At 44.8% G+C, this 57671-nt stretch carries 48 protein-coding genes (1 of these 48 running past the window's edge); 12 read left to right on the top strand and 36 right to left on the bottom strand.

Annotated elements, in window-relative coordinates; genetic code table 11:
* From GPK81_RS14680 to GPK81_RS14645, 8 genes are all read right to left on the bottom strand, one after another.
* Window positions 1–155 carry the 5' portion of an FAD-binding protein gene (locus GPK81_RS14680; RefSeq protein ID WP_215707286.1) on the bottom strand. It extends 1114 nt beyond the left edge of the window, so only the first 155 of its 1269 coding nucleotides appear in the window; its start codon is at window positions 153–155; the stop codon falls past the left edge of the window.
* Window positions 156–174: 19 nt separating this feature from the next.
* Window positions 175–1080 (bottom strand): quinolinate synthase NadA, encoded by a 906-nt coding sequence (gene nadA, locus GPK81_RS14675; RefSeq protein ID WP_021976265.1) that lies wholly within the window; start codon window positions 1078–1080, stop codon window positions 175–177.
* Window positions 1081–1522: 442 nt separating this feature from the next.
* Window positions 1523–2698: a MalY/PatB family protein gene (locus GPK81_RS14670; protein WP_118062627.1), complete on the bottom strand. Its 1176-nt coding sequence runs from the start codon at window positions 2696–2698 to the stop codon at window positions 1523–1525.
* 31 nt (window positions 2699–2729) lie between these two features.
* Window positions 2730–3629 carry a DUF3737 family protein gene (locus GPK81_RS14665; protein ID WP_118071125.1) on the bottom strand — a complete coding sequence of 300 codons (900 nt, stop codon included), beginning with the start codon at window positions 3627–3629 and terminating at the stop codon, window positions 2730–2732.
* A 503-nt stretch (window positions 3630–4132) separates the two neighbouring features.
* On the bottom strand, window positions 4133–5050 hold the full coding sequence (locus GPK81_RS14660) for a sugar phosphate isomerase/epimerase family protein (RefSeq protein WP_021976268.1): 918 nt from the start codon (window positions 5048–5050) through the stop codon (window positions 4133–4135).
* A complete protein-coding gene (locus GPK81_RS14655) occupies window positions 5047–7152 on the bottom strand; it encodes a cytidylate kinase family protein (protein ID WP_215707285.1) in 2106 nt (701 codons plus the stop codon). Before GPK81_RS14655 ends, GPK81_RS14660 begins: the two co-directional genes overlap by 4 nt.
* Before the next feature lie 45 nt (window positions 7153–7197).
* Window positions 7198–8031 (bottom strand): sugar phosphate isomerase/epimerase family protein, encoded by an 834-nt coding sequence (locus tag GPK81_RS14650; RefSeq protein WP_215707284.1) that lies wholly within the window; start codon window positions 8029–8031, stop codon window positions 7198–7200.
* Between the two features lie 384 nt (window positions 8032–8415).
* Window positions 8416–9420: a Gfo/Idh/MocA family protein gene (locus GPK81_RS14645; RefSeq protein WP_021976271.1), complete on the bottom strand. Its 1005-nt coding sequence runs from the start codon at window positions 9418–9420 to the stop codon at window positions 8416–8418.
* Between the two features lie 525 nt (window positions 9421–9945).
* Here GPK81_RS14645 and GPK81_RS14640 point away from each other — a divergent pair.
* Complete coding sequence (locus tag GPK81_RS14640; protein WP_021976272.1) at window positions 9946–11229, top strand: O-acetylhomoserine aminocarboxypropyltransferase/cysteine synthase family protein; 1284 nt, start codon at window positions 9946–9948, stop codon at window positions 11227–11229.
* A 174-nt stretch (window positions 11230–11403) separates the two neighbouring features.
* Here GPK81_RS14640 and GPK81_RS14635 read toward each other — a convergent pair whose 3' ends face one another.
* The 4 genes from GPK81_RS14635 to GPK81_RS14620 all read right to left on the bottom strand — a co-directional run bounded on the left by GPK81_RS14635 (window position 11404) and on the right by GPK81_RS14620 (window position 14730).
* The gene (locus GPK81_RS14635; RefSeq protein WP_215707283.1) at window positions 11404–12168 is read right to left on the bottom strand and encodes a peptidoglycan recognition protein family protein; all 765 of its coding nucleotides are present in this window, start codon (window positions 12166–12168) and stop codon (window positions 11404–11406) included.
* Between the two features lie 42 nt (window positions 12169–12210).
* Window positions 12211–12504, bottom strand: a complete 294-nt coding sequence (locus GPK81_RS14630) for a phage holin family protein (RefSeq protein WP_118062634.1) — start codon at window positions 12502–12504, stop codon at window positions 12211–12213.
* 482 nt (window positions 12505–12986) lie between these two features.
* Entirely contained in the window at window positions 12987–13997 is a 1011-nt protein-coding gene (locus GPK81_RS14625) for a GGGtGRT protein (RefSeq protein ID WP_015525727.1), read from the bottom strand.
* 40 nt (window positions 13998–14037) lie between these two features.
* Window positions 14038–14730, bottom strand: coding sequence for an iron-sulfur cluster assembly scaffold protein (locus GPK81_RS14620; RefSeq protein WP_118071121.1), 693 nt, complete (start codon window positions 14728–14730; stop codon window positions 14038–14040).
* Window positions 14731–14976: 246 nt separating this feature from the next.
* Between GPK81_RS14620 and GPK81_RS14615 the strand changes: the two genes are divergently transcribed.
* Window positions 14977–15714, top strand: a complete 738-nt coding sequence (locus GPK81_RS14615; RefSeq protein ID WP_118062635.1) for a TraX family protein — start codon at window positions 14977–14979, stop codon at window positions 15712–15714.
* 545 nt (window positions 15715–16259) lie between these two features.
* Here the strand turns inward: GPK81_RS14615 and GPK81_RS14610 are convergent.
* The 6 genes from GPK81_RS14610 to argH all read right to left on the bottom strand — a co-directional run bounded on the left by GPK81_RS14610 (window position 16260) and on the right by argH (window position 22806).
* Window positions 16260–16925 carry a UDP-N-acetylglucosamine pyrophosphorylase gene (locus GPK81_RS14610; RefSeq protein WP_442860749.1) on the bottom strand — a complete coding sequence of 222 codons (666 nt, stop codon included), beginning with the start codon at window positions 16923–16925 and terminating at the stop codon, window positions 16260–16262.
* Window positions 16925–18976, bottom strand: coding sequence for a DNA topoisomerase (locus GPK81_RS14605; protein ID WP_215707282.1), 2052 nt, complete (start codon window positions 18974–18976; stop codon window positions 16925–16927). Before GPK81_RS14605 ends, GPK81_RS14610 begins: the two co-directional genes overlap by 1 nt.
* Before the next feature lies 1 nt (window position 18977).
* Entirely contained in the window at window positions 18978–19733 is a 756-nt protein-coding gene (locus GPK81_RS14600; RefSeq protein WP_021975775.1) for a formate/nitrite transporter family protein, read from the bottom strand.
* Between the two features lie 182 nt (window positions 19734–19915).
* Window positions 19916–20152, bottom strand: a complete 237-nt coding sequence (locus GPK81_RS14595; protein WP_021975774.1) for a DUF3343 domain-containing protein — start codon at window positions 20150–20152, stop codon at window positions 19916–19918.
* Window positions 20153–20247: 95 nt separating this feature from the next.
* Complete coding sequence (gene asd / locus GPK81_RS14590) at window positions 20248–21333, bottom strand: aspartate-semialdehyde dehydrogenase (protein WP_118062638.1); 1086 nt, start codon at window positions 21331–21333, stop codon at window positions 20248–20250.
* 93 nt (window positions 21334–21426) lie between these two features.
* Window positions 21427–22806, bottom strand: coding sequence for an argininosuccinate lyase (gene argH, locus GPK81_RS14585; RefSeq protein WP_021976248.1), 1380 nt, complete (start codon window positions 22804–22806; stop codon window positions 21427–21429).
* A 219-nt stretch (window positions 22807–23025) separates the two neighbouring features.
* Here argH and GPK81_RS14580 point away from each other — a divergent pair, with 219 nt between their 5' ends.
* Complete coding sequence (locus tag GPK81_RS14580; protein WP_021976249.1) at window positions 23026–23715, top strand: hypothetical protein; 690 nt, start codon at window positions 23026–23028, stop codon at window positions 23713–23715.
* Between the two features lie 68 nt (window positions 23716–23783).
* Here the strand turns inward: GPK81_RS14580 and GPK81_RS14575 are convergent, their stop codons facing one another.
* A complete protein-coding gene (locus GPK81_RS14575; protein WP_215707281.1) occupies window positions 23784–24440 on the bottom strand; it encodes an epoxyqueuosine reductase QueH in 657 nt (218 codons plus the stop codon).
* A complete protein-coding gene (locus tag GPK81_RS14570) occupies window positions 24433–27618 on the bottom strand; it encodes a tubulin-like doman-containing protein (RefSeq protein ID WP_215707280.1) in 3186 nt (1061 codons plus the stop codon). The genes GPK81_RS14575 and GPK81_RS14570 overlap by 8 nt, the downstream gene beginning before the upstream one ends.
* Window positions 27619–27704: 86 nt before the next feature.
* Between GPK81_RS14570 and GPK81_RS14565 the strand changes: the two genes are divergently transcribed.
* Both GPK81_RS14565 and GPK81_RS14560 read left to right on the top strand, forming a co-directional pair.
* On the top strand, window positions 27705–28472 hold the full coding sequence (locus GPK81_RS14565) for an ABC transporter ATP-binding protein (RefSeq protein WP_092069257.1): 768 nt from the start codon (window positions 27705–27707) through the stop codon (window positions 28470–28472).
* A complete protein-coding gene (locus tag GPK81_RS14560) occupies window positions 28465–29259 on the top strand; it encodes an ABC transporter permease (protein ID WP_195634934.1) in 795 nt (264 codons plus the stop codon). Before GPK81_RS14565 ends, GPK81_RS14560 begins: the two co-directional genes overlap by 8 nt.
* Window positions 29260–29288: 29 nt before the next feature.
* Here GPK81_RS14560 and GPK81_RS14555 read toward each other — a convergent pair whose 3' ends face one another.
* Together GPK81_RS14555 and GPK81_RS14550 are read right to left on the bottom strand one after the other, a co-directional pair.
* A complete protein-coding gene (locus GPK81_RS14555) occupies window positions 29289–31715 on the bottom strand; it encodes a putative bifunctional diguanylate cyclase/phosphodiesterase (protein ID WP_330627643.1) in 2427 nt (808 codons plus the stop codon).
* A gap of 159 nt (window positions 31716–31874) precedes the next feature.
* Window positions 31875–32528, bottom strand: coding sequence for a DUF3786 domain-containing protein (locus GPK81_RS14550; RefSeq protein WP_215707279.1), 654 nt, complete (start codon window positions 32526–32528; stop codon window positions 31875–31877).
* Window positions 32529–32884: 356 nt separating this feature from the next.
* Between GPK81_RS14550 and GPK81_RS14545 the strand changes: the two genes are divergently transcribed.
* A complete protein-coding gene (locus GPK81_RS14545) occupies window positions 32885–34024 on the top strand; it encodes a glucose-1-phosphate adenylyltransferase (RefSeq protein ID WP_021651100.1) in 1140 nt (379 codons plus the stop codon).
* Between the two features lies 1 nt (window position 34025).
* Entirely contained in the window at window positions 34026–35147 is a 1122-nt protein-coding gene (gene glgD, locus GPK81_RS14540) for a glucose-1-phosphate adenylyltransferase subunit GlgD (RefSeq protein ID WP_015525715.1), read from the top strand.
* Window positions 35148–35233: 86 nt separating this feature from the next.
* On the opposite strand, the gene GPK81_RS14535 is transcribed toward glgD, so the two are convergent.
* Both GPK81_RS14535 and GPK81_RS14530 read right to left on the bottom strand, forming a co-directional pair.
* Window positions 35234–35944, bottom strand: coding sequence for a hypothetical protein (locus GPK81_RS14535; RefSeq protein WP_022426270.1), 711 nt, complete (start codon window positions 35942–35944; stop codon window positions 35234–35236).
* Between the two features lie 170 nt (window positions 35945–36114).
* Window positions 36115–37113, bottom strand: coding sequence for an acyltransferase (locus tag GPK81_RS14530; RefSeq protein WP_215707278.1), 999 nt, complete (start codon window positions 37111–37113; stop codon window positions 36115–36117).
* A 234-nt stretch (window positions 37114–37347) separates the two neighbouring features.
* Between GPK81_RS14530 and GPK81_RS14525 the strand changes: the two genes are divergently transcribed.
* The 4 genes from GPK81_RS14525 to rfbD all read left to right on the top strand — a co-directional run bounded on the left by GPK81_RS14525 (window position 37348) and on the right by rfbD (window position 41611).
* Window positions 37348–38529: a MerR family transcriptional regulator gene (locus GPK81_RS14525; protein ID WP_021976536.1), complete on the top strand. Its 1182-nt coding sequence runs from the start codon at window positions 37348–37350 to the stop codon at window positions 38527–38529.
* A 129-nt stretch (window positions 38530–38658) separates the two neighbouring features.
* Window positions 38659–39555 (top strand): glucose-1-phosphate thymidylyltransferase RfbA, encoded by an 897-nt coding sequence (rfbA, locus tag GPK81_RS14520; protein WP_015525711.1) that lies wholly within the window; start codon window positions 38659–38661, stop codon window positions 39553–39555.
* Window positions 39556–39647: 92 nt separating this feature from the next.
* Window positions 39648–40682 (top strand): dTDP-glucose 4,6-dehydratase, encoded by a 1035-nt coding sequence (gene rfbB, locus GPK81_RS14515; RefSeq protein ID WP_015525710.1) that lies wholly within the window; start codon window positions 39648–39650, stop codon window positions 40680–40682.
* Complete coding sequence (rfbD, locus tag GPK81_RS14510; RefSeq protein WP_215707277.1) at window positions 40679–41611, top strand: dTDP-4-dehydrorhamnose reductase; 933 nt, start codon at window positions 40679–40681, stop codon at window positions 41609–41611. The genes rfbB and rfbD overlap by 4 nt, the downstream gene beginning before the upstream one ends.
* Before the next feature lie 106 nt (window positions 41612–41717).
* On the opposite strand, the gene glmS is transcribed toward rfbD, so the two are convergent.
* On the bottom strand, window positions 41718–43556 hold the full coding sequence (gene glmS, locus GPK81_RS14505; protein ID WP_021976533.1) for a glutamine--fructose-6-phosphate transaminase (isomerizing): 1839 nt from the start codon (window positions 43554–43556) through the stop codon (window positions 41718–41720).
* 86 nt (window positions 43557–43642) lie between these two features.
* Window positions 43643–44362: a CpsB/CapC family capsule biosynthesis tyrosine phosphatase gene (locus GPK81_RS14500; RefSeq protein ID WP_118062665.1), complete on the bottom strand. Its 720-nt coding sequence runs from the start codon at window positions 44360–44362 to the stop codon at window positions 43643–43645.
* A gap of 204 nt (window positions 44363–44566) precedes the next feature.
* Here GPK81_RS14500 and GPK81_RS14495 point away from each other — a divergent pair, with 204 nt between their 5' ends.
* On the top strand, window positions 44567–45445 hold the full coding sequence (locus GPK81_RS14495; protein ID WP_118062648.1) for a homocysteine S-methyltransferase family protein: 879 nt from the start codon (window positions 44567–44569) through the stop codon (window positions 45443–45445).
* Window positions 45446–45600: 155 nt separating this feature from the next.
* Here the strand turns inward: GPK81_RS14495 and ptsP are convergent, their stop codons facing one another.
* The 10 genes from ptsP to GPK81_RS14445 form a co-directional block, all read right to left on the bottom strand.
* Window positions 45601–47241, bottom strand: a complete 1641-nt coding sequence (ptsP, locus tag GPK81_RS14490) for a phosphoenolpyruvate--protein phosphotransferase (protein ID WP_215707276.1) — start codon at window positions 47239–47241, stop codon at window positions 45601–45603.
* Window positions 47242–47271: 30 nt separating this feature from the next.
* Window positions 47272–48312 carry a polyamine ABC transporter substrate-binding protein gene (locus GPK81_RS14485; RefSeq protein ID WP_215707275.1) on the bottom strand — a complete coding sequence of 347 codons (1041 nt, stop codon included), beginning with the start codon at window positions 48310–48312 and terminating at the stop codon, window positions 47272–47274.
* 33 nt (window positions 48313–48345) lie between these two features.
* Window positions 48346–50199 carry an extracellular solute-binding protein gene (locus GPK81_RS14480; RefSeq protein ID WP_215707274.1) on the bottom strand — a complete coding sequence of 618 codons (1854 nt, stop codon included), beginning with the start codon at window positions 50197–50199 and terminating at the stop codon, window positions 48346–48348.
* A gap of 12 nt (window positions 50200–50211) precedes the next feature.
* Window positions 50212–51030 (bottom strand): ABC transporter permease, encoded by an 819-nt coding sequence (locus GPK81_RS14475; RefSeq protein WP_021976528.1) that lies wholly within the window; start codon window positions 51028–51030, stop codon window positions 50212–50214.
* Window positions 51030–52076 (bottom strand): spermidine/putrescine ABC transporter ATP-binding protein, encoded by a 1047-nt coding sequence (potA, locus tag GPK81_RS14470; protein WP_021976527.1) that lies wholly within the window; start codon window positions 52074–52076, stop codon window positions 51030–51032. Before potA ends, GPK81_RS14475 begins: the two co-directional genes overlap by 1 nt.
* A complete protein-coding gene (locus GPK81_RS14465; RefSeq protein ID WP_215707273.1) occupies window positions 52066–52860 on the bottom strand; it encodes an ABC transporter permease in 795 nt (264 codons plus the stop codon). Before GPK81_RS14465 ends, potA begins: the two co-directional genes overlap by 11 nt.
* A complete protein-coding gene (locus tag GPK81_RS14460) occupies window positions 52857–53711 on the bottom strand; it encodes an ABC transporter permease (protein WP_021976525.1) in 855 nt (284 codons plus the stop codon). The genes GPK81_RS14465 and GPK81_RS14460 overlap by 4 nt, the downstream gene beginning before the upstream one ends.
* On the bottom strand, window positions 53704–54840 hold the full coding sequence (locus GPK81_RS14455; protein WP_215707272.1) for an ABC transporter ATP-binding protein: 1137 nt from the start codon (window positions 54838–54840) through the stop codon (window positions 53704–53706). The genes GPK81_RS14460 and GPK81_RS14455 overlap by 8 nt, the downstream gene beginning before the upstream one ends.
* Before the next feature lie 242 nt (window positions 54841–55082).
* Window positions 55083–56393, bottom strand: coding sequence for a peptidase dimerization domain-containing protein (locus tag GPK81_RS14450; protein ID WP_118062653.1), 1311 nt, complete (start codon window positions 56391–56393; stop codon window positions 55083–55085).
* 41 nt (window positions 56394–56434) lie between these two features.
* Complete coding sequence (locus tag GPK81_RS14445; RefSeq protein WP_118062654.1) at window positions 56435–57262, bottom strand: HAD family hydrolase; 828 nt, start codon at window positions 57260–57262, stop codon at window positions 56435–56437.
* Window positions 57263–57671: the final 409 nt, after the last annotated feature.

The raw sequence follows: 57671 nt of genomic DNA, 5'->3' as shown, positions 1-57671 counted from the left end.
AGTACACAGATCCCGCCCTGTGCCAGGAAGGAATCGCTGCTTCGCATATCTTCTTTTGTGATGATCACGATTTTTTTGTCTCTTGGAAGTTTCAGTGCGCTGAACATTCCCGCAACACCTGTTCCTACAATTACTACGTCTGTCTTGATTTTCATTGTTTTCGCCTCTCTGTCTCTATTTTGCAAGTTCCAGCATCCGCTCCAGCGGTTTCTTTGCTTTTTCTCTTGTTTCATCAGTTACATGGACTTCATTTTCTCCGGTTTTCAGAACATGGAGCACTTTTTCCAGAAATACTTTTTTCATGTTTTTGCAGACTGGTACGGTTTCTGTGAAGTAGAATTTTTTGTCCGGGCAGGTGGTTTCCAGTTTGTACTGTACGCCACATTCTGTGCAGATGATGAATTCTTTGTTGTTGCTATCCTGAGCGTATTTGATGATCCCGGATGTGCTTCCGATATAATCTGCCTGTTTCAGGACTGTCTGAGGACATTCCGGATGGGCCAGCACAAGTGCTTCCGGATGGGCTTCTTTTGCTTCTTTTACTTCTTCGGGATCCATAAATTCGTGGACGATGCAGAAGCCTTCGTTATAGATGAAGTGTTTTTCCGGTACCTGTTCTGCGATAAAGTGGGCCAGGTTTCTGTCCGGGATGAAGAAGATATTTTTATTTGGGAGTGCTTTTACGATCTTTACGGCGTTTGCGGAGGTTACGCAGACATCGGAGAGTTCTTTTAAGGCTGCTGTGGAGTTGATGTAACAGACAACTGCTACGTCGTCGTATTCTTCTCTTACTTTTCGGATTCCTTCTTCAGTTGCCATGTGTGCCATGGGGCAGTCTGCGTCCATTGCGGGCATGAGTACTGTTTTGTCGGGACTTAAGATCTTGGCGCTTTCTCCCATGAAGCCTACGCCGCAGAATACGATGGTTTTTTCTTTTGCGCTGGCTGCGATTTTGCTAAGGTAAAAGGAGTCTCCTATATAGTCTGCTACGTCCTGTACTTCGGGGCGCACGTAGTAGTGCGCCAGGATGATGGCGTCTTTTTCTTTTTTTAATTTCTGGATTTCTTCTGCTACTGTCATTATTTTCACCTTTCCTGCAGGGGGTTTTCTTTTATTCCTGCTTTTGTTTTGTGGTTTTTTCAAAATATCTTACACATAATACCATAGTTCTTTACATGTGACAAGACAGTTGTTTGATTTGTTGTAAAGTTTTTGTGAGGGAATGGATGGATTGGTTGCAGACGGACGGGGATGGATGGCGAAGGGGTGTTCAAATTTTAAATAAAATGAATTCGTGTGTGTATTTATTTTGGGTTAATTAATTACTTGATATTTTTTTACCTGGTAAATTTAGTGATTAACATTTTTTTGAATAAAAAAGACCTGGTGTTTGCAATAATTACCAGGAATATATATTCCTGAAATTACTGTAAGCTCCAGGTCTCTTGATTTTTTCAGTGAGATGGGGTTATTGGAATTTGCTTCTGTTTCGTATCTTTGCTCTGAATAATTGTTTGGTTGTTTATTCGGTTTTATTTTTCTGTTCCAGGTATGCCTGGGTGCTGTCTTTCAGGCGATTGAGGCCGTCTATTACTGTATCTTTAGGGCAGGCGAGGTTTACGCGTAAGAAGCTTTGTCCGTTTTTATACTCATTGCCGTCGCATACGTAGAGTCCGCTGTGCTGGCGGATGAAGGCATAGAATCTGGTTGCATCGTCGGTTACTTCGCGGCAGTCCAGCCAGAGCAGGTATGTGGCTTCTCCTCTGACTGCGTGGATTCCTTTTATTTCTTTTGTGATAAATTCTTCTGCATATCGTCTGTTTTCCCAGAGATATTCTCTTAAGCTGTCCAGCCATTCTGCTCCGTGGTTAAAGGCAGCTACCGGTGCGATAGCTGCAAATACGTTTGGTTCTGCCACTTCGTCTGTATTTAATCCGCGGTTAACCCGATGCCGCAGTACGGGGTTTGGAACGATCACTGCTGCCGTCTGTAGTCCTGCCAGGTTAAAGGTTTTTGTAGGTGCCACGCAGGTGATGCTGTTTTCTCTGCAGGTCTCAGATACTGAAGCAAAAGGTACGTAGTCTTTTCCTGGTTTTGTCAGGTCGCAGTGGATCTCGTCAGATAATACCAGTACGTGATGTTTTGCACATAATTCGCCAATCTTTGCCAGTGTTCCTCTGTCCCAGATCTTTCCTATGGGGTTGTGCGGGTTACAGAGAATCAGCAGGGATGCCTGTGGGTCTGAAAGTTTTTCCTCAAGGTCTGCGAAATCAATTTCATAGGCACCATTTTCGTAATGCAGCGGGCTTTCCAGGATGAACCGGCCGTTGTTGATGATGGAGTTAAAGAAAATATTGTATACCGGAGTCATGACCACGACTTTTTCTGCTGTGGTTGTCATCTTACGCACAATGCTGGAGATTGCAGGTACAACACCTGTGCAGAAAATCAGCCATTCCTTTTCGATAGACCACTCATGGCGTGTTTTCCACCAGTTCTGATAGGCGTCATACCATTCATCTTCAATCAGGGTATAGCCAAATACTCCGTGCTGTGCTCTTTTTATAATGGCTTCTGTTATCTGCGGAGCTGTCTGAAAATCCATGTCAGCCACCCACATGGGCAGTTCTTTTTCTGTTACATCCCATTTCATGGAGCCAGTATGACGGCGGTCTGTTTTTTCGTCAAATATGCTCATTTCTTTTTCCTTTCTGTATCTGTCAGAGCTTTTATGCTTCCGGCGCTTTATCCAGCTTTTCCCCAACTGTGGGACAGATAATTTCGGTTTCAGCCGGATCGATCTTTTCCGGATCCAGAATCAGTGTTTCAATCTCATCTGCCTGGATCCTGCCTTCTGACGGATTCATGACACTTTTGATCCTGCCGTTGATCTGTGCATTGATCCCTTTCGAATACTCAAAAGCCAGAGTTGTATTCAAAAGGGTACAATTGATCATTTTCAGATTTTCAATATAACACAGTCCCTGCAGACTTTCTATGGTACAGTTGATAAATGTGAGATTTTTTGAATTCCAGCCCAGATACTCTCCATGAATCACAGAATCATATACCGTAACATTTTCGCTGTTCCAGAAAGCATCTTTTGACAACATTCTGGCATTATGGACTTCCATATTTTTTGCACCATCAAAAGCATAGTTGCCAACAAGTTTGAAATCATCGATGGTGATATTTGTGCTGTTCATGCCAAAATAATCACCCCTGGCCTGTACATGTGCAAGTTTTATACCCTCACAGTTCCAGAACGTCTCTGCCGCATTGGCAAGATACACATTATCAAGAGTCACATCATGACAGCGGCGGAAATTTTTCGGCGCCTCAATCAACGTATCCTCGATCCGGATATGATCCGTATACCACACCCCAGAACGCGCCATCTCCAGCCAGGTACAATCCCTCGCCTCTATATTTTTGCTGTACCAGAGCGGATATTTCCATTGAAACGAACTGTTCTCCAATACAATATCCCTACTCTCCTTAAGCGGAGACTCCCCATCATTAAAAATCGTCTGTTCAATATGCAACTTCTTCCCATGAAACAAAGGCCGCTCCCCTGTAAGATACGCACCCTTTAATTCTTTATCTGTTTTTATATTCTCTACACTCATTTTCTATCCTCTCTACATTCCTGTCATTCACACGTTACTTTTTATATTTTAACATCTAAAGTTTACTTTAGGTCAAGTATCTAATTGTTATTATCACGTTAAATGTAAAGGTAACTTCCTGATTATAAGACTTAATTCCGGGTAGCTGACGTTAGGGGGACGGACATCGCCTCTTCATATAAACAATCGTTATCATTATACCCCACACATCATCTCACATACAAACTAAGCCATTGCAGCCGTCCAGCGAAGCGCCCGACGGCCCACCACCCACCGAGCAGCCACTCAACTTATCATCCTCAACAACCCTATACCTCCGCCCACACCGTCACACAGCCACCCTACCCCTCCCAAAATCTGTACGGACGCACACCCCCATCCAACTTCCCACTTTGAACACACAGCCCCGGGCAGCGGAATGGATCTGCTGCCCGGGGCGTCCGTTTTACTAATCAAAAAAGAAAAAATCCGCCGCACCCAGCACGACAGATTTTTCCCCACCACTATTTTAATAATTCCCGTTCAATCCTCTCCCGAGCCTCCGGTGCCTGCCTATCCATCTTCTCCGGAAAACCAAACATCGAAACACAGGCAATATTATCACCACCAGCCTTCGGCGCATCCGCCCTCAGCTGTTTATTCGCAAAATCCATATCTCTTAAGGTTTCAAAAATACCATCAAAATCCACATCACCCTCACCCATGGCAAGATGCTGATGTACCGTCACATCCGCTTTTCCACGGCCATTCAGCCACGGTGGATTTAAGATATACCGACAATCCATAGTCTGATTAAAAGTATCCGCAAACAACACATGCGTCAGCTCATCTCCCGCATACTTCAGCATGGACCGCACATCTCCTTTACCCTCATCATAGAAGAACCCATGAGGAGAAGAATACACATAACCAAGGTTCGGAGACCGGAAAGATTTTACCATATCACAGGTCTCATTATTCAGCTCGCAGAAATCATAAGGATGAGACTGAATTTCCACACGAATACCCTCACGCTCGATCAGCGGAAGCAGCTCCTCCATGGATTTGAACCACATTCCATTGCAGATTTCCTGCTGGTTGGGATCACCGGAAAGCTCTGTATTAATAACCTTTACGCCCATATCTCCCGCAATCTGGATCATCCGTTTCCAGTTGGCAACTGCAAACTGTCTCTGTTCCTCTGTGGGGCCGGACCAGCGGTATACGACGATAAAGGAAGAAATCTCCACGCCGGTTTCCCGCAAAGCCTGTCTGTATTCCTGTTCACACTCCTTGGAAAACAGCGGATGTTTATAGAACGGATTGATCCTCGGATGTGGAGACTGCTCGATATATTTATATCCCCAGTCTGCCACCTGATGGACCATACGATTGATATCCATCTGTTTTGCAAGCACATCTACATCAAATGCGATCTTCATGACGCATTCCCTCCTTTTTCTTCTTTATTTTTGATATAATCCAGGATCAGACCGGCCGCTCCGGCTGCACCTGTTTTGGAAACATTGATCACCATATCATAATAATGGGGATCGTCTCTGCGGATTCCGGTAAATTTTTCATAATATTCATTTCGGATCTGGTCACGCTTCTTCAGCTCGTCAAGAGACTGGCCTTTATAATATTCCCGGCCTTCTTTTTCCCGGTAATCATCATCTGCATACACGAAAAAGCTGTATGTATGCGGTTCTCCGCGAAGCACATAGTTGGCACATCTTCCCAGGAATACACCAGGACGCCTCTTTGAAAGTTCACGGATGATCCGGCTCTGCACCTCAAACATCTGGGCGCCTGTATAATCTGCTGCCGCACCTGCCGATGAATGTCCGTACGGGGAAAACGTAAGCTCGGAATCTTCATAATTGTAAGAATCCAGATACTGTCTTACACTTTCCAGATCTGCTTTTTCCATACCGAATTTTTCTGCCATGAGACAGATGATCTGACGGTCATAAACCCTGCAGTCCAGCGCTTTTGCAACATCCTCCGCGATTTTTCTTCCGCTGCTGCCGTACAGTCTTCCAATCGCTACATTGATCCTGTTTCCGGAAACTGCCGGTGCTGGCATGGACTGGATTTCTCCCGGTACAGAAACGTTTCCTTCTCCGGATTCTCTCTGGATCAGTTCCCGCATCATCTTGTCATAGACTTTATCCAGCTGATAGCAGGCCGCGATCACAAACATCACTACCCAGATTGCTACCGGAACATACAGATAAAAACCTTTGATCACACGGATAGCTTCTGCAGACTGCTCTGCTGCGGTTGCCTTGGTGCCATCAAAATATGCAGCGGAAAGGATTCCACCCATGATAGCGGAAGTCAGTCCGGAACCGGCTTTCTGGCCCATGCTCATAGATGAGAACATCAGACCTTCCACACGTTTGCCTGTTTTCCACTGGCCATACTCAATGGCATCACTTGGAAGAGAATACTGCACGCCATAGAACGGTGCGATTCCGATTCCTCTCATGATACAGGTCACAACACCAAGAGAAACACTGGTAATATTCATCAGGAACAGAAGCTGTCCCGCAACACCCAGGATGCAGCCTGCACAGATGAGATTTCTTTTTCCATAGCGGGGAAGCACCTTTGGCAGGAGGGCAATTCCTGCCACAGTTGCCAGTTTCTCCGCTGCTGAAAGAGGCATAACAAGGTCTACATTTCCAAGTACATACTGACAATAATAGGTAAGGTCCGTTCCAATGATGATCTGATATGCAGTATAAAAGATCATCAGCCCCAGGGCGATAAGGAAATACCGGTTGGTAACGGTTGCTTTAAAAGCTTCCACAAAAGAAATATCTTCTTTTTCCTGTTTTGCCGCAGAAACACGCTCTGTACAGACCATGTAAGTGTTCACAAGCACGCCGACGGAAATGATCGCATAACCTGCTGTTACCAGGATCCAGGCCATCTGCTGGTTGCCGGTAACATTTGCCACGATATTGATCAGCGGCAGCGTGAACGCGGTAATGATCATACTTGCCGTGATAGACAATACCATACGGATGTTACAGATCACATCACGCTCACGGCGGTCACGGCTCATCAGAGATCCCAGTGCGTGGAACGGCTGGCTGATGGCAGTGTATACAACCGTGTTCATAATGTTATAGGTCACAAAAGCATAGATGATCTTTCCCATGTTTCCAAGCGGCGGCATGGTAAAAAGAAGCACCGCTGCCAGCGCATAGGGAACCGCAAGTCTTAAGATCCAGATCCTGGCTTTTCCATATTTGGAATGAGTCCTGTCGATAATGGTTCCCATCAACACATCGGAAAATCCATCAAAAATGCGGGACAAAAGCATGATCATTCCAACAGCTCCTGCTGAAATTCCAACAACATTGGTATAAAAATAGATCAGCAGAGTTGTTGTCATGGTATACATCAGCGTCAGCGCCGGATCGCCAAAACAGTACGCAAGTTTTTCTGACACCGGAACCTTGATAAATTCATTCAAGTCTTTACCCTTCTGCTTATAATTCAACAATTCGGGGATTCCCTTACCAGCCATAGTATCTACCTCCTATCGGTTTAAGGTCGAACCTTTCTGAATGAATTATCCGAAATATTTCTGTACAAAATCTCTGGTAACTTCTGCTGCTTTTTTCACATTGTCCTCGTGGCTCATTGCATAGTACTCCGGACGGAACTCTTCGATGGTGCATACACCGTCAAAACCGATCTCTTTCAGTGCTGCCGCGATTCCTGCATGATCTACCACGCCTTCTCCCGGCCAGAGTCTCTTGTCGTCTCCGCAGGAACCAAGTGGAAGATCCTCACAGTCATTTAAGTGGTATGCAAAAATCTTCTTACCGTCTGCTGCTTTCAGGTCTTCCAGACGGGAACACATCTCATGGAAATGGAAAGTGTCCACGGTAACGCCAACATTGTCTCTGTCTACTGCTTTTACTACATCGTATGCTGTTCCAAACTGGTTGATAGAGCAGTTCGGTGCACCACAGAACTCCAGGGAGATCTTCATATCTGCGCCCACTTTGTCAGAAAGGTAGCGAAGACGTGCAACTGCTTCTTCTTTGATCTCGCTGACAGATTTGTCTTTTACATCAAAACTTGGAACTGTTATCAGCATTTTCATTCCGATCGCTTTGGAAACTTTCAGGATAAAATCTACTTCTTCATCGATTTCTTTTTCCCCTGTCTCATCTCTCTGGTTGAAAAAGATCAGGGTGTTGTATGCCCACGGTTTCAGGTGATGATTCTTAAACCAGTCTGCCAGTTCTTCCAGTGTATGTTCTTTGAGATAGTCTTTTACGCAGTCAAAACGGATCTCAATGTAATCAAAGCCATATTTTTCACACATCTCCAGATCTGCCATAAGAGACTGTCCTTTGCATTCCAGTGCAGTTGCTTCATTAAATCCTAATTTCATCTTCGATACCCTCCATATGTCCGAAACCGGTGTACTTTGTCTGGATTTCTATGTCCTGTTTTCTGCGCACAGGGGAACCGCCCCTGTTTCTGTTGGATCATGCAGACTTTACCGATTCTTATTTTCTTTTTTATTTTTCTGTTGCTTTGTGTTTGTGCTATTTTGTATTTTTGTTATCCGTATTTTCGATTTGCCAGCATGCAGGCATTTCTTTTCAGCCTGATCTTTCTGGTTACTCTCACCGGCAGATTTCCCGCTGCAGTTTCGATAAAACCGTATCGGAATCGGACTCTGCCGGTGAATGCCGCCACAGGCTCATTGGGAAAGCCTGCGACAATAAGCTGGTATGATAACTCACACTTGATGAGGTGGAGTTCTGTAAAATTATTTATAAAATTCCGGTTTCTCAACTGCTGTAACGATCTTCTCGATCTGTCCGGTTTCCTGCGCTTTTACAAGAGCGTCTGCTGTGATCGCTGCCAGGTATCCATCCCATGCGTTCGGTCCTGTGATCACACCTGCTTCTGCATTGTCAACCCAATCCTGAACCTCTTTATCATAGGCATCTTTAAATCTTACGAAACAGTCTGTGTCAATGGCACTGGATACAGCTGCGTTTTTACGGATAGACGGATAAGCCGGCTGTGCCATTTTCAGTGCACCGTCCTCACATACTACTTCACAGTTGATGTCATATCCGAACTTGCAGTTTACAAATACTTCCACATCGATACACACACCTTTTTTAGTGCGGAGCATCATGATCTGCGGATCTTTCAGCTCGGAATGAGAATATTTGGTTACTCTTGGCATTACAACCTGTGCAGATTCATACTCGTCATCTACCAGCCAGTGAAGAACATCGATCTCATGGATTGCGGTATCGTGCACAGCCATTGGAGTATTATAATTGGTTCCTACTTCCGGGTTTCTATGTGTACAGTGAAGAATCAGCGGCTCGCCGTACTCTCCGGTTGCAAGGGCTTCCTTGATCTGCTGGTAGCCTTTGTCATAACGTCTCATAAATCCAAGCTGGATGAGATGTTTGCCTGCTGCTTCCTCTGCTTTCACTACTTTCAGGCAGTCCTCAGCAGTGGTACATAATGGTTTCTCACAGAAAATCCTCTTGCCGGCTTCAATTGCCTGGAGAAGGGAATCTACATGTGCGAAGCCCGGAGATACGATAAATACTGCATCTACGTCCTCTGCGTTGATCAGTTCCCTGCTGTCTGTGTAAACTTTTGCGCCGCAGATCTCGGCTGCTTTCTTTGCACTTTCCTCAAATACATCTGAAACAGCTACTACTTCTGCTCCCTGGATCTTCTCGGTCAGTCTTCTGATATGATCTCTTCCCATTCCGCCGCATCCGATAATTCCTACTCTTAACATTTTAAATTCCTCCGTTCATTTTTTAACCGAATCAACTGTGAAGCAGTTATTCGGTTATGAGCAAGTAGCGAAGCGGATTGCGAATATCCGCTTGACTCCTTTTATTGTTTTCTGTTTTCGTGTTCTTTTTGATGATGTTATATTATCATTTTGTGCACGTGAACGCAATATCTTTTTTATACAAATTTTCCATTTTGTTTTTATGCGTTTTTCACGATTTGTTACTTTATTCACAAGTTTTTATTGATTTTACAGCGTTTATGCGTGATTTCTATTCATTTTGGATGTGTGTTTCCAGTACGTTTTCTGTTTTTTAATCTGTTAATTTTCTAACATTTTTATGTGTGCACCAGAACGCAATGTTTTATTTCCCGTATACTCCGGTAAGGTTTATAGAGAATATTGTTGTATTTTCACACACAAAGAGTTATAATTACATATAGTTTTATATAAAGTATATAAATATATTCTCTTATCTGTATCCAAAACTTCTATACAAAAACACAACAGAAAGGATTTTTAAATATGAACGATTACAGCTTAGAAACCAAATGTATCCATTCCGGATACACTCCTTCCAAAGGCGAGCCATGCGCGCTTCCAATCTGCCAGAGCACCACTTACAAATATGACACCACCGATGAAATGGGCCAGTTATTTGATCTGAAAGCAGATGGATATTTTTACACCCGTCTCCAGAACCCGACCAATGATGCCGTTGCTGCAAAAATTGCAGATCTGGAAGGTGGTGTTGCCGCAATCCTGACTTCTTCCGGACAGGCTGCCAACTTCTATGCAGTATTTAATATCTGCGAAGCGGGTGACCATGTTGTTGCTGCTTCTACGATCTACGGAGGAACCTTTAATCTTCTTGCCGTTACTTTCAAAAAACTTGGCATTGACTGTACCTTTGTTGATACCGACGCAACAGAGGAAGAGATTGCTGCTGCATTTAAACCGAACACAAAAGTTCTCTTTGCGGAGACCATCGCCAATCCAGCACTGGTTGTCCTAGACATTGAGAAATTTGCACGGGTTGCACACAAAAATGGCGTGCCTCTTATTGTGGATAACACCTTTGCCACACCGGTAAACTGCCGCCCGTTCGAGTGGGGTGCAGATATCGTCACTCACTCTACCACCAAATATATGGATGGACATGCCGTTCAGGTAGGCGGCGCCATTGTTGACAGCGGCAACTTTGACTGGGATGCTTACGGCCATAAGTATCACGGCCTGACCGAGCCGGATGAATCCTACCACGGCGTGATCTACACCAAACAGTTTGGCAAAAAAGCCTACATCACCAAGGCCACTTCCCAGCTGATGCGTGATCTGGGTTCTATTCCGTCTCCAATGAACTGTTTTCTTCTGAATCTTGGACTGGAGACACTTCCGCTGCGTGTTGAGCGTCACTGCTCCAACGCCCAGAAGATCGCCGAATACCTAAATGCACACGAAAAAGTTTCTCACGTAAATTATGCCGGACTTCCGGATGATAAATATCATGCACTGGCTCAGAAATATATGAAGGACGGCCGTACCTGTGGTGTTATCTCCTTTGAACTGACCGGCGGCCGTGATGCAGCAGTCCGCTTTATGGACAGCCTGAAGCTTGCTACCATCGCCACACACGTTGCTGCTTCCATTACCATGGTTCTTCATCCTGCCAGCCATACCCACCGCCAGATGAACGATGAACAGCTGGTTGAAGCAGGAGTTTCTCCTGGAATGATCCGCCTTTCCATTGGTATTGAAAACGTGGACGATATTATCAAAGATCTGGATCAGGCACTGAAAAATGCGTAAATAAAAAACATTAAGGGAAAATCCATCAAATAATCGATGGATTTTCCCTTTGATCTTTTTTGTAAAATGGGTTAAGCGGATATTCTCAATCCCACAGGAAATTTATTTGGAATTATTTTAGTTGATTAAAATCTATTGCCCAATATTTTCAAAACAGAATTCATTTATAATACTTCAGCGATCTGCATTCATATGTTCAACCACTTTCTTCCAGGTTTCTGCTCCGCAGATTCCATCGACTGTGATCTTTACATTTTTCTGAAATGCTTTCAGTGAAGTTTCTGTCTGTGTTCCAAAGATTCCGTCCACTTTTACCTGCAGCATTGCCTGTAACATGGAAACAGCAGACCCGGTACTGTTTTTTCTGATGATCGGAAGCTGTACATTCAGCTTCTCTGTTGTATCTGGTTTTTTCGTACTTTTACTTTCTGCTGTTTCATTTTTATTTTGTGAGTTTTTGTTTTTCATATATAATTCTGTTTTTTTCACAAATTCCGGCCACTTTTCTTCATCCATGAGGCGTCTCGGGCAGTGTTTTCTTGACGCATCGTAATGTCTTTTCAGCCGGTCTGTCCCCCATCCGTACTGTTTCAGCAAAAGAGCCGCCAGCTGTTCTGTCTTGTCTACCGCCGTATAATAATCTGTTTCCGGATTCACACAGATTTCGATATTGATAGAATTCCGGTTCGTGATTCCATACTTTCCTTTTCCGTCCCCTACTGCCCAGGCCCCGTCGCTGTGGTCCAACGTCTGATATACGGATTTTGAATCTACATAATAATGCACGGTACCAGCCAGATTGCCATTCTTCATTGCATTGGCATGAGCTTTGGCATCTGCCCCCTTACTCCAGTTATCCGTTTCATGGATTACAATATATGCCGGCCGGTTCTGGCCGATATAACAATTCTTTTTGCTGATCAATTTTATGATATTCATAAAAAATTTCCTGTTTTTTTGTCTTCTCTTTATTCTATGCAGCTATTCATCTTTTTCCAGCTGTTTGATCAGCTGATTTACATATGTAGAAAGCCCCGCCACCAGAACTCCCTGTGTCATGGAAGTAAATACAGCCATTGCGATATCCTGTGCCGTATTATAAGAACAGGTTGCAAAAACATAGATCCCGCATACAAGGATCCCCACACCTCCCAGTATCAGTGGAATATATTTATCCTTCACAGCCTGAGCTTCCTTCAGCGCAATTCCCATAAAATACAAAGCGACTGCTGTGATCAGCAGTTCCGGTTTAATATAATTCACAAGCGCTTCCATAAATCTTCTCCCTCCTTGCAGCTTTGTTTTATTTTATGAACTGCTCCGAAATTTGTTTCACAAATTCTTCAAAATTGCATCACGATTTGCTCACATTTTTTCGATATATTATTACCTGTAAACAGCAAGCAAGTAAATGCAACTGCTAAACAACTTTTTCTTTTTCATACTTTTAACCGGGAGCGTTAAAACTCCCGGTCTCCTTCCTTTTTTTAATACAATCGTAATACAAAGCGGTCATTCCCATTCCGCTTTGTACTTCAAAAAGGATACCGTAAACTCATCAAGACTGATGACCTTACGGTATCTTTTTTGTATTTTAAAAGTATTAGCTGCGAGTGATTGCTACGTGTTAGATATATGTTAGCTATTGCTGTTTTTCCAGGCTTTTTGAGAATATTTTGTTCTATTTCCAGGCAAAAAGAAAAAGGCCGCAAACCCTTGAGTTTACGGCTTTTTCGCTATTTTAAGCTATGCTTATATTAGAATTTGCCAGCGTCAGCAGCTTCCTGTACGGAAACAGCTACAGCTACTGTCATACCAACCATCGGGTTGTTTCCAGCGCCGATGAGACCCATCATCTCTACGTGAGCCGGTACGGAAGAAGATCCTGCGAACTGAGCGTCAGAATGCATACGTCCAAGTGTATCAGTCATACCGTAGGAAGCAGGACCTGCTGCCATGTTATCCGGGTGAAGTGTACGTCCTGTACCACCGCCGGAAGCAACGGAGAAGTATTTTTTACCTTTCTCGTTGCACTCTTTTTTATATGTTCCTGCTACTGGATGCTGGAAACGAGTTGGGTTTGTGGAGTTTCCTGTGATGGAAACGTCAACACCCTCTTTCCACATGATAGCAACACCTTCCGGAACGCTGTTAGCGCCGTAGCAGTTAACTTTTGCACGAAGTCCCTCTGAATAGGATTTACGGAATACTTCTTTAACCTCGTTCTTATATGGATCATACTCTGTCTCTACGTATGTAAAGCCGTTGATACGGGAGATGATCTGAGCTGCGTCTTTTCCAAGACCGTTCAGGATAACACGAAGAGGTTTTTTACGAACTTTGTTTGCTTTCTCGGCGATACCGATAGCACCCTCAGCTGCTGCGAAAGACTCATGTCCTGCAAGGAAGCAGAAGCAGTCTGTCTCTTCCTCAAGAAGCATTTTTCCAAGGTTTCCATGTCCAAGACCTACTTTACGTGTGTCTGCAACGGATCCTGGGATACAGAATGCCTGAAGGCCTTCTCCGATAGCTGCTGCTGCGTCAGCGGCTCTTCTGCAGCCTTTTTTGATTGCGATCGCTGCACCTACTGTGTAAGCCCAGCAAGCGTTCTCGAAGCAGATCGGCTGAATGCCTTTGATCTGATCGTAAACGTTCAGACCTGCGTCTTTAGTGATTTTCTCAGCTTCTTCGATAGAAGCGATTCCATAGCTGTTTAAAACAGAATTGATCTTGTCAATTCGTCTCTCATATGATTCAAATAAAGCCATTTCCTGTAACCTCCTGATATTTTTACCTTACGAAGTGTAATTACTCTTTTCTTGGGTCGATGATCTTAACAGCATCTGCAACACGGCCGTACTGACCTTTTGCTTTCTCCCATGCTGTGTTCGGGTCATCACCTTTCTTAATGAAGTCAGTCATTTTTCCAAGGCTTACGAACTGGTATCCGATGATCTCATCGTCCTCATCAAGAGCGATACCTGTAACATAACCCTCAGCCATCTCAAGGTAACGAGGTCCTTTTTTCAGAGTTCCATACATTGTACCAACCTGAGAACGAAGTCCTTTTCCAAGGTCCTCAAGACCAGCTCCTACTGCAAGTCCATCCTCGGAGAATGCAGACTGGGAACGTCCGTAAACGATCTGAAGGAAAAGCTCTCTCATAGCTGTATTGATTGCATCACATACAAGGTCTGTGTTCAGTGCCTCCATTACAGTAAGTCCTGGAAGGATCTCAGCAGCCATAGCAGCAGAATGAGTCATTCCTGAACATCCGATTGTCTCAACAAGTGCCTCCTGGATGATTCCCTCTTTTACGTTAAGGGACAGCTTACAGGCACCCTGCTGTGGAGCACACCAGCCTACACCGTGTGTGAATCCGGAGATATCCTTTACTTCTTTTGCCTGAACCCATTTTGCTTCTTCCGGGATCGGAGCGGCACCATGATGTACGCCCTGTGCCACTGGACACATTTCTTCTACTTCGCGTGAATAAATCATTTTAAAACTCCTTTCAAGTATAGATTGACCGATGTTATTGAGAAAAAAAGTTCGATAACACCCTACGGCTATTTTCTCACAAAACCTTTGTTTCGTCCAGTCATATTTGATAAATTTTTGCCATAAAACGCATAATATTGGAAGTTATTCTGGCAGTATTGCATGCCTAACTGTCAAATATTTCTGGCAACTATTCTATGTATGTGATAATATATTATCAAGTTTAACCCTGGAGGTATATTTTTCATGAATGCATCTGTGGATTCTGTTTTTCCAGAAAAATACCGTATCCTCAGCGGAAGCGCCCTGAAGATGATTGCGATCATCACCATGCTGATCGATCATATCGGAGCTGTGATTTTAAGTATGTATCCGCCTGCACAGAAAGTCCTGTTTACGCTTCTCGGAAGGGAATACAGTGTGTATCTTATTTTTCGCGATATCGGCAGAGTGGCTTTTCCCATCTTCTGCTTTCTCCTGCTGGAAGGTTTCCGGCATACCAGGAGCCGTTTCCGCTATGGACGGAATCTCCTTCTTTTTGCTCTGATCTCAGAGATTCCCTGGAACCTGATGTTCACAAACACACTGCATTATGAAAGACAGAATGTGTTTTTCACGCTTTTCCTGGGATACCTGGCGTTTTGTGCCATCGAATATTTTAAGGATAAGCGCTTGATACAGCTTCTCTGTATCCTGGGACTGCTTGTTGTTTCCATTTTTCTGAAAGCAGATTACGGATGGCGGGGATATATTTTTCTCCTGATCATGTACTATATGCGAAACGATAAGCCCGGGCAGGCGATCCTTGGAAGCTGCTGGCTTTACTATGAATGGAGAGCCTGTTTCGCCTTTCTGTCCATTAACCTGTACAATGGGGAGAGGGGATTTATCCACGGAAAAGCGGCGAAATATTTCTTTTACTGGTTTTATCCAGTCCATATTATGGGACTGGTGATACTTCGACAGATTTTATTTCTGTCTTAATTCTTTTTTTCTTATTATCTTATATGGATGTGCGTGTTGTATGTGAAAAGTTTTGAGATTTCAGTTCTGCACTTTTCCAGTGGGGAGTTCTGAGGGGAGAAAGCACTCAGAGTTGCGAAGCCCGTTTTTCTCCCCTCTTTCCGGGCACGCAATTCGGCCAGGCCCCTTCATAATGTAACACTCCTGGTTCGGTCCTGTATTCCACTTCTATCACCCATTTATCACTGTGCCGATTATAATTGTATGTTCTGTTTTACCACATCTAAAAGTCAAACTATTCATTCATCAATCCAGGAACAGGCCTGCTACGCAGGCCGCCTTCCGTCCCCCTCTCACCCGATCGGCACAGCCTCTCGCAAACAATACCGTCGCATCCATCGCCCCATCAAAAAAAGCCACACTCTCAAAAAAGTGCGGCTTCCCTGCGTGGCCAGGAGGGGAGACGGCTCGAGGAGGGGAGACGGCCTTCGCAACTGTGAGTGCTTCCCCTCCTCGAACCTTCCACTGCTTACCAAGCAGAACTTATTTCAAAAAACAAAGAAAAACTATTTTTTCTTCACAATTTCTTTCGCATTTTTATAAATGGAATCCGCCGGAACGCATCCCCTTACCGGTGACAACGGATAAATATTGGAATTCCGTCCGATCACAGTCCCAGGATTCAGCACGGAACCACATCCAACCTCAACATGGTCTCCCAGCATTGCTCCAAACTTCTTAAGACCAGTCTCGATCTTTTCATCCCCATCTTTCACAACAACCAGCTTCTTATCCGATTTCACATTAGAACAAATCGATCCGGCTCCCATATGGGATTTATACCCAAGTACTGCATCTCCAACATAATTATAATGCGGAACCTGCACTTTATTAAAGAGCACAGCATTCTTAAGCTCTGTAGAGTTTCCCACAACTGCTCCCTCGCCAACAATGGCCTTACCACGGATAAAGGCACAGTGACGTACCTCCGCCTCCCTACCAATGATAGCCGGTCCGGTAATACTTGCAGTCGGCGCAACAGTAGCAGATTTTGCGATCCATACATTTTCACCTTTCTTCTCATATTCAGAAGGATCCAGTGTTTTTCCAAGTTTAATGATAAACTCTCCGATCTCCGGAAGAACCTCCCACGGATAAGTCTTTCCTTCAAAAAGCTCTGCCGCGATGGTCTCATTCAGATCCAGCATATTGCTGATGGTAAAATCTTTCATCATGATGATTTTTTTCCTCCCTGTCTGGAAGCACGCTCCGGCTTCCTGTAATTTACAGCGGCCGCGTCAAAGAACTGCCGCAGGTTGTACTGATAATTGCTTGCTTCCACCTGCTGGGTCCGCACCCGCACAAAATGTTCCAGTTTGTCCATATATTCCTGTTCCGTGATGCTTCCCTCTGACACGTAGGTGAGGCCTTTTTCCCAGCTTGCCGTAAGCTCCGGGTTCAGAAGCTGCCGGATAGAACAGTTTACCACATCAAAGATCATCTCCCCCAGAAGTGTGGGGGTGATCACCTGAGTTTTCTTATTCAGTGCCAGATATTTGATGTTAAAAAGTTTCTTCAGAATCTCCGCACGAGTGGCACTGGTGCCGATCCCGCTTCCCTTGATCTGGGCACGAAGCTCTTCATCTTCGATCAGCTGTCCCGCATTTTCCATGGCAAGGATCATGGAACCGGAATTGTATCGTTTGGGAGGCGAAGTCTCGCCTTCCTTGATACTTAAACCGTTCACAGGAAGTATATCACCCTTTTTCAGCTTCTGCAACGCCTCCAGAAGCACCGTATCACAGGAAACTTCTTCCTCTTCCCCGTTGCCGCCTTTCTCACTGTCGGAAGCTTTTTTCCGGGCAAAAGAGTTCGTGGCGATCTTCAGATAGCCTTCTTCTTTCAGAACTTTAAAAGAGGAAAAGAATGATTCCCCGTCCAGTTTCGTCACAAGGCTCACTTTCTGATAAACAGCCGGAGGATAAAAAATACATAAAAACCTCCTCACGATCGTCTCATACACTCTCTGTGCGGTAAGAGACACACTTCCCAGTGCATTCAGCCCCTGGCCGGTAGGAATAATGGCATAATGGTCTGTGATCTGCTTGTCATTCACATACCTGGTCTTCGCAATGTTTTTCCAGGATTCCATTCCCAGAACCTCTGCTGCCGCAGCTCCTGCCTGCTGATAATTTCGAAGGCCGGAAATATTCTTATATATCTCCTTGGCAACTGCTGTAGACAACACTCTGGCATCCGTTCTCGGATACGTCACCAGTTTCTTCTCATAAAGCTCCTGCACGATCCGGAGTGTTTCATCCGGACTGATCTTAAAGAGCTTGGAGCAGACGTTCTGAAGCTCCGCCAGGTTAAAAAGAAGGGGCGGATTCTTGTTTTCTTTTTTTCGCTCCACTTTCTCCACGGTACAGGAAAGGGGCTGGTTCACCATCAGCTGATTGATCAGCATCTGGGCATGTTCTTTTTTCTTGAAACCATTTTCTTTATAAAGATACGGGGACTGGAAATAACGGCTGCCTTCCACAGCCCTCCACTCTCCGTCAAAACTTTCGCCTGCAAGGGCAATGCTGCTTAAGACTCGGTAAAACGGTGTCTTCACAAAGACACGGATCTCCCGCTCTCTACGCACTACCATACCAAGGACACAGGTCATTACACGGCCTACCGCAATGGCCTGATATTTGGAATGGAGATAATTGGTCACACTGCTTCCGTAACGCAAGGTCAGCACCCTGGAAAAATTGATTCCCATAAGATAGTCTTCCTTTGCGCGGAGATAGGCAGACGCTGCCAGATTATCATACTCCGAGATATCTTTTGCTTCCCGGATCCCTCTTAAAATTTCTTCTTCTGTCTGGGAATCGATCCACACTCGTTTCTGGACTTTTCCCTTCACTCCTGCCATCTGGGCTACCAGACGGTAAATATATTCACCCTCACGTCCGGAGTCGGTACACACATAAATGGTCTCCACATCCGGCCGGTTCAGCAATCCTTTTACGATCTCAAACTGCTTTTTGACTCCGGGGATCACTTCATATTTAAATTCGCGCGGCAAAAAAGGCAGGGTATCAAAACTCCACCTTTTATACTTGATATCATATTTTTCGGGATAACTCATGGTAACCAGATGTCCTACACACCAGGTCACCACGGAATCTGCTGATTCCAGATATCCGTCTTTTCTCTGACCGTTGATCTTCAAAGCCTTCGCAAATTCCTGTGCCACGCTGGGCTTCTCCGCTATGTATAAAGCCTTTGCCATACTATTTATCTGCACTCATCTTTCTAAGCGGCCATGCCAGAAGCACGCCTCCGCCAACTATATTTCCCAATGTTACGATCACCATGCTCTTAAGCATAGCGCCGACAGACAATCCAGGCACCATACAGAATGCAACTGTAAAGATACCCATATTTGCAATACAGTGCTCAAATCCGCTGACAACGAAACCTGAAATACAGATCGTGATCATCAGGAATTTGCCTGACTCACTCTTCAGCTTAATGCCGCAGAGAACTGCAAGACAGACAAAGAAATTACAGAGCACCGCACGGAAAAACATCTGTCCTGCCGGAATACTGAGTTTTCCGTTTATAAATCCCGCAAAGTAATCTGCTGTACCGGACGCTCCGGCACCAACAAAGATCAGAGCCAGGATCAGGCATCCCACAAAGTTGCCGATGTAACTGATTCCCCAGACCTTGCCCACGTCTTTCCATGATACGCTCTTGTCATACGCACCAAATGCCATTACCAGATTGTTACCGGTAAACAGCTCTCCTCCTACCATTACGATCAGAAGAACCGCAATAGAGAACACCAGGGCTCCGAGGAATTTCCCCCATTCCGGGAATGTTTTGGAAAATACATTTCCTACTACATTACTATAGATCATCGCCACATCAATAAAAAATCCGGCCATGATCGCCCGCATAAAGTATTTTCCGAAATTGCTGTTCAGTAAATTAATCTTACCTTTCGCAGCGGTTGACAGTTTCTCTACATCCTCCCTGTTCATAAATAGCACCTCCACATATTTTTTAGCAAGCGTGGCACTTTGTTACTGCTTCTTTGTTCACAGTAACACGCTTTCCGGAAATCTGCTTGTTATATTGTAACACTTTACCATTTATTTCACAATAAAAATGCGAAAATTTCCAAAAATTTCTGGTTTGTTATACACAACAAACAATATCCACTTTATGCTAAAACACGATAGATGCCATCCCAGGCCAGTTCTTTTTCTTTCAGAAAAACTTCCGCTTCTTCCTCGGACTGTTCCACACATTTCCAGGCCAGCCCGCACTGGGCGCTGATCTCCGACGGGATCGGGATCAGTCTTCCCGGAAATTCTGCTTCCTTCGCCGTTTTTTCCATCTTCATGGCTGCTGTGGTCGTAGAAAACGTGACAACTGTAGTGATCACTTTTTTACGCATGTCTTTTTGTTCCTTCCACACACGCAAAAACAGGACACCGGAAAACCCGATATCCCGTTTCTGCTGATTTTTTATCTCTATGAAGAATTACCAGATTATTTTGCCTGGATATATCCTTTGGCTTTCAGAGTCTCTGCACAGAGAACAGCTCCGCCTGCAGCACCTCTTACAGTGTTGTGAGAAAGTCCGATAAACTTGTAATCGTAAACAGTATCCTCACGAAGACGTCCTACAGATACTCCCATTCCGTTCTCATAGTTTACATCCATCTGTACCTGCGGACGGTTGTCCTCCTCAAGATACTGGATGAACTGCTTCGGAGCGCTTGGAAGCTCAAGCTCCTGCGGAAGTCCCTTGAACTCTACCAGTTTCTGGATCAGCTGCTCTTTGGTCGGTTTCTTGCGGAATTTAACGAATACAGCTGCTGTATGTCCGTTGAGAACCGGAACACGTACGCACTGGCATGTGATCACCGGTGTGGTAGCCGGAACGATCACACCGTCCTCGATCTTCCCCCAGAGTCTTAACGGCTCTTTCTCGCTCTTCTCTTCCTCACCGCCGATGTACGGAATGATGTTGTGCTCCATCTCCGGCCAGTCTTTGAATGTTTTTCCTGCTCCGGAAATAGCCTGATATGTAGTAGCTACTACTTCGTATGGCTCAAACTCTTTCCATGCGGTAAGTACCGGAGCATAGCTCTGGATAGAGCAGTTCGGCTTAACAGCTACGAATCCGCGTTTTGTTCCGAGACGTTTCTTCTGGAACTCGATCACATCGAAGTGCTCCGGGTTGATTTCCGGAACTACCATCGGAACATCCGGTGTCCAGCGGTGTGCACTGTTGTTGGAAACAACCGGTGTCTCTGTCTTGGCATACTCTTCCTCGATTGCCTTGATCTCTTCTTTCGTCATATCAACTGCGGAGAATACAAAGTCAACAGTAGCTGCAACTTTCTCTACCTCGTGGATATCCATAACGACCAGTTTCTTTACTGCCTCCGGCATCGGAGTATCCATTTTCCATCTGCCGCCTACAGCCTCCTCGTAGGTCTTGCCTGCGCTTCTCGGGCTTGCTGCTACAGTAACCACCTCAAACCACGGGTGATTCTCCAGAAGAGAAATGAATCTCTGACCAACCATTCCAGTTGCACCTAAAATGCCGACTTTAAGTTTTTCACTCATAATAAAACTCTCCTCATCTTGTGTCCCTCTATGGCACACATTTGTCTTTTCTGTAAATACTATACCAATTTTTCGGAAAATGCAAGCATTATCTTAATTTTTTTCAAGATATTCCTTATTCTGAGCGATCACCTGCTCCATAACAGATGGTCCCGGTGCACCAAGAGTTACTCGTTTCTCCACACAGGTCTTCATACTGATCGCCTCGTAGATATCCTCCTCAAAAACAGGGCTGATCTCTTTGTACTCGGAAAGTGGAAGCTCATCCAGGGAGATTCCTTTATCCAGGCAGAGAAGAACCAGTCTTCCTACGATACCGTGGGCATCACGGAACGGTACGCCATGGTTTACCAGATAATCTGCGGCATCTGTTGCGTTTGTAAATCCTCTCTTTGCGCTTGCCTCCATATTTGCCTTATTGAACTGCATGGTGGAAACCATACCTGTAAACAGGGCGATACATCCCTTTACAGTATCAATGGCATCGAACGTAAGCTCTTTATCTTCCTGCATGTCTTTGTTATATGCAAGGGGAATTCCCTTCATAGTTGTAAGGATAGATGTCAGTGCACCATAGACACGGCCTGTTTTTCCGCGGACAAGCTCTGCGATATCCGGGTTCTTTTTCTGCGGCATGATGCTGCTGCCTGTGCTGTATGCGTCGTCAATTTCAACGAAACGGTACTCGTTGGAGTTCCACAGGATGATCTCCTCGGAAAAACGGCTCAGGTGCATCATAATGGTAGAAAATGCGCTTAAGAGCTCGATCACATAATCTCTGTCAGACACGGAATCCATGCTGTTTCTGGTAGGAGCATCAAATCCAAGAAGCTCTGCGGTATAAGCACGGTCCAGCGGATAAGTGGTTCCTGCCAGTGCTCCGGCTCCAAGAGGACAGGTGTTCATTCTCTTACGGATATCAAAGAGTCTGTCACGGTCTCTCCTAAACATCTCAAAATATGCGCCTACATGGTGAGCCAGAGTTACCGGCTGTGCCTTCTGGAGATGGGTAAATCCCGGCATGTAGGTGTGTACATTCTCTTCCATGATCTTCTGCAGGGCAAGAAGAAGGTCTTTCAGCTCTTTGTCTGTCTCATCGATCTCGTCGCGGACATACAGTTTCATATCCAGAGCCACCTGGTCATTACGGCTTCTTCCTGTGTGGAGTTTCTTTCCGGCGTCTCCGATACGGTCGATCAGGTTTGCCTCCACGAAACTGTGGATATCCTCGTACTCGGATGTGATCTCAAGTTTGCCCTCTTCCACATCTTTAAGGATTCCATCCAGCCCTTCTGTGATCTGATCTTTTTCTTCCTCTGTCAGGATTCCCTGTTTTGCAAGCATGGCAACATGTGCCTTGCTTCCGCAGATATCCTGTTTATAAAACTTCTGGTCAAAAGAAATCGATGCGTTAAAATTGTAAACCAGCTTGTCCGTTTCTTTTGTAAAACGGCCTCCCCATAACTGTGCCATAATATTCTTCCTCACTTTTCTTTTTTGCGGCAGAACTGTCTTCTCCGGGCGGACATGAGATCCGCCTCCCGGACGTCTGCACTTTTCTGTGTTAGTGTATCATATTTTTATGGAAATGCAAAGTTTTTCATACTTATACATACCATAAGTATTTTATACTGAGCATTTTTTTGATATAATAACCCCACGGATAAAATGGATAAACCGGAGGTATTTAATATGAGTATTCTTTCAGATACAGCACATGAAAATATGATAAATTCAGAAGCTGCTGTAACATATATTTTAAAAGCCCTGTTTTCAGATGTGTTTAAGTTTGACGGTACAACGGAAGTCATGATTTCCGAAAATATCAAGCGAGGATGTCCTCATATATGGAAGGATCCGAATTATCGCATAATATCAGATAAACTGTTTCACTGGTGGTTGTCTGATATGCCATATATTTATCTGGCTATGCTGGAAGATCAAAAATTTGTACCCGTATTATACGAAAATCTGAAAAAGATTGTCGAATATGACAAAAACCATTCTTTAGATGCAAGAGTATATGATGAAAACAAAAATGTTTTCTCTTCAAAATTATGCACAGGTACTGTTTTTCATGTTGATTTTACAAACTTCAATGAAACTCTGTACAAGAAATTACTTGCAGATCTGGAAAGATCCATGCATGCTTTAGATGATATCCGTGACCGGGTTGATGATTTTGTAAACGGCCTCTCCCCGTCCAAACGCCACCAGATTTCCTATATTGTCTGCAATTTCATGTACCTGCTGCTTGAATTGATGCATAATGATGATATATGTAACTGGTTTGAAGCAATCAGTAACTATTATCAGGATATGGCCCATGCCCATGCTGCAGTCTATGAGGAAGCATGTGATAACCCTGATGATTTTGCATAATGCTAAATACAGGACGGGAGATATTTTTTCCCGTCCTGTTTCTTTTTACGAAACTGTATTGTTTCTTCTTAATCCCCGGAATTTTCCAGGGCTCTTTTTTTGTCTCTTTCCTGTGCTTCTTTTTTTGAAAAAACACAGCCGCAGTAATTCTGTCGGTACAGATCGTGCTCGTGGGACAGCTCAATAGAACGCTTGTAGCCATTCTTTTTCTTGAAATCTGAAGTCAGATGTGGCACTTTATAGATTTCTGCCAGCTCCTCACCGATCTCATTGATCTTCTGTGCATTTTTCAGAGGACTGATACTTAAGGTTGTAGTGAAATAATCATATCCGCCCTCCTTCGCCAGTTTCGCTGCCTCTTCCATCCGCAGGCGGTAACACCGAAAGCACCGCTCTCCTCCTTCCGGAACATCCTCCAGACCTTTTGCCATCTCATAAAATTCCTTCGGATCATACCGTCCCTCCACCAGAGTTACCGGATGGACAAACTCCATCTCCCCAATCAGGCGCCGGATCTCAGCCACACGGTGTGCGTATTCCTCCTCCGGTGCAATATTGGGATTATAAAAAAATATGGTGATCTCAAAATACTGTGACAGATATTCCATCACATAGCTGCTACAGGGTGCACAGCAGGCATGGAGAAAAAGTCTGGGAATTTTCCCCTCTTTCTGGTTTCCTTCAATCAGTTTATCCAGTTCTTTCTGGTAGTTTCTTTTATTCAAAATCCGATATTCCTTCCCTTCGTTTTAATATTTCCTGCAGTTCTTCTGTAACTGCATGATAAAAATCCATTTTATTTTTCCATTCTTCCAGTTCATCCGGTTCAAGACATAACCGTTCATCCATCCCCTGTTTCATACGTTCTGTATATTGGGGCAGATAAATATTCTCAATTTCTTCCTGGATTGTCGGATCCGATTTCTTTTTCATCATTTCGATATCAATTTCCATCCGCAGTGACGAGCTGACCAGAAACCTTTCAAATTTTCGATAGATCCGATACTCCGGATAATAAAACAAGCCTTTCTGCTGTTTTTTGTCAAAAAGAAGAAGCTGAGTTGAAACACCATTATCATACACAACTCCCTTTTCTTCTGTTTTCGTAAGAAAACGGCAGGCTACTGCACGGGCATAATATTGTGGACTGGTAATATCTCTTTCCAACTGTGCAATTTTTTCAACAACTCCCAGCGCATCTTTGATCCCTTTTAATGTTTCCGGTGAACGCAGGAGATTTTCCCTGATATTGCCCATTTTTCTGTAAAGCAGTCCATATTGTTCATCCGGATCTTTCTGGATCAGATAACTTCCAAATGAATATAATGTCCACTTTGAACCTGATTCCCAGATATCCCTTCTTATCCTGGATAACTGTTCTATCTTCTGACTGGTATTTTTTGCCTTTGATACTGTCAGCTGTAGTTCTTCCACAAGTTTCATATCCGGCAGTTTCAGGATGATCGATCCTTCTTCTTCTGTGATCACACTGTATTCTACAGCCTTGTCAATATATCTTCTGCATTCCTCATTTCGTTTTCCTGTTCGTTCACATACATACCCTTCACTCCAAAGAGGCTCTATATATGGAGATGGAAGCTGATCTTCCCGCTCTTTTTTTTGTACCTGTTCTTCATATGCCACTTCCATTTCTCCGATCAGCCTGTTTGAGCAGATTGGAAATCCCTCTTTACATTTAACTGCAAACATACAGTCTGTTCTTTCTGTTTTCATAACCAGTATCGGATTCTTCCGATCATAATTTCGAAAATACGATGCCGCAAATTCATAAACCGTCGGCCAACTTTTCGGTATGAACAAAAATGTATAATTTTCTGCCTGTTCAGCCAGATCAGCTCTTTCACAATACATAACCTGCACTTTTCTTAATAATGCCAGAATTGTATTTTTGACTACATCCTGAAAATCACCACTTGTTCCCCATATATGGGATATTATCTTTTCTCCATTACACATACTGTAAAAATAAGTTTCTGTAAATTCTGCAAAGATTCTCTGGATTTCCGTTATCTCTGTATTCTTATCTGTTAAAATCTCTTTTCTGTCTTTTATCCAAAACAGAAAGCTTCTTTCTGCGATATTAAGTTCAACCTTTATTTTTTCCTGACATAAATTCTCAAATTCCAGAGGATTTATTATCCAGTTTTCCGGCATCGAACCCTCTTTTTTCATTTTCTCAAGAACTGTTATATTATCTTTTGATGCCTCGGAAACTTCAGCCAACCTGTCTGCCAGTGGCAAAATTGTACTTTTATAATACTGATCTATATATTCCTGTAATGACTTTAACAATTTTATCATCCGTTCATTCAGAAATACTGCTTCAGAGTCTCTGACCCATTCGTCCAAAATACTCAGATATTCTTTTGCTTCTTTTCTGCCTGCAAAAGCAGTTGCAGATGCTCCTTTTTCATATTTCTGTTTTAAATCCTGCTCTGCTTCTGTCACTTTCTTTTTATGCCATTTTTCTCTTTCCTCACATTCTGTTTTCCCTGATTCCAAAATAGAAAAAACTGTGTTAAATCTTTTTTCTTCTGCCTGCTTTTCAGGAAATAACGTTCCTGTATCATTCCAGATATTCAAAGTCATACGATTTTCTATTTTTTCCTTCAAACACTCCTGAAATCTCTCTGCATTTATCTGCATTCGGATCTGGGCTCTTTCCATCCAGACAGACGCAGCCGAAAAGGCTGTATTTTCTTTATTCCAGATATCTTTATAACTGTACCGGTCAAAATACGGTTTGGGATCTACATCTTCATATAAAAGTTCCCGGATATTTTCAAAAGAAGTCTGCTGTTTCCACTCTGCAGTTATCCTGCTTTCCTGTTCTGGATCTTCTTCTCCATGTTTTTCCATTCTCTCAAACATCCGGGCAACGAGCAATGTAGCAATCTCTTTCTGCGGGATCTCCATTTTTCCATATCCTGCTGTCATATATCCACTGAATACCGGCCATAAATTTTCCCGTCCATTCACTCTTACAGCCCAGTCATCACTCCATGCACGAACTTCTTCTGAAAGAAATGGAAAAATAAGCTGTGTTGCTTTTTCAAGATATAACCTTTTTTCCGCTTCCTCCTGTGGCAGCTCATCAAAAATATAACAGTTATCAAATGGCCGGTTCTTCTCATTTAATTCAATGGCAAAAAATCTTTTGCGATAATATTCACTGTTATACTCCCTGTCCATCCAATAATTCAGTTCCTTCAGGAAGGCGAAACTCTCTGCCATCCCATACGGACTCGTATTTCCCTCTATGCTGTATTTCCCGGACATGAAAAAAAATCCGGAAATAGCAGTGCTATAAAACTGTTCTTTTGTGATCCTTCTCAAAATATATCCTATATCGATCAAACTTTCTGATGCTGTAGTTTCTGAAATCCCTCCCATTATGATAATATTCATTTTTGCGGAAGAACGGTACATTTCCAGGTTAATCACTTTCTCCCTGATACTTTTCACTACTTTTTCAGAATTTCCCGCCAGATATGCATCTGTCATCTGACTGCCATATTTATTATCACTCCTGGCAATTTCAGCCTCTCTTGGATCAGGCCAGACAATGTCGCAGATTTCATCTTCTTTTAAGCTTGTAGTCCCGTATCTCACTTCAGCTCCGTAAAAATGATTACTGATTGCCAGAAATTTCATGTTTCCCGGAGCATCTGCAACTGGTCGACCATTTTCATCTGTTGGAAGAAGCATCTTATTTCTGACCTGATCCTTAATACGGATCAGTAACTCAGTCCCTGTTTGACCTACGCCAACGATCAGTGCTGTATGATTCTCCCGTAGGCGGGTCCTGTTTCCACTCCAGGAAATTCCTCCTCCCTCAGAAAGACTCATCGCCTGCTTCAATGTCATTTTCTTTCTGTCCATACATTTCCTTCCTTTCATTTGTCAGCCATCGGATATCTAACATATGATAATATTATACCATTATCTACGAAAAGGAGGCAATATCCATGAATCCTGTCCTGAAAGTGCGGGACGTGTGTCTCTCCTATCACACATTGTCCGGTGAGACACCCGCCCTTTCTCATATATCCTTTGACCTGATGCCCGGTGAATTTCTGTCCATTGTAGGACCTTCCGGATGCGGAAAATCCACTCTTCTGAATCTCATTGCCGGCCTGCTCACTCCTGAGCACGGTTCCATTACTCTGGGAGGCCGGCCGGTATCCTCCGGCAGTGCCGCTGTAGGATATATGCTCCAGAAGGATCATCTTCTGGAATGGCGGAGCATCTACAAAAACATCCTTCTCGGCCTGGAGATCCGGAAAGAGCTCACACCTGAAAAACTGGCACATGCAGAAGCCCTTCTTCAGACCTACGGTCTGGACCGTTTCCGTGATGCCCGCCCTTCCCAGCTTTCCGGCGGAATGCGCCAACGTGCCGCTCTGATCCGGACCCTGGTGCTGGAACCGGAGCTCCTTCTTCTGGACGAACCATTTTCCGCTCTGGATTACCAGACACGCTTAAATGTCAGTGATGATATCGGAAAAATCCTCAAAAGCTCCGGCAAGCCTGCGATCCTGGTCACTCATGACATCTCCGAAGCCATCAGTATGGCCGACCGGGTACTGATCCTTTCTGCACGTCCTGCCACTGTACGAAAGATCATTGATATCGATCTGGATATCAGCGACCGCACTCCCCTCTCCTCCAGAAATGCTCCGGATTTTAAGAAATATTTTAACATCATATGGAAGGAGCTCAATGAAAATGCCTGAAATTTCCAGACAGCAGAAACAATATCTTGCACGGCAGAAAAAAGAAAAACACATTATCCTGGCTGCACGGACACTTCTTTTTGTTCTGTTTATGGGACTTTGGGAAATATCCTCTGATCTTGGATGGATCGATTCCTTTATCTTCAGCAGTCCTTCCCTGATCGCAGAGACCTTTCTTTCCATGTGCAGGGATCAGTCCCTGTTTGCACATATTGCCGTGACACTGGCAGAAACTCTTGTCAGTTTCTTTTTTGTTGTGATCCTGGGTGTAGGAACCGCAGTACTTCTCTGGTGCTCCCGACGGATCGCACGGATCCTGGAGCCATGTCTGGTGGTACTGAACAGTCTCCCGAAATCTGCTCTGGCCCCTCTTCTGATCGTATGGCTTGGTGCCAACGAACGTACCATTGTAGTCGCCGGCATGTCTGTAGCCATCTTCGGTTCCGTTATCAATCTGTACTCCGGCTTCTGCCAGGCAGATCCGGAAAAGCTGAAGCTGATCGAAACTCTGGGGGGACACAAAAAGGAAAAGCTTCTGAAGATCGTCCTGCCCGCCTCCGTTCCTCTTATCCTAAGTGTGATGAAGGTCAACATCGGGCTTTGCTTGGTAGGCGTGATCATCGGAGAATTTATCGGTGCCCGAAAAGGCCTGGGATACCTGATCATTTACGGAAGCCAGACATTCAGACTTACATGGGTCCTGATGTCCATTGTAATCCTCTGCATCATTGCCATGCTGCTGTATTTTGCACTTTATCTTATTGAAAAACAGGTCCGGAAGCATTAGCTGTAAAAAGGGCGTGTAAAAATGATCTCTCATTTTTTACACGCCTCTTTTGCTCTTATAACCTTTGTTTCAAAGTTTTCCCACGGCAAAGGCCGTGCATAATAAAAGCCCTGAATCTCATCGCAGCTCAGGCTTCGCAGGATCTCCACCTGTTTTGCTTTCTCCACGCCCTCGGCAAGAACCTTCATTCCAAGGCTGTGTGCCAGCGAAATGGTATGACGGATCACCTGCTGCCCACGAAAATTCTCTATGTAATCGATCAGACTTTTATCCAGCTTCAGAGTGTCGAATGGCAACTGGTTCAGGCTTGTCATAGATGAATAGCCGGAGCCAAAATCATCCATATGCAGCTCGAATCCTGCATCCACCATCTTCTCTATGAGCTTACTGATCCGATCATTATACAACGTAGCAGTTTCTGTCAATTCAATGGGAACAGAAGAAAACGGAATGCCATTTTCTTCCACGATCTTCACATAACGACAGATCATATTATCGTAATGGATACTGGCACGCGACAGATTCACCGAAATCGGAAGTATCTTTTTCCCTGATCTTATACGTTCCCCCTGGATGCTGCATACCTTTCGGAAAACATATTCATCAAGGCGTACGATCAGACCATCCTTCTCAAAAAGAGGGATAAATTCTCCCGGCGAAACCATAGTTCCTTCCGCTCTCTTCCAGCGCACCAGTGCCTCCGCCCCAACGATCTCTTCTGTCTCCACACTGTATTTCGGCTGCAGGTAGACTACGAATTCTTCATTGCGTATAGCCTCCACGAAAGCATTCTCCATCTGTCCGTTACGGATATGTCTCCGTCTCATCTCATCATCATAAAAAGCGATCTGGTGCTCATAGTCATCCCGGATACTCTTCATGGCCAGAAAAGCTCTGTCACAGATCAGGGTAAAAGGCAGTGTCTTATCCACATTCTCATAGACCCCATAGTTGACCACCAGATTAGGAATCGGTGCTCCACTCTCGACCCTGTGGATAAATTTCTCCATATCTGCCCTACGGATCTCTTTCTTTCCATATATGATGGCTACAAACTGGTCTCCTCCATATCTGCCCACCGTCCCGTAGCGAACCTGATTTCTATACGTATCTCCCAGATAAGTAAGAACCTGATCACCGATCTTCTCTCCATAGGTTCCGTTGATCCATTTAAAGTTCTTTATATCTGCCACCACCACATGAAAATCCTGATTCGTATTAAAGCGCATCAGCGTCTTTGCATGATGGAAAAAGGCCTGTCTGATATAAAGCCCTGTAAGATCATCATATTCCAGAGCTGAGAGTACCATCACGGACTCTCTCAGCTTGATCACATTGTTGATCTTACTTTTTAATATACGGACATTATACGGTTTCCGTACAAAATCCACTGCTCCCAGTTCCAGACATCGCACCTCATCCTCCAACCGGTTACTTCCGGTTATGATGATCACAGGCACAGAGGTCAGCATCACATCATCACGGATCAGCTCCAGAAACTGAAATTCATCGCATACCGGCACACTCATATCAAGAAGAATTGCAGAAAGGGTTTTGTAATTCTCAGACAGACGCTTCATCCCCTCTGCTTCATTCATCGCAGTGATAACCTCAAAACTGCCCTCCAGATGTTCTGTAAGCGTTTTCCGATCCGTCTCGTCATTCACTACAATAAGAAGTTTTCTTCCGGATGCTGTTCCTCCTGGTTCCAGTATGGCCTCCATCTCACTGTACCGTACATCCATATCCTCATTGGCAAAAGCAAACACCACGGCCTGAAAATCCTCAGCCGTTCCTACCCTGGCACATTTCACATAGAAATATTCAATCCTCCCGTTGCTTCGGCGTACACGATAATGTACCATCAACTGGGGAATCCTTGTAAGACGTTGGCATATCTTCTCAAAATCCATCATCTGATGCATCCGGATCCTGTCCTCTGCCGCAACACTGCTCTCAATATAAATATCCATGATCTTCTCATAGGATTCATCCCTGCGAAGTCCCTCCTCCACATAAGCGCCACTCTGCCCCTGGAAGCGGCATACCTGGACCTTATGAGTCTCTCTGTCAACAGAGTAGATATTGATAAAATTTTTTCCGAGAACATTAATGATCCCCATAAGAAGCGGATTCTCCATCATTCCGCTGCTGATCTCATCATTCGTCTCTGTATCCGAAAAAACAAGGGCATGTCCTGTCCCGCCGGATTTCAGCGGAATCTCCACAGCATCAACCGAACGTAGGATATTCCGTCCCGGTTCCAGATAGTTCTTCGGACCTTTGATCCCGTTAATGACCGGACAGATCTCACAGGGAGTTTCTCTGTTTCTCAGACAGTGATAGCATTTCTCGCCACTCTTCAGCTGCGGATAGATCTCACGTGCTGCCAGGTTATAGCTGATAATCTTATAATCCTCATCTATGGCATACATTCCCGATGCATTTTTCCCCACGAGCTTCACCTCCGGATTCGTAAATTTCTCATAGATCCTTCGTGACAGTTACTGTCTCAAAATCCTTAAATATGCCTTCATTATATACGATTTTTCTGATAACTGCAATTATCTTTCATATTATTTATTTTTCATATTGGTTTTATTATATTTCGGTTATCAGCGCATCTGAAAAGATTTCCCCCTGAGCGGAACCCCGGCAAGCTCCGCAAGCCTTTTGATCCCGGAATCTGCTATGGATACCGCACTCTCCACATGATTAAAATCTGTGGCACTGTAATCAAACAGGATATTTCCCTGTGCTTCAAACTCCTCGTCCCGTTCCCAGAAAAAGAATCTCATAGGCATACAGTCAAAGGCCCTGATCTCATATCCCACATCACCCTGGGGCAGTTCCTTGCCGTCAAGCTTCTGAAACGCCTCCCTCAATTCCTTTTCATGGCCGGAAAATGTAGCACTGAACACATCCGTCTCTCCGATCTGATACGCCGGTGCAAATGGTCTTGCATTCCTGAGATCTGCAAAAGGGACCCACTTATCCATAATAAAAGCCCCCTCTTTCGCATACCCCAGAAGCGTATAAATATTCAGCATCTCCGTAGTATCCGGTTCTCTCTGTCCATCCAGGCTCCGGATACTGCCGTCTTCCAAACTCACCCCATATCTTCTTCCGAAATGAATGATCGTGAGAAACCCGTTTTCTTCCTTCAGTTCCGGCACCCGTTTATGCAGATCTGCCTGATCCATCTTCAAAAAGCGTTGTGCCCACTCTTCACATAGTTTTACATAGTTGGAAATTCTTTCTTCTTTCATCCTGTCTTCTCCCTGTCTGATATCGATATCCTTTCTCCGCTGTATTCCGGACTTTTTTTACAGAATACACTGCTTTCACATTTTCCGCAAGAATCTTCGCCGATGTATCCGAAATCCGGCTATTTTCAGTGTTACTGTTTTTTCAGCATCCCGGAACCTTCTTAAACGTTTCTTTTTTTCGACAGATCATCCATCAATTTTCCCAAATCCGTCTAATTTCCCAATATAAAAATAACGTTTTTTTGCACAAAAAACTGGATTTTCTTTTTCGAAAGGTGTATAATATTAACAAAGTTTATTGTTTTTATGGTTAAAGACACCTGGCAGTAAACAAGAAATGAAAGTGAGGATTCGCCATGAAACAAAACAGTATGTTAGCAATGATTCTGGCCGGCGGAAGAGGAAGTCGTCTTCACGAGTTGACGAATAAAGTTGCCAAGCCAGCCGTTGGTTATGGTGGTAAGTATCGCATCGTGGATTTTCCGCTCAGTAACTGTGCCAACAGCGGCATTGATGTCGTAGGTGTACTGACACAATATGAATCAGTTTTACTGAACAGCTATGTAGCAGCCGGTGGCCGCTGGGGCCTTGATGCCAAGGACAGCGGAGTTTATGTACTTCCTCCACGTGAGAAGGCTGATGCCGGTCTGGATGTATACCGTGGAACAGCTGATGCGATCTCTCAGAATATTGATTTCATCGACTCACAGAACCCGGAATACCTTCTGATCCTTTCCGGTGACCACATCTATAAGATGAATTATGCAAAGATGCTTGATGACCATATCCAGCATAAGGCAGATGCGACTATTGCAGTTATCGAGGTTCCCATGAAGGAAGCCAGCCGTTTCGGTATCATGAACACCGGTGAAGATGACCGCATCGTGGAATTTGAAGAGAAACCGGAACACCCGAAGAGCAATCTTGCCTCCATGGGTATCTACATATTCAACTGGAAGCTTCTGCGCAAGCTCCTGCTGGCAGATATCAAAAATCCGGATTCCAATCACGATTTCGGTAAAGACATCATCCCTACACTCCTTGCACAGGACAAGGCACTCTACGCCTACAAGTTCAAAGGCTACTGGAAGGATGTAGGAACCATCGATTCCCTCTGGGAAGCAAACATGGATCTTCTCAGTCCTAACAGTGAACTGGATCTTAACGATCCTACCTGGAAAATCTACACTGAGGATGCTACCTCTCTTCCACAGTATATCTGTGATACAGCTGTGATCAACACTGCTTTCATTACTCAGGGCTGTGTTGTAGAAGGTGAGATCACCAACTCCGTACTTTTCACAGGCGTCAAGGTCGGTCCTGGTGCCAAGATCATCGACAGTGTCCTGATGCCGGGTGTTGTTGTTGAAGCAGGTGCCGTTGTCCAGCGTGCTCTCGTTGCAGACGGAGTCGTGATCGGTGCCAATGCTCGTGTCGGTTCCAAGGACAGTGAGCACATCGAACTTGTATCAAAACGTGTAAAGGGGGCTGAGTAATATGTTTAAAGCATTTGGAATCGTGAATTCCTCAGAAAGAAATATCCATGTGGAGGGGCTTCAGGACTACCGTGCGATCGGCGCCTTTTCATTTCTCGGAAGATATCGTGTCATCGACTTCCCGATCTCAAATATGACCAACAGCGGAATTGAGTACATTCAGGTCTATGTAAAGAACAAACCCCGTTCTCTTGTAGAACATCTCGGAACCGGACGTCACTACAACATCAACTCCAAGAGCGGTAATCTCCAACTCCTCTTTTCAGAGCATTCCGGAGTCAACGATATCTATAACACCGATATCGACAACTACTACTCCAATCTGGAGTGCATCGAAGCAGTTCATTATCCGTATGTTGTTATCGCTCCGAATTACATGATCTACACCACCGACTATTCCAAGCTGATCGATGCCCATATCGAATCCGGTGCAGATGTGACCATGCTTTATCATTCCGTTGATAATGCCAAGGAGAACTATCTGAACTGCCACATCCTGAACCTGAACCGTCAGAAGGGTGTTCTCTCCATTGAGCACAACCACGGCAATGCAAAGAACCGCAACATTTTCATGGATACCTACGTAATGAGCAAGGAGCTTTTCATCAGCCTCATCCATAAGGCAAAAGAGATCTCCTCTCTTTATACCCTTGCAGACGTGATCAATGCCGGCTGCAGAGACGGTGAGCTGGATGTGCGTGGTATATCTCATCGCGGATATTTTGCATCGATCACTGATTTCAAGAGCTATCACGATGCAAATATGGATCTGATCGACTACAAAACTGCAACCGATCTTTTCCATGATAACTGGCCGATCTATACACGCACCAACAACTCCTGTCCGACCCATTATTTTGACACAGCCAATGTTTCCAACTCCGTTATCTCCAACGGCTCCATGATCGAGGGAACTGTAGAAAATTCCATTGTCGGACGTGGCTGTACCATCAAAAAGGGCGCTGTTATCAAGAACTGTGTAGTTCTTGCAGACTGCACCATCGGTGAGAATGTCCATATCGAAAATCTGGTGGTAGACAAGCATGCCAAGATCACGCATGCCAAGGAGATCATCCGTCCTGCGGATGAGCCTGGCTACATCAAACGTAACGATACACTGTAATATTCATATATAATAAGGCCTCCGGTTCCTGTGTTACGAACCGGAGGCCTTATTTATCTCTGTACTCAGCTAAGCATATGGATCCATCATTTCAGAACAGACTGAATCCATTTCAACGCATTATCCTTATTCTTCACGTTACCCGGAAGGCAGATACACACCGGATCATATCTCAGGCCAAATTCCTGAGCAACACTACTACTGCCGTCAAGCTCCAGATGCTGATCATCCACAGCGCCCAGAGACTCAAACACCTCATCTCCAAACGTTTCCCTGAGATTTGCATACATTCCGCTGTCCTTCTCATGTTCATAGAGTTCCTTCGGCATGATCAGGACATCAACGGTAGCACTCTGGATTTCCGTCACATATGCGATCCTGGCATAGTAATCAAAATCCTCTCCTGTCTCGTCCGTCATCAGATTCTGCGCCACACTGACTTCTGCATATTTATCCTCTGTTCCCAGTGTCTTCAAAACATCCTCTTCCACCTTCTCAGAGTCATAATTCCCTGCATTCACCACCGCAATGGAAAGCACCGTCTTCATCTGTGCGTGACGATAAATATTCACTCCCAGACAGACTCCGCCAATGGCAAGAAGCACGCACAGCATATGTATCTTATAATACATCCAGATATACTGAATCTTCTTACCTGTTCCCATTCCCTTCAGTTTCTCTCTTTCGATCCGGCGGCGTTCCTTCTTCGTCAGATCAGTTTCGTTGGGCATCTCCGGATTCAGTACACTCTCATCGTGTCCGTCACTGCCGGCCTCCGCTCTGTTTTGTAAATCCATAAAACTCTCCTTTGTCTTTCATGTCTCAGTATTTTTTACCCTGAAGCGGGATATTCCAGTCGCTTTCCCCGCATCCTCCGGGTGGGTGCTGTGACTTATCAATAAAGGATATTTTAGCATATTTTGGTACAAAATCACAGCGCATAAATATGAAAATACCATAAACTCTTCTATTTCCGACAGATCCTCATTCCATATCCATACATTACCGCCACAGCAGTCACAAGAACACAGACCATCACTGGTCTCATCCACAGATATAAAAGATTTTTCTCAATTCCAGCTGCCACAGCCACATCCTTCAGGATATCCGCCACACAGAGATGGAACAGATAAATAAAAAATGCATATTTCTGACCGATGGCTACCGGAAGCTCGGGCACTTTCCGATTCTTTCCCATGATCGCAATGAGAAAAAGGCCAACAGCCATAAATACTGACCCCAGAAACAATTCCAGTTTGCCAAAATACCGGTATTCCAGCAGACTTGCAATCCCGCCGCCAGCTACCATGCCATACAAAAGAAGCACTTTTTTTCCGGCAAACCAGGCTTCCAGCTTTTCCTGATGTCTGTGTATCAGATGTCCCAACATAAAAAACGGAAATCCGGTAAACAGATAGTTTCGAAATTGCATAACACGGAAATGCTTTTCCGGGAACAGGAAGGTCGAAAATTCCTCCATTCCGAAATGGATCAGAAGAAGCACCGGTATCAGAACATATGCCTGCTTACAAATCCGGAATCTTGCTGCCAGGGCAAAAAGAAGATAACAATAGAGCAGTGCCGGGAGAAACCACAGATGCCATTTCACCTGAGAGCTGTTATTATATAGAAGAAACTGGCGGATATGTTCCCCCGAAACCAGGGCTTCCAGCCATTCCTTCTGGCTTGCTCCGTCGATGTAATTCTGGATCAGCTCCCACAGACAGCAGACCGGAAATGCCACAAGCATCAGCTTCAGAACATGCCGGATCTTTTTTCCGGTTCTTATAAATTCCGTATCATCGCCACAGAAACAAAAATATCCGGATACCATAAAAAACACAGGTACTGCAAATCTGGCAAGTACATTGGCTATAATTCCGGCATTTCCCGGAAAATGGACGTGAAGAAGCACAACTGCATAAGCACAGATTGCCTTTACCATATCCAGAGTACGGTTTCGCATAAAAATTACTCCTTTTTATATCGAACGCTTATCCCGGAAATATGATTCCGGGGTTCCCTTTTTTTCGAAACGATATACTAACAAACCAGCAGAATTTTGTCAATGCTGTTTTTCTCCTGTACGGTTTACTCTTATACGTTTTACTCTTGTACGGCTTCCGGATCTGAATTATAATTCTTTTATGACTTCTATGACAGGATGTTTGTTATTTCCTCAGAAAGGATTCTATTTTTTATGAAAAAAGACGGCTACTATTCTTCCGGCGAATTTGCCCGCATGGCACACGTAACTCTGCGTACTGTCCGCTATTATGATAAACAGGATATCCTGAAACCCTCTCTCGTCACCGAATCCGGCGCACGTTTTTATACAGACGAGGATTTTGCAAGGCTTCAGCAGATCCTCCTTCTGAAATACCTGGGCTTTTCCCTGGATGACATCCGTGAAATGACCATCGGTGATTCCGATTATCATTTCATGCTGAATTCTCTGAATATCCAGCTTCGTCTGGTCCGTGACCGGATCGAACAGATGCAGCTGGTGGAAAAAGCGATCCAGGATACCGCACAGATGATAAAGGAACAGCACACCATTGACTGGAGCCAGATGCTGAACCTGATCCACCTGACCGGCATGGAAAAAAGCCTCAAGAATCAGTATCAGAATGCCACCAACATTTCCTCCAGGATCAATCTCCACAGCCTGTACTCCCAGAACAAACAGGGATGGTTTCCCTGGATCTTTGAGCAGTGCCGGATCTCACCTGGTCTTCGTATTCTGGAGCTGGGCTGCGGGGACGGAACGTTATGGACCGACAACCTCTCCCTTCTGCCGGAGGATATCTCCATCACACTTTCCGATATTTCCAGCGGTATGCTCCGCGATGCCAGACGAGCCATCGGTTCCTCGGATACCCGGTTTGCATTCCGGGCCTTTGACTGCCGAAAAATCCCCTGCAAGGACGAAAGCTTTGATCTGGTGATCGCCAATCACGTGCTTTTTTACTGCGATGATATTCCCTCCGTCCTGAAGGAAGTCCGCCGTGTCCTCGCTCCCGGCGGAAGATTTCTCTGCAGTGCTTACGGAAAGGCACATATGCAGGAGGTCAGCCAGCTGGTGCAGGATTTTGATGAACGGATCGTGCTTTCCGCAGACCGGCTTTATGAACGGTTCGGACGTGAAAACGGCCAGAGTATCCTGGCGCCTTTTTTCCCAAAGGCTCAGTGGCTTTCTTATGAAGACTGCCTTCTGGTCCAGGATGCGGAGCCGCTGATCTCCTACGTCCTCTCCTGCCACGGCAACCAGAATCAGTATATATTGGACCGTTACAAGGAATTCCGGGCCTACACCGCCAGAAAAACTGCCAAAGGATTCCGCATTACCAAGGATGCCGGCGTATTTCTTTGTGAAAAATAGCCAAAAATAAAAAATATGAAAAAAGCTCTTGAAGGTGACCTTGCGTCACCTTTTATAATACAGTTACAGTAACAAAGTTATGTGCAGGCACGACTTATGCTGCACATCATCACGCAAAGGAGAAAACATATGAAAGGAATTATTTTAGCCGGAGGCTCCGGAACACGTCTTTACCCACTTACCATGGTGACCTCCAAACAGCTTCTGCCGATCTTTGACAAACCGATGATCTACTATCCTATGTCTGTTCTTATGAACGCAGGCATCCGTGATATCCTGATCATCTCCACCCCGCAGGATACCCCGAGATTTGAGGAGCTTCTCGGTGACGGCCATCAGTTCGGTGTCAACCTTACCTATGCTGTACAACCAAGCCCGGACGGACTTGCTCAGGCATTTATCATCGGCGAGGAATTCATCGGCAACGACACCGTATGTATGGTCCTTGGTGACAACATTTTCGCAGGACATGGCCTCAAAAAGCGCCTGAAAGCTGCTGTAGACAATGCAGAAACAGGCAAAGGTGCCACTGTTTTCGGATACTATGTAGATGATCCGGAGCGTTTCGGCATCGTGGAATTCGACCAGAACGGAAAAGCTGTTTCCATTGAAGAGAAACCGGAAAAGCCAAAAAGCAACTACTGTGTAACCGGTCTCTACTTCTACGACAACAAGGTTGTAGAGTACGCAAAAAATCTGAAACCAAGCGCAAGAGGCGAGCTTGAGATCACTGACCTGAACCGTATCTACCTTGAGAAGGGACAGCTGAACGTTGAGCTTCTGGGTCAGGGCTTCACATGGCTGGATACCGGTACACACGAAAGCCTTGTAGAGGCAACCAACTTCGTAAAAACCATGGAGCAGCATCAGCACCGCAAGATCGCATGCCTTGAGGAGATTGCTTACTTAAACGGCTGGATCACAAAGGAGGACGTGCTCAAGGTTTACGAAATCCTTAAGAAAAACCAGTATGGCCAGTATCTCAAGGATGTTCTGGACGGAAAATATCTGGACGCGCTTCACTAAGCCGATCTGTTTTCCGACACTGCATTTACCTGCGGACTCCGTTTCGACGGAATCCGCATAAGATCAATCATTTATTATAAAGGAGATTTTTTATGACAATCATCGTTACCGGCGGCGCCGGATTTATCGGAAGCAACTTTATTTTTCATATGATGGAGGCTCATCCGGATTACCGTATCGTATGCCTGGACTGCCTGACCTATGCCGGAAACCTTTCCACTCTTGCACCGGTCATGGACAAACCGAACTTCCGCTTTGTAAAGGAAAGCATCACAGACCGTGACGCTGTTTACAAGCTTTTCGAGGAAGAGCATCCTGACATCGTGGTAAACTTCGCAGCTGAGAGCCACGTAGACCGTTCCATCGAAAACCCGGAGGTATTCCTTGACACCAACATCAAGGGTACTGCTGTTCTCATGGATGCCTGCCGTAAATACGGAATCCAGCGTTATCATCAGGTTTCCACAGACGAGGTTTACGGAGATCTTCCTCTTGACAGACCGGACCTCTTCTTCACAGAGGAAACTCCGATCCATACAAGCAGCCCGTACAGCTCCTCCAAAGCAGGTGCTGACCTTCTTGTTCTCGCATACCACAGAACCTACGGCCTGCCTGTGACCATCAGCCGCTGTTCCAACAACTACGGCCCGTATCACTTCCCGGAAAAGCTGATTCCGCTGATGATCGCCAACGCTCTGAACGACAAACCACTCCCGGTTTACGGAAAGGGTGAAAATGTCCGCGACTGGCTCTATGTTGAGGATCACTGCCGTGCCATCGACCTGATCATCCACAAAGGACGTGTAGGCGAGGTTTACAATGTAGGCGGACATAACGAGATGAAAAACATCGATATCGTAAAACTGATCTGCAAGGAGCTTGGCAAACCGGAAAGCCTGATCACACATGTAGCAGACCGTAAAGGCCATGACATGCGCTACGCTATCGACCCGACCAAGATCCACAACGAGCTTGGATGGCTTCCTGAAACAAAATTCGCAGACGGAATCAAAAAGACCATCAAATGGTACCTTGACAACAAGGAATGGTGGGAAACCATCATCTCCGGTGAGTATCAGAACTACTACGAAAAAATGTATGGAAACCGCGAGGAGGTTAAAGCATGAGATTTTTCGTAACAGGTGTTGGCGGCCAGCTTGGCCATGACGTAATGAATGAACTGTCCGGCCGTGGACATGAAGGCGTAGGAAGTGACATTGCTCCTTCCTACAGCGGCATCGCTGATGGTACTCCTGTTACCACCATGCCTTATGTGCAGCTTGATATCACAGATAAAGAAGCGGTAGCAAAAACCATCCGTGAGGTAAAGCCTGATGCAGTGGTACACTGTGCCGCATGGACAGCCGTAGACGCTGCAGAGGATGAGGAAAACCGTGAAAAAGTGCGGCTTGTCAATGTAGTGGGAACCCAGAATATTGCGGACATCTGCAAAGAGCTTGGCATCAAAATGATGTACATTTCCACAGACTATGTTTTTGACGGTCAGGGAACCACTCCATGGGATCCGGACTGCAAAGACTACGCTCCACAGAATGTATACGGCCAGACCAAACTTGACGGTGAACTGGCAGTATCCGGTACTGTTGATAAGTTCTTTATCGTACGTATTGCCTGGGTATTCGGCAAAAACGGAAAGAACTTTATCCGTACTATGGTAAATCTTGGAAAAACTCACGACAGACTTACCGTTGTCAGTGATCAGATCGGAACTCCGACTTATACTTACGATCTTGCCCGCCTTCTGGTTGACATGATCGAGACCGATAAATATGGTTACTATCATGCAACCAACGAGGGCGGCTACATCAGCTGGTACGATTTTACAAAAGAAATCTTCCGTCAGGCCGCTGCCCTCGGACATAAAGAATACGAAAATGTGCAGGTTTCCCCTGTTACAACTGCGGAATATGGTGTTTCCAAAGCGGTCCGTCCTTTCAACAGCCGCCTGGATAAATCCAAACTTGTAAAGAACGGCTTCCAGCCTCTTCCAACATGGCAGGATGCTCTGGAGCGTTATCTGAAAGAAATTCTGTAAATTTCTGTAAATAGCACAAAAACGCCTGCATTACATGCCGGTCCAGAATTCATAACTTCTGGCCGACGACTGTGGTGCAGGCGTTTTTTTATTATTATGAAAAAAATTATTCTACGGTAACACTTTTGGCAAGATTTCTTGGTTTATCCACATCCAGGCCTTTGTTTACACTTACATAGTAACCCAGAAGCTGTAACGGGATCACCGCCAGGGATGTTGCAAAATGCGGATCTGTCTTTGGAATATATACCGTGAAATCTGCAGTATCTTCAGTATTATAATTTCCAAATGTTGTAAGTCCCATCAGATATGCACCACGGCTCTTGCACTCAACCATGTTACTGATGGTTTTTTCGTAAAGTTTCGGCTGTGTCAGAACACCGATCACAAGAGTTCCATCCTCGATCAGTGAAATCGTTCCATGTTTCAGCTCACCGGCTGCATATGCCTCAGAATGAATATAACTGATCTCCTTCATCTTAAGACTTCCCTCAAGACTGATGGCATAATCAATTCCTCTTCCGATAAAGAAAATATCCTTGGCATTGGCCTGTTTGGAAGCAAACCACTGCAGTCTTTCCTTATCCTCAAGAATTCTCTTGATTTTCTCCGGGAGTGTCTTCAGTTCTTTTACATAGGCATCACACTGTTCTTCTGTGATCTCACTTCTGATCTTCGCAAACTGGAGTGCCAGCACATAGGCTGCGATCAGCTGTGTACTGTAAGCCTTCGTGGTCGCAACAGAAATCTCCGGACCTGCAAGTGTATAAAATACATTGTCTGCCTCTCTTGCAATAGAAGAACCGATAACATTCACAATAGCAAGTGTACGGATCCCTCTGGCTTTACATTCGCGGAGTGCCGCAAGGCTGTCTGCTGTCTCACCGGACTGACTGACAATGATCGCAAGGCCGTTTTTGTCCAGGATCGGATTACGATATCGAAATTCTGATGCCAGCTCTACACGTACCGGGATACGTGCCAGATCTTCAAACACATACTGTGCTGCCATACCGACATGATATGCGGAGCCGCAGGCAACGATATAGATCTGGCTGACATTCCTGATCGTATCCTCATCCAGTCCAACCTCGGAAAGATCAATTTTTCCATCTTTTACAACCGAATTGATTGTATCAGAAACTGCCTTCGGCTGCTCATGGATCTCTTTCATCATGAAATGTTCAAATCCGGCCTTCTCTGCTGCTTCCGCATCCCACTCGATCGTCTTGAGTTCCTTCTCGATCTCTTCTCCATCCAGATTGTAAAAGGTGATCTCTCCCTTTTTCACATGAGCCATCTCCTGATTTCCAATATAATAAACATTTCTTGTATATTTCAGGATTGCCGGAACATCTGACGCAATATAAGATTCCCCATCGCCTACTCCGAGGATCATCGGGCTGTCTTTTCTTGCCACAAAAATCTCTCCTGGATAGTCACGGAACATCATTGCAAGTGCATAAGAACCACGGATACGTACCATTGCATGGCCGACTGCCTCAACCGGTGATTCTCCATATTTCTTATAATAATAATCCACAAGGTTTACCGCAACTTCTGTATCCGTAGCAGAATAAAAAGTATATCCTTTGCGGAGAAGTTTGGCCTTCAGCTCCTGGTAGTTCTCAATGATGCCGTTGTGTACGGCAACAACATTTCCATTTTCACTGACATGCGGGTGTGCATTCGTCTCGGATGGCTCTCCATGTGTTGCCCATCTCGTGTGGCCAATGCCACAGGTTCCCGGAACCGATTCTCCTCCATTAGTCTTCTCGATCAGAACTTTAAGGCGACCTTTTGCCTTAATGACTTCTGTTTCTTTATCACCGTCACGCACTGCGATACCGGCGGAATCATATCCTCTGTATTCAAGTTTCGAAAGGCCATCCAGCAAAATCGGTGCTGCCTGATGCTTACCTGTAAAACCTACTATTCCACACATATTCTAGTCTCCTTTATAATATGTATAACATTTTTTCTGTGAAAGTATATCACATATTTCTTTTTTTTGCGATAAATACTTTTTCCCTAACGTTCTGTGATCTTTCCCGGATTATCGATCAGTATTTTTTTTACATATTCTTTTCCCATTATTTTTTCCATTTTTGCAGCGCATTTACCAATCTGGGGGATTCTTTCATTCTGCCGGTGCCCGTCTGAGCCTACAAAATCCAGGATTCCCTGTTTCATCAGTTTTTTCGCGAATAATTTCGCTCCAAATCCACTTTCTCCGCTGATCGTATCCGCATTGATCTGGATATAAGCCCCTGCTTCTCTTAACTCTTCAAGAAACCTGATATCGCTTCTGGTCGCCTTATAACGTTCTGCATGGGCAATGATCGGAATAAATCCGTTCATCAGAAGACTTCGTACCCTTTCTTCTATATAACTCTTTTCATCACTGTTACTGAATTCTACAAGTACATATCTGGAACCGGCCAATGTAAGTCTCCGGCCTTTTTTCAGGCATTCTACCATATCCATACTGGAATGCAGTTCACAGCCCAGATAAAGCTGCAGGTCACCCTGTCCGATCTTGATGGCTTCTCTTCTCAGCTGCATAAACTGTCTTGTTACAATATTCATATGTGGCTCAAACATTTCATATCGAAAATGGGGTGTCAGTATTACATGTCGCACGCCTTCTTTATATTCTTTACTCAGCATCCACAGGGATTCTTCCATATTCCTTGCGCCATCATCTACCCCTGGCAGAATATGGCAATGAATATCATAAAGTCCTTTCATCAAAACAATCCTTTCATTTCTCTTAGCAGTATCTCTGTGTTTTCTCTCGTGGCTATTATACAATCCTGTCATTTATTACGCAAGGTCTTTATTATTCTTCTCTCCTATGTTAAAATAGACCCACGGCAATGAGTGCAGCAGTTACAGGAGGAGCCTTATTTTTTTGCCAACCGTGATTGGCTGCCATAAGGAGGATATAAACATATGACAAAACAGGAATTTCAGAAACTGACTGAGAACCATGTCCTGCTGCTGGATGGTGCTACCGGTTCCAACCTGATGAAAGCAGGAATGCCAAGAGGTGTCTGCACAGAGAGCTGGGTGCTTGAGCACAAAGATGTGATCCAGTCCCTTCAGAAAGCTTATATTGAAGCAGGAAGCCATATTATTTATGCACCTACATTCGGTGGAAACCGCATTAATCTCACCATGCACGGTCTGGAAGATCAGATTGAGCAGATCAACCATACCCTGGCCGGCTACACCAAAGAGATAACACCGGAGGGCGTTTATGTTGCGGGAGATATCACCACAACCGGTAAGATGATGGCCCCGGCCGGTGATATGACCTACGAAAAAGCCTTCGAAACCTATCAGGAACAGATCGGTTATCTCCGTGACGCAGGTGTGGATCTTATCGTAGCGGAAACCATGATCAATATTGAAGAGACACTGGCTGCTGTAGATGCCTGCCAGAGTGTCTGCGATCTCCCGATCATCTGTACTGTGACTGTAGAAGCAGACGGAAGTATCTTCAGCGGCGGCAATGCCGTAGAGGCTGCTATGTCCCTCGAAGCTGCCGGTGCCAGTGCAGTCGGCATCAACTGCTCTGTTGGTCCGGATCAGCTGGTATCTGTTGTCCGTAATATCAAAGAGAATGTTTCCATTCCGGTTATCGCCAAACCGAACGCGGGAATGCCGCAGATCGATGATCTTGGTAATGCCGTTTACAGCATGACACCTGCTGATTTTGCAGGCTATATGAAGGTGCTTGTTGAGAACGGAGCTTCTGTGATTGGCGGATGCTGCGGTACTACACCGGAATTTATTTCAGAAACCGCACGTGTTCTCGGACTTCGATAACTTAACAAAGCGGATTTGAAATATACACCTGGAATTTCCAGCATGGTAATCATACAAAAAATCCTGAGAATCCTATGCGAAATATAACATAGAAATTCTCAGGATTTTTATTTGTTTCTGTTTTTCAGAAAAAGGATCTCCTATAATCTCCGATACTATTGCTCTTCCGGCCTGTTTGACGCATCTGCAAATGCTGCACGGATTGCTTTTCGTACCGGAAGTACACATGCCGGAACCACAGAAAGTCCATCCACTCCCATCTGGATAAATTTCTCTGTAAGATTGGAATCTGCTGCCAGCTCCCCACATATGTAAACATTACATCCGGATTTATGTCCTGCTTCTGTCACCATACGGATCATCTTTACAAGTGCGGGATGATGGTCGTTGTATTTATTCTTAAGAAGAAGATTCTGCCTGTCCATAGCCAGGGTATACTGGGTCAGGTCATTGGTTCCGAGACTCAGAAAATCCACACGTTTTCCCAGTTCTTCACTGATCATAACTGCAGCCGGTGTTTCGATCATGATTCCGGTACGGATATTTTTGTAGGGAATATTCTTCTCATCCAGGCCTTTTTTTACCTCCTGGATCAGTTTTTCGATCTCATCCAGTTCTTCCTCCGATGTGATCATCGGATACATCAGACTGATGTTTCCATAGGCACTTGCCCGGTAAATGGCACGAAGCTGGGCTTTGAACATTTTTTTCCGGTCAAGGCAAAGTCGGATACCGCGGTTTCCCATCATAGGATTGACTTCATCCGGGATGGCCATATATTCTGCCTGCCGGTCTGCACCCAGATCTACGGTACGGATCACAACCGGACGGCCTTCCATATCCTCCGCTACCTTCTTATAAGCACGGAACAGCTCGTTCTCTCTTGGATAATTTTCTCTTCCAAGATACTGAAATTCACTTCGGAGAAGTCCGATACCTGTGGCTCCATAATAAAGAACCGTATTCAGATCATCCAGATTTCCGATATTGGCCAGAAGTTTGATCTCTTTTCCATCGGCCGTGATATCCTCCTGATTACGAAGTCTTAAGAGTTCTTCCCGTTCTTCCATATCTGCCGTATGGCGGATCTCATATTCCTTCAGAAGTTCCGGTTCCGGATCAATATACAACGTTCCTGTATATCCATCCACAATAGCCATGTGACCGTCCCATTCTTTCTGTATTTCCACTTCCACCAGTGTGGGAACTGCCATGGATTTCGCCATGATCGATACGTGGGAAATGATCGATCCCTGATGCATGACTATCGCCAGAAGGCTGGATTTGTTCATCTCCAGGAGTTCATTTGGGGAAAGCTGCTCTGCCGCAAGGATCACCGGCTCATCTCCCAGATTGATCCGCGCATGGGAACCACCCATGGCGCCGATCAGAAGTTCTGAGATCTCCCGGATATTTTCGATCTGTTCCTTGACAGCCTCGTCTTCCAGCTTGCGAAATACATTGGCAAGCTCATCTCTGGTTGTCTGGACCGCATAAGCCGCACTGACCTTTTCTGTTGTGATCATGCTCTCTACAGCCCGCTGGAAACTGCCTCCGCTTAAGAGCTTCAGCTGACGTTTCAATGTCAGCTCCTGCTCTTTTGGGAGGGGTGCTCCGTTTTTATACATATGCTGGATCTGGGTCTTTACTGCTGTCCTTGCATGGTCCAGACGATCCAGCTCTTTTTTTACATTGTCTACCATAGACTGACGGATCTGGTATTCGCCCCTGTGGTAATACAGTATTTTTCCAATGGCTATTCCGGAAAAAGCGGATGTGCCTTTGTATATTTCCACCTGAAAAACCCCCTTACTGGTCTGTCCGCCTTAATCGCAGGCAGCTTTAAATTCTGTCCAGATCTTATTGTATTCCTGCTCTGCTTCCTGGCTTACGTTCTGCACGATCTCGCCCTTGGTCACATCATCCGGTACAACCAGGTTCGCATCTACCAGATCATCTGCTGCCTTGTTTGTATTATAATAACCTACAGAATTGATGCATTTTGCAGTTACTTCCGGCTGCAGGATATAGTTGATAAATTCATTGGCAGCCTCCGCATTCGGTGCCTCACTTGGGATAAAGGTTCCAAGAATACCAAATCCAAGACCTTCCTCCGGATAAACCACCTTCAGGTCCGGGTTATCCTTCAGCGCCTGTGTTACCTGGGATGTGTAGAGGAATGCCACACTTGCCTCTCCATTGAGAAGTGCATTCTGTGTATTATCATCCTGGATCATACGGATATTCGGTGCAAGCTCCTTCAGTTTCTCACCGGTCTTGGCAATCACATCCACATCCTCTTCATTCATGCTCTCACCCATGGAAAGCTGTGTGATTCCGGCAATTACACGGTAATTTCCGATGATCGCCACGCTGTCTTTCAGGGATTCATCCCAGAGATCTTTGTATCCTTTGATGTCGATATCTACCTGATCCGGATCATAAACGATCAGCGGAATTCCTGCACCGTATGGTACGGTGTACTCGTCATCCGGATCATAAAACTGTCCCTGGAAAAGCGGATTGATGTTTCCGAAATTGGTAACAGTATCCTTGTCGATCTTCTGGACAAGTCCTTCTTTTACCGCACTGTCGATAATGTAATCATCTGCAATTACCACATCGTAATCGCCGCCTTTTGCCTGGGAAAGTTTCTCAAGCATGGTCTCATCGGTATCAAAGTTAGAATAGACAACCTTGGTTCCTGTTTCTTTTTCAAAATCATCCAGCACTTCCTGCGGAACCATTCCGTCCCATGTGTAAAGTACCAGTTCATCTTTATCCTTTGCACTGACGCTGACACCTGTTACCATAGATGCTCCAAGTGCCGCACATAACATGATCGCTGCCGCTTTTTTTGCTTTCATAGAACCTCCTTCATGTCTCTCTCTGACGTCTTGTTATTTTGCTTTTACCTTGGTCCAAAGCTCTGCAAATTTCTGCTTGATCTTTGGCTTCTGGTATCCGAAGATTTCATTCTTTGGATTATCGATCTGCGGAATATAGGAATCAATTCCCTCATAAGTTCCGTTTTTCATCTCCTCGAACGCACTTTTTACAGTAGAAGTATATCCTACTTCTTCGGTATTGGAAAGAGCATTTTCATCATCCAGCATAAAATTGATGAACTCATGAGCCAGATCTACCTCATTACAGTCCTTGGTGATGACCATCGCATCATACCAGGTATTGGTTCCCTGCTTTGGAGTGTAATAATCAAGATCCGGATTCTCACTGATGATATAAGAAGCGTCACCGGAATAAACCACTGCCATTGCTTTGTTTCCGGAGATCATATTATCGATCACATCATCTCCTGCATAGATCGGATCCATGGTATCACGCTGGTTGATCAGCCATTCATAGGCTTCCTGGATCTCGCCCAGATCTGTGGTATTCATGGAGTATCCAAGTGCTTTCAGGGCGATCATAAAGGAATCTCGTTCGGAATCATACATGTAAAGATTTCCTTTATATTTCTCATCTGCAAGAATGTTCCAGCCCTCTTTATCCAGATCGTCCTGTAATACTACATTCTTATTATAAAGGATTCCGACTGTTCCCCAGAAATACGGGCAGGAATAACGATTTCCTGGATCGTAGTCCTTGTTCTGTACTTCAGGAAAAAGATTCTTCTTATTCGGAATCTTTTTCCAGTCAATAGACTGAAGGTATTCTTCCTTGATCAGCCTCTCGATCATATAATCAGAAGGTACCAGAACATCGTAGGTCTCACCGCTGGCAAGTTTTGTATACATCATCTCGTTGGACTCAAACGTCTCATAGACAATGGTACAGTTGTACTGTTTTTCAAATTTGTCGATCAGGTTCAGATCCATATATTCACCGGCATTATATACACGAAGTACATGGCTTCCCTGGCTTACAAGCGTCCATTTTCCAAAAACGACCACCAGGATCACAGCCGTAACTGCTGCCACGATCTTTCTTGTTCTCGGATTCATCTTCTTTACTGTAGAATCCTGAAGCTTCGGCAGTATCAGATTTGCAAACAGCAATACCAGTACGATCACCACGATCACGAGCGTTGACAGTGCGTTGATGGTCGGATTGATACGCTTCGTCATATTATATACAACGATGGAGATATTTTTTACTCCATTTCCGGAAACAAAATAGGAAATTACGAAATCGTCAAAGGACATGGTAAATGCCAGAAGCGCTCCCGCAAAAATTCCCTCTTTGATCATAGGCACGATAACTTTTGTAAGGGCCTGATATGGCGTTGCACCAAGATCCATCGCCGCATTGGCCAGGTTAGGGTCCAGGTTTCGCACCTTCGGATATACACTGGTAATTACATAAGGCGTACAGAACGCGATATGTGCCAGCAGCATGGTCAGATAACCTTTCGTCATTCCCAGAGAAGAAAACAGAAGCATCAGACCGATAGCTGTTACGATCTCCGGGTTCAGGATCGGAAAGTTATTGATGGTAAGTACCAGTTCCTTCAGTACTTTTCTGGATTTGGAAAGGCCGATGGCTGTAATAGTTCCCAGCACTGTGGAAATAATTGTTGCCAGGATTGCCACTGTGACAGAAACATAAACTGCCTTGCTGATCTCCATGTTGTTGATCAGCTCCCCGTACCAGCGCAGGGAAAATCCTGTAAATCTGGTCAGGGACTTGGACGAGTTAAAGGAAAAAATCATAGTCACAAGGATCGGCAGGTAAAAAAATGCCAGACACAGCACTACATATAATTTTGAAAATATGGTATTTTTTCTTTTCATCTCCTGCCTCCTTTAATCGTCCTGGGTGTCCATCTTCTTCATCAGGCTCATAAAGATCAGGATGATCACTGCCAGGATCAGAGAGATGGCACTTCCAAAGTTCCAGTCACCTACGGAAATAAACTGTGACTCGATCAGGTTACCGATCAGCATGTACTGACCGCCGCCAAGAAGCTTCGGAATAACGAAAGTTGAGATGGACAGAAGGAATACCATCATAACACCATTGACCACACCTGGCATGGAAAGCTTCCAGGTGACTTTCCAGAAGGTCTGGAATGGATTGGCCCCAAGGTCATTGGCCGCCTCGATCAGTGATTTATCCATTTTACTTAAAGAAGTATGGATCGGAATGATCATAAACGGCATGAAGTTACAGACAAGGCCCACAATAACCGAAAAATCTGTATACATCATGGTGATCGGTGAAATTCCCAGCATTTTCAGAAGGTTGTTCACCAGACCATTGTCTGAAAGAATATTCATCCATGCATAAGTACGAAGGAGCATGTTGATCCACATGGGGATCGTAACCATAAGGATGAGAAAACTCTGCACCTTCTCGGAGTATTTGGAAATAATATATGCCAGCGGATATCCGCACACAAGACAGATCAATGTGGTCAGGATACCCAGGCGAAAAGATTTCAAAATAACACTTAAATAAGTAGTTTCCAGGAATTTTGCAAAATTCGCCCATGTAAAATGTAAAGTCAGAACTTCATTTCCATCTGAGGTAAATGCATAAAGTACGATCAGGATCAGTGGTACCACGATCAGGATCGAAGCCCAGATGATGTACGGCTTGATCAGATGTTTGAACTGTTTCATTAGTATCCTCCCATTCTGCACATAACATGGATATCCTCAGGACCAAACTTCAGTCCTACTTCTCGTCCCACTTCCGCATAATCGGTAGTGTGCACCATGTATGTGCGAAGCTCCGTCTCGATCAGGATCTCATAATGAACACCTTTGAACGTAATGTTCCGTACAGTTCCTCTGATCTTGGCCTGATCCGGTTCCACAATATCCAGATCCTCCGGACGGAGAACCACCTCAATGGCTTCGTTGTCCTCAAATCCCTTATCCACACATTCAAACTGGAAACCATCAAACTCTACCAGGAAATCTTTGATCATCGTTCCTTCTATAATATTGGATTCTCCGATAAAACCTGCCACAAAACGGTTTTCCGGCTCATTGTAGATGTCTGTCGGGCTTCCGATCTGCTGGATCTCACCGTTGTTCATAACAACTACGGTATCGGACATGGAGAGAGCCTCTTCCTGGTCATGGGTAACATAAATGAAAGTGATTCCTACTTCTCGCTGGATCTTTTTCAGCTCGATCTGCATCTGTTTACGGATCTTGGCATCCAGAGCTCCAAGAGGCTCATCCAGAAGAAGGACTTTCGGCTCATTGACAAGAGCTCTGGCAATGGCAACTCGCTGCTGCTGACCGCCGGAAAGAAGGGTGACGTCTCTTTTTTCGAAACCTTCCAGACCTACCATCTTCAGCATTCTTTTGACTTTCTGCTCAATGACAGTTTTATCTACTTTTTTCAGATTCAGGCCGAAACCGATATTATCCATAACATTAAGATGTGGAAACAGCGCATATTTCTGGAATACCGTATTGATCTCCCTTTTATATGGAGGAAGCTTGGAGATCTCAATGCCGTTAAACAGCACCTCTCCACCGCTTGGTTCCTCAAATCCTGCGATGATCCTCAAGGTTGTTGTTTTTCCACAGCCGCTGGGTCCCAGAAGCGTAAGGAATTCGTTTTCGTGGATATCCAGGTTGATTCCCCGGAGCACCTGCTGGTCATCAAAATTTTTTGTGAGATTTTTTAACTCGATCAGTTTATTGCTCATCTCTCTTATTCCCCTTCCCGCGTTTTCCCATGATCAGATACACGGCCAGCACAAGGAGGATCACTCCCAGCATCATAGTACAAAGTGCATTGATCTCCGGCGTAACGCCTGTTTTCATCTGTGTGTAAACTTTTATCGGCAGCGTGGATACACGCGGACCGGTCACAAAAATGCTGATCACCACATCATCCATGGACATGGCAAAAGCCAGCAGAGAGCCGGATATGACAGCCGGCATGATCAGAGGCAGGGTAATGTCCCAGAATGCCCGGAAAGAACCGGCGCCAAGATCTCTGGCTGCCTCTTCCAGGGACGGGTCCATTCCCACAAGCCGTGCTTTTACTTCCATTAAAATATAGGGCACGCAGAAAACCGTGTGTCCGATCAGAAGTGTCAGCATTCCAAATGGCAGGTTCAGCATATAGAAAAATGCCATCAGTACCATTCCCAGAATGATCTCCGGGATCATCAGAGGCAGAATGGAAATGTACTCCATCACCCCTTTTGTTTTCCAGTGGATCCTGGAAAGTCCTACAGCCCCCAGTGTTCCGATCACTGCAGATACCCCGCAACTGGATATAGCCAGAATCAGGCTGTTTTTCAATGCCTGGATCAGATCTCTGTCATAAAACAGTTCCTGATACCATTTCAGGGAAAATCCGGTAAAACGCACCGGAAGTCTTGCTTCATTAAACGAAAATACCACTACCACGCCAATGGGCAGATACATAAGGAAAAACAGGATTCCCAGGTACAGTCCTGAAAGTTTTGAATTCTTTTTCATCCGATTCCCTCCAGTTCCTTCACATTGGTGATCTTCCTGTACAGTACGATCATCAGAGTGGTCAGTATCATCAGTACCACCGCCAGTGCCGCGGCAAAAGGCCAGTTATTCCCTCTTGTCATCTGCTCCTGGATCAGGCTTCCTACCAGTACGATCTTATTTCCGCCCAGGATATCCGCAATAAAAAACAAGCCCATAGATGGAATAAAGGTAAGGATCACTCCGGAAAGAAGTCCCGGCAAAGTCAGCTTAAAGGTAACACTCCAGAAAGCTTTCCATCTGCTGGCTCCCAGATCTCTGGCTGCCTCCACCAGTGACCAGTTCAGTTTTTCCGCACTGGAATACACGGACAAAGCCATAAACGGTAGCAACACATAGATCATACCGATCACAATGGCAGGATAGCTGTACAGGATTTTTAAAGGCTCCTGAATGATGCCAAGTTTCATCAGCAGATAGTTCAAAAGACCCTTTTTCTGGAGAATGATGATCCAGCCGTACAGACGGATCAGGGAATTCACCCAGAAAGGCAGCATCAGAAACAGCATGGCAAGCTTCTTTTTCCCCTCGGAAAGCTTTGCCATAAAATACCCAAATGGGTAACCTACCAGGCAGATGATCAGGGTACTGGTGATGGCAAGGCGAAAAGATCCCGTAAAAGTCTGTAGATATACCGGTTCCAGGATCTGTTTATAGTTATCCAGTGTAAATTTCCAGTTCACACCATAGCCGCCGTCTGCCGTGAAAAAGCTCAGTGCGATCACATACAGAAGGGGCAGCGCAACGAAGATCAGTGTGAAAAGATACAGCGGCAGGATCATCCATACGGAGCCTGCACCACGCTTACGCATTGGTGCCTCCCTGGTCCACCAGTACGGCATCTGTGGGAAGAAAACAGCAGCGCACCTTTTCTCCTACGCTGACGTTTGTATCAATGCCATAACGACTTGCCACGATTTCCTGGCCTTCCGAGGTTTTCAAAACAACACGGAGCTGGCCGCCGGCGAAAGTTTTTTCAATGACTTCGGCATTTAAGCCATCACAGTCATTATTTTCTTCAAATCGGATATTTTCACTTCTTACCGCAATGGTGACCTTTTCTCCTTTTTGGAGCAGATATTCCTTGTCTGATTCAGCCGTGATATTAGCATTGTTCATTGATACTTTTACTTTTCCGGCGTCAGTTCTTACTGTGATCAGTTTGGAAGTATCGCCTGTTTCCTCTGTACCAATGTTTTCCACAACACCGGTAAGGATATTTGCATTTCCTACAAATGTCGCCACATAACTGGTCTTCGGGTGGTTATAGATCTCATCCGGCGTTCCGATCTGCTCAAAGCGGCCGTGGTTCATCACTGCGATCGTGTCAGACATATTGATGGCTTCTTCCTGGTCGTGGGTGATATAGATAAACGTGATCCCCAGCTTCTTCTGCAGGCGTTTCAGCTCGTGCTGCATGGCACGCCTCAGCTGCAGATCCAGTGCGCCAAGGGGTTCATCCAGAAGAAGGACTTCCGGATTGTTCACAAGAGCTCTGGCAATGGCTACACGCTGACGCTGACCGCCGGAAAGTTCTGAAGGCTTTCGCTTCTCAAATCCGGAAAGCTGAACCAGTTCCAGCATTTCTTTTACCCTTCTGCTGATTTCCGCTTTCGATGTTTTTTTCAGTTTCAGTCCGTAACCAATATTATCTGCAACATTCATATGGGGAAAAAGTGCATAGTTCTGGAAAACCGTGTTCACATTACGCTGGTTCGGTTCCAGGGATGTCACATCTTTTCCATTCAGAAAAACCTGTCCGGAATCTGGCTGTTCCAGGCCTGCGATGATCCGCAGTGTGGTGGTTTTTCCACAGCCGGAAGACCCCAGCAAGGTAACAAATTCTCCTTTTTTTGCTGTAAGACAGATGCTTTCCAGGACGTCCTCCCCTTCCTGGAAGCTCTTTTTTATATTTTTGAGTTCTAATGAAATTTCGGACATTTAACTCTCCTTCTATTTACTATTACACAGATATTTCTATCTCTTTTTCAAATATGAACCTCACTTGTCTCAACACTTATCGCTCTGTGCGTTTACAAATATCTGAGTTATGAGGCATGCGGATATCCATCCCCCGCAGGGAAATTTCTTGATGCAAGATTGCTTATTGCACCCACTCAGGGGACTTCTTTGATGCAAGATTACTTATTGCACCCACTCAGGAACTTCCTCGATTCGGTTAACTACTCATTCTCATGGAAATTATCCCTTATATACTGACAATAAGTTTCTTTATTAAATACCGGTTTAAATTCCCGACAGATTTTTTTTGCTTCTTTTGCCTGATCGCAGAGAAGGTGATACGTAGTCAGTGCCAGAAGTTTGGCTGGTTTGATATAAGCCAGTTCTTCATCTACGATCCGAAAATCTGCCCCGTGAAGTTTTCCCTCAAATCCTCCAAATGTGAAATTCAGCACAGGAAACAGATGGGTCAGATCTCCCACATCGGTACAGGCATTGTTAAAATCTGCCGGCTTTGAGCACCGGTATGTCGCATCCAGAAGCTTTACGGATTCCTCCATCACTTTGTCTGCACCTCTGTGCAGGATCGGCATATATCCCTGAAGCGGTTCTCTTTCAATCTTTCCACCAAATGCATAGGCAGCTCCGTCATAAGCGCGGTCCATTTTTTCCTGAGTTGCGCGTATCGCATCAAGGGATGCCGCACGGACTTTTGTCTCGATCACCGCTTCGTCCGGAACCGCATTGATCACATCTCCGGCTTTTCGGATCACGTTATGAAGGCGCACATGGTCTTCCTCCCGGAAAGTTTCCCGCATCAGTCCCATCATCTGAATCGCACTGGAAGTAATGCTCAAAGCATTTACTCCATCCCAGGGATCAATGGCTGCGTGCGCTGCTTTTCCTCTTACTGTGACACGCTCTGCGGAAAATCCATTGCAGGCTGCATTCCCCAGATAAAAGTCTTCTTCTACCGGCATCATGTGTACATGTGTGGTCATAATAATATCCGAATGATCAAATTCTCCAAGCCGGATCAGCTCGCTTTTTCCGGATGCCGGAAAACCGATTCCCTCTTTCCGGAGCCGTGCACGTTTATCTGCATCAATGTATTCTTCCGCCGGAACGGCAAAAAAAGATACGGACCCAGACAGAGAGGCTTGAACCTCCTCATTGGTCAGTGCCAATGCTGCGCCGATCATGGCTGCAATCTGTGCGTGGTGTCCGCATGCATGTGCTGTCCCGTTAACGGGATCAGCCATCGGATGCGACTTACATCCGATGGCATCAAGTTCTCCAATAATAGTAACATTCGGTCCGTCCTGTTCCATCCACTCTGCGCGGACCCCTGTGCGTGCAAGTCCTCCATGTACACGAAGTCCCAGACCACGCAAAAAAGCCGCTACGTGTGCGGCTGTTCTCTCCTCATAAAACCCCGGCTCCGGATGACTCTGGATATCCTTCGCAAAGGCTATGATCTCGTCTCTGTGTTCATCTATTGTCTGAATGATTTTTTCTTCAATATAATTCATGTTGCATAACCTCCATTTTCCGCAGGTTAAGCTATATGATATCATAAAATAGTGGGTTTGGAAATAGGTATTTTGTGGAGATATTTCGCCACCCCGTCATTTTCATTAGATTCGATGATTCCGGTTGCCACAACTTTCAGTTCACTTACTGCATTTTCCACTGCATAGGCTTCATCCGCAATTTCAAACATATCAATATCGTTTTTCCCATCGCCAAAAACAACTAATCTGTCACATTCCAGTTTTTGTTTTAACTGCAAAGCAGCTTGCGCTTTGGATGCTTTTTGTGGCATGATCTCCAGCCATTGTTCTCCTGTATAGATGTCTTTCTGATAAACAACGTGATATTTATTTTTATATTTATGATAAAATGGTTCCAGTTTCTCCGGCTTATCAATACATGTGATATAAAAAAGATTCCCATCCATCAGTTCCGATTCTGCGGTTACAATATTAGTGCGTTTGTCACCTCTTCGGCTGTTTAAAAAGGCCTGCATTCCGCTTGTTGCTTTTTCCGGTATATAAGAAAATTTTTCGATATTATTCTGATATGAATATATGATCGGATATATTTCGTGTGCAAAAAGATCTTTTAATACCTCATATACGTCCTCCTCAAAATAATTGGCAATGAGGATTTCCTCTGTGATATTATCTTTTACGAATGCACCGTTGTATATAATAAGAGGAAAATGTGTGTTAAGACCTTCTGTTACTTTTTTTGCTGTATTTAATGAACGGGCTGTTGCATAGGAAAATAACATGCCTGAGGCAGTTAAGGTATTGATTGTTTTTATTGTATACGTGGATAAGGTTTCATTTTTTCGTAAAAGAGTTCCGTCAAGATCTGATACGTATAATGTTTTCATAAATAGCTCCTTTCGTTTTGCTGTGTAGAGAAAAAGTGTTTTCGGATGATAATGGATGAATTAATATAAAATATTTCTTATTATAGCACAAAAAAAGTGGCTGTTTAAGCCACTTTCTAATGATTGTATATTCAAAACTACATACATGTGTTTGTTGATGGTTAATCGTTTTTGTTGAATCAAATTTAACCTGCGTGCCGATTTGCCTTTTTTCACGGGCTCGCAGCTTGCGCTGCATCGCCTGTTCTTTTAGGCTACTCCAGCGGGGGACATCTCACGACTCCGTCGTTCGATGTCATTTGCTTCGCAAATGTTCAAGTCAGCTAATACTCATACGTCCACAAGCAAGCTTGCTCCCGTATGACCCTTACCTGCCTTGCCCGCTTCCTCGGCTGGTTGGTCAAGCCCT

This window comes from Blautia sp. MCC283, from assembly GCF_018785565.1.
Taxonomy (GTDB): domain Bacteria; phylum Bacillota; class Clostridia; order Lachnospirales; family Lachnospiraceae; genus Blautia_A.
This window is presented reverse-complemented; position numbering and strand designations above follow the sequence as displayed.

Bases quoted from the DNA above. Each gene is read 5' to 3' on its own strand.
- nadA (WP_021976265.1), bottom strand. From the start codon at position 1,080: ATGACAGTAGCAGAAGAAATCCAGAAATTAAAAAAAGAAAAAGACGCC.
- GPK81_RS14670 (WP_118062627.1), bottom strand. From the start codon at position 2,698: ATGAGCATATTTGACGAAAAAACAGACCGCCGTCATACTGGCTCCATG.
- GPK81_RS14665 (WP_118071125.1), bottom strand. From the start codon at position 3,629: ATGAGTGTAGAGAATATAAAAACAGATAAAGAATTAAAGGGTGCGTAT.
- GPK81_RS14660 (WP_021976268.1), bottom strand. From the start codon at position 5,050: ATGAAGATCGCATTTGATGTAGATGTGCTTGCAAAACAGATGGATATC.
- GPK81_RS14655 (WP_215707285.1), bottom strand. From the start codon at position 7,152: ATGGCTGGTAAGGGAATCCCCGAATTGTTGAATTATAAGCAGAAGGGT.
- GPK81_RS14650 (WP_215707284.1), bottom strand. From the start codon at position 8,031: ATGAAATTAGGATTTAATGAAGCAACTGCACTGGAATGCAAAGGACAG.
- GPK81_RS14645 (WP_021976271.1), bottom strand. From the start codon at position 9,420: ATGTTAAGAGTAGGAATTATCGGATGCGGCGGAATGGGAAGAGATCAT.
- GPK81_RS14640 (WP_021976272.1), top strand. From the start codon at position 9,946: ATGAACGATTACAGCTTAGAAACCAAATGTATCCATTCCGGATACACT.
- GPK81_RS14635 (WP_215707283.1), bottom strand. From the start codon at position 12,168: ATGAATATCATAAAATTGATCAGCAAAAAGAATTGTTATATCGGCCAG.
- GPK81_RS14630 (WP_118062634.1), bottom strand. From the start codon at position 12,504: ATGGAAGCGCTTGTGAATTATATTAAACCGGAACTGCTGATCACAGCA.
- GPK81_RS14625 (WP_015525727.1), bottom strand. From the start codon at position 13,997: ATGGCTTTATTTGAATCATATGAGAGACGAATTGACAAGATCAATTCT.
- GPK81_RS14620 (WP_118071121.1), bottom strand. From the start codon at position 14,730: ATGATTTATTCACGCGAAGTAGAAGAAATGTGTCCAGTGGCACAGGGC.
- GPK81_RS14615 (WP_118062635.1), top strand. From the start codon at position 14,977: ATGAATGCATCTGTGGATTCTGTTTTTCCAGAAAAATACCGTATCCTC.
- GPK81_RS14610 (WP_442860749.1), bottom strand. From the start codon at position 16,925: ATGAAAGATTTTACCATCAGCAATATGCTGGATCTGAATGAGACCATC.
- GPK81_RS14605 (WP_215707282.1), bottom strand. From the start codon at position 18,976: ATGGCAAAGGCTTTATACATAGCGGAGAAGCCCAGCGTGGCACAGGAA.
- GPK81_RS14600 (WP_021975775.1), bottom strand. From the start codon at position 19,733: ATGAACAGGGAGGATGTAGAGAAACTGTCAACCGCTGCGAAAGGTAAG.
- GPK81_RS14595 (WP_021975774.1), bottom strand. From the start codon at position 20,152: ATGCGTAAAAAAGTGATCACTACAGTTGTCACGTTTTCTACGACCACA.
- asd (WP_118062638.1), bottom strand. From the start codon at position 21,333: ATGAGTGAAAAACTTAAAGTCGGCATTTTAGGTGCAACTGGAATGGTT.
- argH (WP_021976248.1), bottom strand. From the start codon at position 22,806: ATGGCACAGTTATGGGGAGGCCGTTTTACAAAAGAAACGGACAAGCTG.
- GPK81_RS14580 (WP_021976249.1), top strand. From the start codon at position 23,026: ATGAGTATTCTTTCAGATACAGCACATGAAAATATGATAAATTCAGAA.
- GPK81_RS14570 (WP_215707280.1), bottom strand. From the start codon at position 27,618: ATGGACAGAAAGAAAATGACATTGAAGCAGGCGATGAGTCTTTCTGAG.
- GPK81_RS14565 (WP_092069257.1), top strand. From the start codon at position 27,705: ATGAATCCTGTCCTGAAAGTGCGGGACGTGTGTCTCTCCTATCACACA.
- GPK81_RS14560 (WP_195634934.1), top strand. From the start codon at position 28,465: ATGCCTGAAATTTCCAGACAGCAGAAACAATATCTTGCACGGCAGAAA.
- GPK81_RS14550 (WP_215707279.1), bottom strand. From the start codon at position 32,528: ATGAAAGAAGAAAGAATTTCCAACTATGTAAAACTATGTGAAGAGTGG.
- GPK81_RS14545 (WP_021651100.1), top strand. From the start codon at position 32,885: ATGAAACAAAACAGTATGTTAGCAATGATTCTGGCCGGCGGAAGAGGA.
- glgD (WP_015525715.1), top strand. From the start codon at position 34,026: ATGTTTAAAGCATTTGGAATCGTGAATTCCTCAGAAAGAAATATCCAT.
- GPK81_RS14535 (WP_022426270.1), bottom strand. From the start codon at position 35,944: ATGGATTTACAAAACAGAGCGGAGGCCGGCAGTGACGGACACGATGAG.
- GPK81_RS14530 (WP_215707278.1), bottom strand. From the start codon at position 37,113: ATGCGAAACCGTACTCTGGATATGGTAAAGGCAATCTGTGCTTATGCA.
- GPK81_RS14525 (WP_021976536.1), top strand. From the start codon at position 37,348: ATGAAAAAAGACGGCTACTATTCTTCCGGCGAATTTGCCCGCATGGCA.
- rfbA (WP_015525711.1), top strand. From the start codon at position 38,659: ATGAAAGGAATTATTTTAGCCGGAGGCTCCGGAACACGTCTTTACCCA.
- rfbB (WP_015525710.1), top strand. From the start codon at position 39,648: ATGACAATCATCGTTACCGGCGGCGCCGGATTTATCGGAAGCAACTTT.
- rfbD (WP_215707277.1), top strand. From the start codon at position 40,679: ATGAGATTTTTCGTAACAGGTGTTGGCGGCCAGCTTGGCCATGACGTA.
- glmS (WP_021976533.1), bottom strand. From the start codon at position 43,556: ATGTGTGGAATAGTAGGTTTTACAGGTAAGCATCAGGCAGCACCGATT.
- GPK81_RS14500 (WP_118062665.1), bottom strand. From the start codon at position 44,362: ATGAAAGGACTTTATGATATTCATTGCCATATTCTGCCAGGGGTAGAT.
- GPK81_RS14495 (WP_118062648.1), top strand. From the start codon at position 44,567: ATGACAAAACAGGAATTTCAGAAACTGACTGAGAACCATGTCCTGCTG.
- GPK81_RS14485 (WP_215707275.1), bottom strand. From the start codon at position 48,312: ATGAAAGCAAAAAAAGCGGCAGCGATCATGTTATGTGCGGCACTTGGA.
- GPK81_RS14480 (WP_215707274.1), bottom strand. From the start codon at position 50,199: ATGAAAAGAAAAAATACCATATTTTCAAAATTATATGTAGTGCTGTGT.
- GPK81_RS14475 (WP_021976528.1), bottom strand. From the start codon at position 51,030: ATGAAACAGTTCAAACATCTGATCAAGCCGTACATCATCTGGGCTTCG.
- potA (WP_021976527.1), bottom strand. From the start codon at position 52,076: ATGAGCAATAAACTGATCGAGTTAAAAAATCTCACAAAAAATTTTGAT.
- GPK81_RS14465 (WP_215707273.1), bottom strand. From the start codon at position 52,860: ATGAAAAAGAATTCAAAACTTTCAGGACTGTACCTGGGAATCCTGTTT.
- GPK81_RS14460 (WP_021976525.1), bottom strand. From the start codon at position 53,711: ATGCGTAAGCGTGGTGCAGGCTCCGTATGGATGATCCTGCCGCTGTAT.
- GPK81_RS14455 (WP_215707272.1), bottom strand. From the start codon at position 54,840: ATGTCCGAAATTTCATTAGAACTCAAAAATATAAAAAAGAGCTTCCAG.
- GPK81_RS14450 (WP_118062653.1), bottom strand. From the start codon at position 56,393: ATGAATTATATTGAAGAAAAAATCATTCAGACAATAGATGAACACAGA.
- GPK81_RS14445 (WP_118062654.1), bottom strand. From the start codon at position 57,262: ATGAAAACATTATACGTATCAGATCTTGACGGAACTCTTTTACGAAAA.